Origin of the sequence: uncultured Psychromonas sp. (assembly GCF_947489755.1) — a bacterium.
Classification (GTDB): Bacteria; Pseudomonadota; Gammaproteobacteria; order Enterobacterales; family Psychromonadaceae; genus Psychromonas.
The window spans coordinates 1-57,671 of record NZ_CANLFB010000015.1; the positions used below are offsets into that span (position 1 = coordinate 1).

Annotated in this window: 44 protein-coding genes (1 of these 44 running past the window's edge); 20 read left to right on the top strand and 24 right to left on the bottom strand. The window is 36.2% G+C overall.

The window, feature by feature from the left end; translation table 11 throughout:
• Nucleotides 1-1,494: 1,494 nt before the first annotated feature.
• From iscR to Q0794_RS09945, 10 genes are all read left to right on the top strand, one after another.
• Entirely contained in the window at nt 1,495-1,983 is a 489-nt protein-coding gene (gene iscR / locus Q0794_RS09900) for a Fe-S cluster assembly transcriptional regulator IscR (protein WP_298941557.1), read from the top strand.
• 78 nt (nt 1,984-2,061) lie between these two features.
• Entirely contained in the window at nt 2,062-3,498 is a 1,437-nt protein-coding gene (gene sufB, locus Q0794_RS09905) for a Fe-S cluster assembly protein SufB (RefSeq protein WP_298941639.1), read from the top strand.
• A 12-nt stretch (nt 3,499-3,510) separates the two neighbouring features.
• Entirely contained in the window at nt 3,511-4,296 is a 786-nt protein-coding gene (gene sufC / locus Q0794_RS09910; RefSeq protein WP_298941558.1) for a Fe-S cluster assembly ATPase SufC, read from the top strand.
• A gap of 3 nt (nt 4,297-4,299) precedes the next feature.
• The gene (locus Q0794_RS09915; RefSeq protein WP_298941559.1) at nt 4,300-5,559 is read left to right on the top strand and encodes a SufD family Fe-S cluster assembly protein; all 1,260 of its coding nucleotides are present in this window, start codon (nt 4,300-4,302) and stop codon (nt 5,557-5,559) included.
• 7 nt (nt 5,560-5,566) lie between these two features.
• Entirely contained in the window at nt 5,567-6,784 is a 1,218-nt protein-coding gene (locus Q0794_RS09920; protein ID WP_298941560.1) for a SufS family cysteine desulfurase, read from the top strand.
• A gap of 9 nt (nt 6,785-6,793) precedes the next feature.
• Nucleotides 6,794-7,144 (top strand): iron-sulfur cluster assembly accessory protein, encoded by a 351-nt coding sequence (locus Q0794_RS09925; RefSeq protein ID WP_298941561.1) that lies wholly within the window; start codon nt 6,794-6,796, stop codon nt 7,142-7,144.
• Between the two features lie 3 nt (nt 7,145-7,147).
• A complete protein-coding gene (gene sufT, locus Q0794_RS09930) occupies nt 7,148-7,681 on the top strand; it encodes a putative Fe-S cluster assembly protein SufT (RefSeq protein WP_298941562.1) in 534 nt (177 codons plus the stop codon).
• Nucleotides 7,682-7,810: 129 nt separating this feature from the next.
• Nucleotides 7,811-8,221 (top strand): SufE family protein, encoded by a 411-nt coding sequence (locus Q0794_RS09935; protein WP_298941563.1) that lies wholly within the window; start codon nt 7,811-7,813, stop codon nt 8,219-8,221.
• A gap of 1,344 nt (nt 8,222-9,565) precedes the next feature.
• The gene (locus Q0794_RS09940; RefSeq protein WP_298941564.1) at nt 9,566-10,618 is read left to right on the top strand and encodes an HD domain-containing phosphohydrolase; all 1,053 of its coding nucleotides are present in this window, start codon (nt 9,566-9,568) and stop codon (nt 10,616-10,618) included.
• A gap of 26 nt (nt 10,619-10,644) precedes the next feature.
• Nucleotides 10,645-13,194 (top strand): ATP-binding protein, encoded by a 2,550-nt coding sequence (locus Q0794_RS09945; RefSeq protein ID WP_298941565.1) that lies wholly within the window; start codon nt 10,645-10,647, stop codon nt 13,192-13,194.
• A 19-nt stretch (nt 13,195-13,213) separates the two neighbouring features.
• Here Q0794_RS09945 and Q0794_RS09950 read toward each other — a convergent pair whose 3' ends face one another.
• Nucleotides 13,214-14,095 (bottom strand): crotonase/enoyl-CoA hydratase family protein, encoded by an 882-nt coding sequence (locus Q0794_RS09950; protein WP_298941566.1) that lies wholly within the window; start codon nt 14,093-14,095, stop codon nt 13,214-13,216.
• 395 nt (nt 14,096-14,490) lie between these two features.
• Between Q0794_RS09950 and Q0794_RS09955 the strand changes: the two genes are divergently transcribed.
• Genes Q0794_RS09955 through Q0794_RS09965 form a run of 3 tightly spaced genes read left to right on the top strand, consistent with a single transcriptional unit; the run spans nt 14,491 to nt 19,027 of the window.
• Complete coding sequence (locus tag Q0794_RS09955) at nt 14,491-15,675, top strand: efflux RND transporter periplasmic adaptor subunit (RefSeq protein WP_298941567.1); 1,185 nt, start codon at nt 14,491-14,493, stop codon at nt 15,673-15,675.
• A gap of 5 nt (nt 15,676-15,680) precedes the next feature.
• Entirely contained in the window at nt 15,681-17,621 is a 1,941-nt protein-coding gene (locus Q0794_RS09960; protein ID WP_298941568.1) for a MacB family efflux pump subunit, read from the top strand.
• A 2-nt stretch (nt 17,622-17,623) separates the two neighbouring features.
• Nucleotides 17,624-19,027: an efflux transporter outer membrane subunit gene (locus Q0794_RS09965; RefSeq protein WP_298941569.1), complete on the top strand. Its 1,404-nt coding sequence runs from the start codon at nt 17,624-17,626 to the stop codon at nt 19,025-19,027.
• Nucleotides 19,028-19,163: 136 nt separating this feature from the next.
• On the opposite strand, the gene Q0794_RS09970 is transcribed toward Q0794_RS09965, so the two are convergent.
• The 3 genes from Q0794_RS09970 to Q0794_RS09980 all read right to left on the bottom strand — a co-directional run bounded on the left by Q0794_RS09970 (nt 19,164) and on the right by Q0794_RS09980 (nt 22,443).
• Complete coding sequence (locus Q0794_RS09970) at nt 19,164-20,402, bottom strand: glycine betaine/L-proline ABC transporter ATP-binding protein (protein ID WP_298941570.1); 1,239 nt, start codon at nt 20,400-20,402, stop codon at nt 19,164-19,166.
• A 1-nt stretch (nt 20,403) separates the two neighbouring features.
• Nucleotides 20,404-21,294 carry a proline/glycine betaine ABC transporter permease gene (locus Q0794_RS09975; protein ID WP_298941571.1) on the bottom strand — a complete coding sequence of 297 codons (891 nt, stop codon included), beginning with the start codon at nt 21,292-21,294 and terminating at the stop codon, nt 20,404-20,406.
• Between the two features lie 144 nt (nt 21,295-21,438).
• Nucleotides 21,439-22,443 carry an ABC transporter substrate-binding protein gene (locus Q0794_RS09980; RefSeq protein WP_298941572.1) on the bottom strand — a complete coding sequence of 335 codons (1,005 nt, stop codon included), beginning with the start codon at nt 22,441-22,443 and terminating at the stop codon, nt 21,439-21,441.
• 269 nt (nt 22,444-22,712) lie between these two features.
• Between Q0794_RS09980 and Q0794_RS09985 the strand changes: the two genes are divergently transcribed.
• Nucleotides 22,713-24,092, top strand: a complete 1,380-nt coding sequence (locus Q0794_RS09985; RefSeq protein ID WP_298941573.1) for an ATP-binding cassette domain-containing protein — start codon at nt 22,713-22,715, stop codon at nt 24,090-24,092.
• Between the two features lie 67 nt (nt 24,093-24,159).
• Here the strand turns inward: Q0794_RS09985 and Q0794_RS09990 are convergent, their stop codons facing one another.
• The 4 genes from Q0794_RS09990 to Q0794_RS10005 form a co-directional block, all read right to left on the bottom strand.
• The gene (locus Q0794_RS09990) at nt 24,160-25,824 is read right to left on the bottom strand and encodes a methyl-accepting chemotaxis protein (RefSeq protein WP_298941574.1); all 1,665 of its coding nucleotides are present in this window, start codon (nt 25,822-25,824) and stop codon (nt 24,160-24,162) included.
• 342 nt (nt 25,825-26,166) lie between these two features.
• Nucleotides 26,167-27,474: a TRAP transporter large permease gene (locus Q0794_RS09995; protein ID WP_298941575.1), complete on the bottom strand. Its 1,308-nt coding sequence runs from the start codon at nt 27,472-27,474 to the stop codon at nt 26,167-26,169.
• A 20-nt stretch (nt 27,475-27,494) separates the two neighbouring features.
• Nucleotides 27,495-27,974, bottom strand: coding sequence for a TRAP transporter small permease (locus Q0794_RS10000; protein ID WP_298941576.1), 480 nt, complete (start codon nt 27,972-27,974; stop codon nt 27,495-27,497).
• A gap of 67 nt (nt 27,975-28,041) precedes the next feature.
• The gene (locus Q0794_RS10005) at nt 28,042-28,998 is read right to left on the bottom strand and encodes a TRAP transporter substrate-binding protein (protein WP_298941577.1); all 957 of its coding nucleotides are present in this window, start codon (nt 28,996-28,998) and stop codon (nt 28,042-28,044) included.
• A gap of 659 nt (nt 28,999-29,657) precedes the next feature.
• On the opposite strand from Q0794_RS10005, the gene Q0794_RS10010 reads away from it, so the two are divergent.
• Nucleotides 29,658-30,632 carry a polysaccharide lyase family 7 protein gene (locus Q0794_RS10010; protein ID WP_298941578.1) on the top strand — a complete coding sequence of 325 codons (975 nt, stop codon included), beginning with the start codon at nt 29,658-29,660 and terminating at the stop codon, nt 30,630-30,632.
• Between the two features lie 225 nt (nt 30,633-30,857).
• Here Q0794_RS10010 and Q0794_RS10015 read toward each other — a convergent pair whose 3' ends face one another.
• The gene (locus tag Q0794_RS10015; protein ID WP_298941579.1) at nt 30,858-32,153 is read right to left on the bottom strand and encodes a hypothetical protein; all 1,296 of its coding nucleotides are present in this window, start codon (nt 32,151-32,153) and stop codon (nt 30,858-30,860) included.
• Nucleotides 32,154-32,462: 309 nt separating this feature from the next.
• Here Q0794_RS10015 and Q0794_RS10020 point away from each other — a divergent pair, with 309 nt between their 5' ends.
• Nucleotides 32,463-34,043, top strand: coding sequence for a BCCT family transporter (locus tag Q0794_RS10020; protein ID WP_298941580.1), 1,581 nt, complete (start codon nt 32,463-32,465; stop codon nt 34,041-34,043).
• A gap of 199 nt (nt 34,044-34,242) precedes the next feature.
• The gene (hflX, locus tag Q0794_RS10025) at nt 34,243-35,604 is read left to right on the top strand and encodes a GTPase HflX (protein ID WP_298941581.1); all 1,362 of its coding nucleotides are present in this window, start codon (nt 34,243-34,245) and stop codon (nt 35,602-35,604) included.
• A gap of 228 nt (nt 35,605-35,832) precedes the next feature.
• Here hflX and Q0794_RS10030 read toward each other — a convergent pair whose 3' ends face one another.
• From Q0794_RS10030 to Q0794_RS10060, 7 genes are all read right to left on the bottom strand, one after another.
• Nucleotides 35,833-36,666 carry a 5'-nucleotidase, lipoprotein e(P4) family gene (locus Q0794_RS10030; protein ID WP_298941582.1) on the bottom strand — a complete coding sequence of 278 codons (834 nt, stop codon included), beginning with the start codon at nt 36,664-36,666 and terminating at the stop codon, nt 35,833-35,835.
• Between the two features lie 257 nt (nt 36,667-36,923).
• Complete coding sequence (locus Q0794_RS10035; RefSeq protein ID WP_298941583.1) at nt 36,924-38,885, bottom strand: endonuclease; 1,962 nt, start codon at nt 38,883-38,885, stop codon at nt 36,924-36,926.
• Between the two features lie 124 nt (nt 38,886-39,009).
• A complete protein-coding gene (locus tag Q0794_RS10040; protein ID WP_298941584.1) occupies nt 39,010-42,150 on the bottom strand; it encodes an ExeM/NucH family extracellular endonuclease in 3,141 nt (1,046 codons plus the stop codon).
• A 43-nt stretch (nt 42,151-42,193) separates the two neighbouring features.
• Nucleotides 42,194-43,276: a porin gene (locus Q0794_RS10045; RefSeq protein ID WP_298941585.1), complete on the bottom strand. Its 1,083-nt coding sequence runs from the start codon at nt 43,274-43,276 to the stop codon at nt 42,194-42,196.
• Nucleotides 43,277-43,467: 191 nt separating this feature from the next.
• The gene (ushA, locus tag Q0794_RS10050; RefSeq protein ID WP_298941586.1) at nt 43,468-45,117 is read right to left on the bottom strand and encodes a bifunctional UDP-sugar hydrolase/5'-nucleotidase UshA; all 1,650 of its coding nucleotides are present in this window, start codon (nt 45,115-45,117) and stop codon (nt 43,468-43,470) included.
• A gap of 733 nt (nt 45,118-45,850) precedes the next feature.
• Nucleotides 45,851-47,479 (bottom strand): methyl-accepting chemotaxis protein, encoded by a 1,629-nt coding sequence (locus Q0794_RS10055; RefSeq protein ID WP_298941587.1) that lies wholly within the window; start codon nt 47,477-47,479, stop codon nt 45,851-45,853.
• A gap of 295 nt (nt 47,480-47,774) precedes the next feature.
• Nucleotides 47,775-48,353: a phosphoribosyltransferase family protein gene (locus tag Q0794_RS10060; RefSeq protein ID WP_298941588.1), complete on the bottom strand. Its 579-nt coding sequence runs from the start codon at nt 48,351-48,353 to the stop codon at nt 47,775-47,777.
• A 119-nt stretch (nt 48,354-48,472) separates the two neighbouring features.
• Here Q0794_RS10060 and Q0794_RS10065 point away from each other — a divergent pair, with 119 nt between their 5' ends.
• Nucleotides 48,473-49,066, top strand: a complete 594-nt coding sequence (locus Q0794_RS10065) for a phosphoribosyltransferase family protein (protein WP_298941589.1) — start codon at nt 48,473-48,475, stop codon at nt 49,064-49,066.
• A gap of 253 nt (nt 49,067-49,319) precedes the next feature.
• On the opposite strand, the gene Q0794_RS10070 is transcribed toward Q0794_RS10065, so the two are convergent.
• A complete protein-coding gene (locus tag Q0794_RS10070; RefSeq protein ID WP_298941590.1) occupies nt 49,320-50,285 on the bottom strand; it encodes a sensor domain-containing diguanylate cyclase in 966 nt (321 codons plus the stop codon).
• A 374-nt stretch (nt 50,286-50,659) separates the two neighbouring features.
• On the opposite strand from Q0794_RS10070, the gene Q0794_RS10075 reads away from it, so the two are divergent.
• Entirely contained in the window at nt 50,660-51,040 is a 381-nt protein-coding gene (locus Q0794_RS10075) for a PaaI family thioesterase (RefSeq protein WP_298941591.1), read from the top strand.
• 155 nt (nt 51,041-51,195) lie between these two features.
• On the opposite strand, the gene Q0794_RS10080 is transcribed toward Q0794_RS10075, so the two are convergent.
• The 4 genes from Q0794_RS10080 to Q0794_RS10095 form a co-directional block, all read right to left on the bottom strand.
• Nucleotides 51,196-51,648 carry an AAA family ATPase gene (locus Q0794_RS10080; RefSeq protein WP_298941592.1) on the bottom strand — a complete coding sequence of 151 codons (453 nt, stop codon included), beginning with the start codon at nt 51,646-51,648 and terminating at the stop codon, nt 51,196-51,198.
• Between the two features lie 76 nt (nt 51,649-51,724).
• On the bottom strand, nt 51,725-52,399 hold the full coding sequence (locus tag Q0794_RS10085) for a hypothetical protein (RefSeq protein ID WP_298941593.1): 675 nt from the start codon (nt 52,397-52,399) through the stop codon (nt 51,725-51,727).
• Nucleotides 52,399-52,995, bottom strand: a complete 597-nt coding sequence (locus Q0794_RS10090; protein WP_298941594.1) for a sigma-70 family RNA polymerase sigma factor — start codon at nt 52,993-52,995, stop codon at nt 52,399-52,401. Before Q0794_RS10090 ends, Q0794_RS10085 begins: the two co-directional genes overlap by 1 nt.
• A 62-nt stretch (nt 52,996-53,057) precedes the next feature.
• Entirely contained in the window at nt 53,058-54,917 is a 1,860-nt protein-coding gene (locus tag Q0794_RS10095) for a VWA domain-containing protein (RefSeq protein WP_298941595.1), read from the bottom strand.
• 217 nt (nt 54,918-55,134) lie between these two features.
• On the opposite strand from Q0794_RS10095, the gene Q0794_RS10100 reads away from it, so the two are divergent.
• The gene (locus Q0794_RS10100) at nt 55,135-56,331 is read left to right on the top strand and encodes an MFS transporter (RefSeq protein ID WP_298941596.1); all 1,197 of its coding nucleotides are present in this window, start codon (nt 55,135-55,137) and stop codon (nt 56,329-56,331) included.
• A gap of 177 nt (nt 56,332-56,508) precedes the next feature.
• Here the strand turns inward: Q0794_RS10100 and Q0794_RS10105 are convergent, their stop codons facing one another.
• The 3 genes from Q0794_RS10105 to Q0794_RS10115 form a co-directional block, all read right to left on the bottom strand.
• Entirely contained in the window at nt 56,509-56,922 is a 414-nt protein-coding gene (locus tag Q0794_RS10105) for a GFA family protein (RefSeq protein ID WP_298941597.1), read from the bottom strand.
• A 62-nt stretch (nt 56,923-56,984) separates the two neighbouring features.
• Nucleotides 56,985-57,452 (bottom strand): hypothetical protein, encoded by a 468-nt coding sequence (locus Q0794_RS10110; protein WP_298941598.1) that lies wholly within the window; start codon nt 57,450-57,452, stop codon nt 56,985-56,987.
• Nucleotides 57,453-57,624: 172 nt separating this feature from the next.
• Nucleotides 57,625-57,671, bottom strand: the end of a protein-coding gene (locus tag Q0794_RS10115; RefSeq protein ID WP_298941599.1) for an NUDIX domain-containing protein. It continues 352 nt past the right edge of the window; the window shows 47 of its 399 coding nt (coding positions 353-399); the start codon falls outside the window, past its right edge; it ends in the stop codon at nt 57,625-57,627.

A 57,671-nucleotide genomic window follows, 5' to 3' on the forward strand; every position in this document is an offset into this window, starting at 1 on the left:
GCGAGATGGAGCAGTCTGGTAGCTCGTCGGGCTCATAACCCGAAGGTCGTAGGTTCAAATCCTGCTCTCGCAACCAACTTCTAATTCAGTTTAGAAAAGAAAGTCTAGTAAGAAAAAAGTTACAAATATATCGGACGCGAGATGGAGCAGTCTGGTAGCTCGTCTGGCTCAACTATCTATAAACAATGGCGAAGCTCGTAGCTTCAAACCCTGCTCTCGCAACCAACTTCTAACGTCTTTAGAAGTTCTTTAGTTATTAATTTTCTATTTCAATCCAAGCACACATAAAAACCCTGCTATAAATTAAGCCCTTTTTACCTATATCCAAAACAACCTAATCTATAAAATATTGTATTCAAGATTAAAAAAATCTGGTAGCTCGTCGGGCTCAACTCTCTATAGACAATGGCGAAGCTCGTAGCTTCAAACCCTGCTCTCGCAACCAACTTCTAACATCTTTAGAAGTTCTTTAGTTATTAATTTTCTATTTTAATCCAAGCACACATAAAAACCCTGCTATAAATTAAGCCCTTTTTACCTATATCCAAAACAACCTAATCTATAAAATATATTGTATTCAAGATTAAAAAAATCTGGTAGCTCGTCGGGCTCAACTCTCTATAAACAATGGCGAAGCTCGTAGCTTCAAACCCTGCTCTCGCAACCAACTTCTAACATCTTTAGAAGTTCTTTAGTTATTAATTTTCTATTTTAATCCAAGCACACATAAAAACCCTGCTATAAATTAAGCCCTTTTTACCTATATCCAAAACAACCTAATCTATAAAATATATTGTATTCAAGATTAAAAAAATCTGGTAGCTCGTCGGACTCAACTCTCTATAAACAATGGCGAAGCTCGTAGCTTCAAACCCAGCTCTCGCAACCCACGTCTAATATTTTTAGAAGTTTTTCAGTTATTCACTTACTATTTCAATCCTAGATTCGCATAATAAGTGCAATTTCTTAGATTAGATTGTATTCTGATGAAAACAACCTGTTAGCTGGTCGGCTCAACTCTCTATAAACAATAGCGAAGGTCATAAGTTTAAATCCTGCTCTCGTAACCCACTTCTAATATCTTTAAACCCCTTTAATTATTCTATTAACACATATAAAATACGCTACAAAAAATAATATCTTATTTGCGTTGATGCGAAATAGGCTAATCTATAAAAATAGATTGTATTCAAGATGGAGTAACCTGATAGCCCTCTAAGTTAAACGCTTAGTGGATTGATCTATATTCAATAATAAATGAAATTTTCATAATAATTCATCTAACACATTAGAAATGCATACCTTTAGAGTATTCCCATCTAATCAGTCAATTATAGAGTTTAATATGAGAGTTAATTATTCAAAAATGAAACGTTTCAATACTCTTAAATATAAAAACAAAATAACCTACTAAATTAGTCAAGTAAGTACTTGACTAATTTAGTAGGTTTTATATATTATGCCCTCCTCAAGAATAACTTTATTGGAGCTCTTATGCGTTTAACAACAAAAGGCCGTTATGCAGTAACGGCTATGCTTGATCTTGCATTGAATCCTAAACAAGGGCCTGTATCTTTATCGGAAATTTCTATACGACAAGGTATCTCTTTATCTTATCTTGAGCAGTTATTTTCTAAGCTTCGCCGAGAGTCTTTGGTAAAAAGTGTCAGAGGACCTGGCGGAGGATACCAATTAGGGCGAGCAAGTGAAGATATTTTTGTTGCGCAAATAGTAGATGCAGTTAACGAAAAAATTGATGCGACTGCATGTAAAAAGCAAGGTAATTGCCAAAATGGTATTACCTGTTTAACACATAATTTATGGTGCGATTTGAGTGACCAAATACATGGCTTTTTAAATAAGATTAGCCTAGCGGATTTGATGAACCGAGATGATGTTCAAGAAATATCAGGTAAACAAGATATTGAAAGTAGAAAAATCGACATTAAAGACGAAAAATATTCTGTTGAAAAGATCAATTAAATAGTCAATTAAAGTTAAAGATACACAGGCCACCAAGCCTCCACCCCCCATTAGTTAAAAAGTGAGTTTTATATGACGGTGCAAGTAGAAATAGATGAAGCACTAGGAAGAGAATACGAAGCTGGTTTTATTTCTGATATTGAATCAGAAACGTTTGAGCCAGGTTTGGATGAAAGTGTTATCGAGCGCATTTCTAAAATGAAAGGTGAACCAGACTGGATGCTGGAATGGCGTTTAGGTGCATTTAGAGAATGGTTAAAAATGGAAGAGCCGGACTGGGCTTTAGTCGATTACCCTAAAATTGATTTCCAAGCGATTTCTTACTACTCTGCGCCTAAAAGTATGAAGGACAAACCTAAATCTTTAGATGAAGTTGATCCTGAATTATTACGTACTTACGAAAAATTAGGTATCCCGCTTATAGAGCAACAAATGTTAGCGGGTATTGCGGTTGATGCTGTATTCGATTCGGTTTCTGTTGTGACTACTTTTCGTGAAAAGTTATATGAAGCAGGTGTTATTTTCTGTCCTATCTCAGAAGCGATTGTAGAATATCCAGAGCTTGTGAAAAAATACCTTGGTACCGTTGTTGGTCGCAAAGATAACTACTACTCAGCACTAAACTGTGCAGTCTTTACTGATGGTTCATTTGTATATATTCCTAAAGGTGTACGCTGCCCAATGGAGTTATCAACTTACTTCCGTATCAATGAACAAAATACAGGTCAATTTGAACGTACTCTCATTATTGCCGATGAAGGCAGCCATGTTAGTTACCTTGAAGGTTGTACTGCACCACAACGTGATGAAAACCAATTACATGCAGCCGTTGTTGAATTGATTGCAATGGATAACGCTGAGATTAAATACTCAACAGTACAAAACTGGTATCCGGGTGATGAAAATGGCAAAGGCGGTATTTACAACTTCGTAACTAAACGTGGTATATGCCATACCAGTGCAAAAATATCTTGGACACAAGTTGAAACCGGTTCAGCCGTTACTTGGAAATACCCAAGCTGTATTTTAAAAGGTGATAATAGTGTTGGAGAGTTTTACTCTGTTGCACTTACTCGTGGTCGCCAACAAGCCGATACCGGTACTAAAATGATCCATATCGGTAAAAATACTAAGTCTACGATTATAACTAAAGGTATTTCTGCTGGCCGCAGTAATAATAGTTATCGAGGCCTTGTTAAAATGATGGCGAGTGCTGATGGTGCGCGTAACTTCACTGAATGTGACTCATTATTAATTGGTGACAAATGTGGTGCGCATACTTTCCCTTATATAGAAAGTCGCAACCCTTCTGCCATTGTTGAACACGAAGCAACCACATCAAAAGTAAGTGACGAACAACTATTTTTATGTCGTCAACGCGGACTTGATCCTGAAAAAGCGGTTTCTATGATTGTGAATGGTTTCTGTAAAGAAGTATTTAAAGAGCTGCCAATGGAATTTGCCGTTGAAGCAAGTAAATTATTAGAAATTAGTCTTGAAGGCTCAGTAGGTTAAGGAATTATTAAAATGTCGAATACTAAAAGTTTATTAACAATAAAAGATTTATATGCAGGAATAGAAGAAAAGCAAATCCTGAAAGGTTTTAATTTAGATATTAAACCAGGTGAAGTACATGCGATTATGGGCCCAAATGGTGCTGGTAAAAGTACAATGGGTTATGTACTTTCTGGTCGTGATGGTTATGAAGTCGAAAGTGGCAGCGTAACATTTAACGGTGAAAATTTACTTGATCTGGAAATAGAAGAACGCGCAAATGCAGGTCTATTTTTAGCTTTTCAATACCCAGTAGAAATACCAGGCGTAAGCAACCTAGAATTTTTGAAAGCATCTGTTGATGCAGTACGAGCAGCCAATGGAGAAGAAGCAATAACGTCTTCTGAACTATTGAAGCAAGCAAAAGCAGCCTGTAAACAAGTTAATTTACCGCTGGCTTTTTTAAAGCGTGGTGTTAATGAAGGTTTTTCTGGTGGTGAAAAGAAACGTAATGAATTGATGCAAATGCTACTGCTGAAACCAAAATTATGTATTCTTGATGAAACTGATTCAGGACTAGATATTGATGCGCTGCAATTAGTTGCAGAAGGTGTAAATAGCCAACGTTCTCCAGATCGTAGCTTTATTATTGTAACCCATTATCAACGTCTACTTGATTATATTAAGCCTGATTTTGTACATGTTTTAGCGGATGGTAAAATAGTAAAAAGTGGTGATGCTTCACTTGCTCTAGAACTAGAATCTCAAGGTTATGCTTGGTTAGAGAATGGTAATGTTGAAGCTAAGATTGAGGAGTAACTCATGAGCGAATGGTTAGAAAGTGCCATCATTCGAGGGCAAAAAATAGATGACTGGCTGACTCCTAAGCGGACTCAAGCCATTGACTTATTATCAACGACTCCATGGCCAACACGTAAAACAGAAGCATGGCGTTATACGTCGCTACGTGCGATTCAAAACTCAAAAGCAAAAAATATTGAGACGATTGCTAATTTATTACCACAAAATATTACTGATTTATCAGCAATAGAATTAGTGTTTATAAATGGACAATGGGATAAAACACAATTACCTGATGTTTTACCAAAAGGTCTATCAATTTCTCTAGGCTCTGATTTAAATAAAGAGCAGCAATCGCAAGCTTTAGCTAACTTTTCAGACATCAAACCTAAACGTCACTTATTTGGTTTAGTGAATGATGCACTCGCGCAAGATGTAGTGATTGTGAACGTTGAAGATGGATTTAATATTAAGCAGCCACTACGCATTAGTTCACTATTGAGTTTAGGTGCTGAATCTCATACACGTGTACAAGTGACATTAGGAAAAGAATCTCACTTAGCCGTTATTGAAGACGTAAAAGCTGAAGGTGATAGCCTATGTACTGCATTTGTTGAATATCAAGTCTCTGCAAAAGCGCATTTAGAGCATTACCGTTTCGCACTTCAAACGGGCAGCAATGTCGCAGTTGGTGGTTGTCATTTCAATTTGTTAGATCATTCTTCAATGCACAGTACGATTGTTGCTTTTGGTAGTGATTTATCTCGTTTAGATACTGACATTATTCATTCTGGTGAGTTCGTTGATGCAAAATTGAATGCTATTTATCTACTCGATGGCAATGAATTATTTGATCTTCATGCAACGGTTGAGCATGCAATGCCAAATGGTACAACAGAAGAGAATGTTCGTTGTATTGTTGCTGGTCGTTCTAAAGCGGTATTTAATGGGCGAATTCACATACACCGTGATGCACAAAAAACATTAGCTGAATTAAATAATCGCAATTTATTGATGACTAATACAGCTGAAATCAACACAAAACCTGAATTAGAAATTTATGCTGATGATGTCCGTTGTGCACATGGAGCAACGTCAGCTCAGGTTGATAAGCAAGCTTTGTATTACTTACAAACTCGCGGTATTGATCGTGCTAAAGCAAGTGTCATGTTAAATTTTGGTTTCATTAATGAGCTGATTGATTTAATGCCAAACACAGTACTGTCAGAATGGATACGTCCTATCATTCGTAATCGATTTTCAGCAATGGAAGTGAAGTGAGGATTTAATGAGTTTTGATGTCGTTGCGATTCGAGAACAATTTCCAATTTTAAGCCGTAGTGTAAATGGAAAACCTTTAATCTATTTAGATAATGCAGCAACCACACAAAAGCCACAATGTGTGATTGATGCGTTGGTTGATTATTATTCCAACAGTAATTCAAATGTTCATCGTGGCGCTCATTTTCTTGCTGATGAAGCAACACAGCACTTTGAACAAGCTCGAGATACTATCCAGAAGTTTATTAACGCTCCGAAGCGTGAAGAAGTTATTTGGACAACGGGCACAACAGAAAGCATTAATATTGTTGCCAACGGTTTAAGCTCTTTGTTGTCATCGGGTGATGAAGTGATTGCTACTGGAATGGATCATCATGCCAACTTAGTCACTTGGCAAGAAGCATGTAGAAAATCAGGCGCAACATTAAAAATAATTCCAGTGACAGATGCTGGTGAATTAGATCAAGATGTGTTCGATAGTTTACTATCAGAGAAAACCAAGTTTGTTGCTTTTCCACATGTTTCAAACGCACTGGGTACAATCAACCCAGTTAAGTCTATGACGGCTAAAGCAAAACGTTTTAATGCTTGGGTCTTAGTTGATGGTGCACAAGGCGCTGCCCATGGTTGGGCTGATGTACAAGAAATTGGCTGTGATTTTTATGTTTTTTCAGGACATAAAGTTTATGGGCCAATGGGTACCGGTATACTGTGGGGACGCTCTTCTCTTCTTGAAAACTGGCCTGTATGGCGCACCGGTGGAGAAATGATTTCTACCGTTACACTTCAAGAGTCAACATGGAACGTACTGCCTTATCGCTTTGAAGCAGGCACGCCCAATGTAGGTTCTGCCATCGCGTTTGGTAAAGCAGTTGAGTGGTTTACTCATTTAGATCATAAAGCCGTTATGGAACATGAAATGGCTTTATTAGCCTACGCGACAAAACTAGCCAACGAGTTTGAAGGGTTAACTATTATAGGTAATGCCCAGCATAAAATATCAGTGTTAAGTTTTGTTCTCGATGTTGGCCACCCTGCTGACATTGGTTTTTTATTAGATAAACAAGGGATTGCTATTCGTACTGGCGATCATTGTGCACAACCCTTAATGGCAAGGTTTAATGTGCCAGGGACTGCACGTGTTTCCTTTGCTCTCTATAATACATTCGACGAAATTGATGCATTATTTACTGCACTAAAAAAAGTAAAAGTAATGTTATCTTAGGAGTTTTAAATGACAGTATCAGTATTCGACCCTAGTGCAATCGTCTCTTTAACAGATTCGGCACAAAAATATTTTTCTGAAAAAGTGGCAAAAAAACCAGATCATTTCATTCGTTTAAGTACCAAAGTGAGCGGCTGTACTGGATTTGCCTACGTATTAGATATAACTGATAGCCCCTTAGAAGATGATGCTATCATCAACTTTGATAACATTAATTTTGCAGTTGCTTCAGAATCGATGACAATGCTTTCAGGCATAGAGATTGATTTAGTCAATGAAGGTGTTAATCAAGTTGTTAAATATAATAACCCAAATGTTGCAGCTGAATGTGGCTGTGGCGAAAGCTTTAATGTGAGTTAAGTAATGCAACAAAAAATGGTAGTAACACAGCGTGCTTGTGCTGCACGTAGAGTTCCAACAGGTGAACCGTCAATCATTCCAGAGGGCGAGTTTATTTCAATTAATCAAAGCCTTGGTGGTAATTATACCGTGACATGGATGGGTAATATGTTACGTATCGATGGTACCGATGCCTCAGCGATTGGTCAGAAATCAGAAGTCTTAGAGTTTGAAGATCATGGTGGAGATGAAATTGATGAGAGTCAGGTATGGCAAGCATTAGATGGTATTTATGACCCAGAAATTCCAATAAGCCTAGTATCATTAGGTCTAATCTATAAAGTCACTGTCGAACAAAAAACCAAAACTGTACATATCGATATGACCTTAACTGCGCCTGGGTGTGGTATGGGACCTGTACTAGTAAGTGATGTTGAATATCGCGTTGCTAAAGTGCCCAACGTAGAAGCAGTTAAAGTTGAACTATTGTTTGATCCTCCTTGGTCAAGAGAAATGATGAGTGAAGAAGCACAATTAGAGTCAGGCCTTTTCTTCTAATCACTTTCGCCAATCCAGATAATAAAATATAATAGAAAATCGTATTTAACTAGCTCATGTAAAACAACATGAAACTAAACGTTGAGTACGATTTTTCATCTATGTCGTATGCAAAGCACAAGGGGCAACATGTTATTACCAACTACAGAAGAAATTATTGACGATTTAGCATTTTTTGACGACTGGGAAGAGAAGTATAAGTACATTATCGATTTAGGAAAACTACTCCCCGCTTTTGATGATAAATGGCATACGGCAGAGCGTCTTGTAAAAGGCTGTCAAAGTAATGTGTGGATCCAACCCGATGTTGACGGTAAATTACTTATTTTTTCAGTAGATAGCGATGCAATTATAGTAAGAGGTCTACTTGGGATAGTGCTTGCCGCTTTCAATAATAAAACAGCAAGCGAAATAGTAGAGTTTGATATCAATGCTTATTTTGAAGCCTTAGATCTTGAAAAACACCTTAGCCCGACACGTGGTAACGGTTTACGCTCTATCGTTGATCGTATTAAAAATATCGCTAAAGCGTCACTTTAATCAAAACACAAAAATATTATGCTACGGTAACTTAAGCCGTGATAGTTAATAGCTTGAAACCTTCCCTAGGTCTCAAGCTATTTTTTTATCGTTAACCTTCATAAGCCTATAATAACTTACACTGTTGATTTAATTTTTGTGCTGCACTCATACTGTGCTGATAATAAAGTGATTTCCCCCACCATTCCAAGCTGAAACATAAAGTTGATTGTTCTCTTTCACAGGAGAATCAGTATGCGCAATAATACTTAATACTACCTTTGATCAATTTAAGCCTGTCGAATTGATGTTTGATTATAAATCCTCATATGCTCTATTTCTGGAAAGGTTTTTAATAGTCGTTTTTATTTTTGAGTGAAATTACTTTTCAACACCGCTTACTTATCCTTATACCTATACCTATACCTATACCTATACCTATTACGTTAAGTAAGTTATTTTAACAAGTAAAATAGATAAGTTAATTAGCGTGATTGGTATTGCTACAAGACTGATAACTTTATCTCTTCTACGCGGTATTGGCATAACTAAGCACCACGTTTTCCCTGATCATATACAAAGATAAATTGTTTCATGGCTAATGAGTACATGATGATTTTCTCACTACTATTCGGATATTTATTCTAGGTTTAATTCAGGAATAGATTTTGAGTTAATTAAGGTAATGTCGCTACTGTTCGCTTTAATTGCCTTACGAAAATATCAACGTCGATTTTGTGTAAGCGATTAGCAATTATTCAACAGACCACTTTTTCTATCTCTTTAAGTTGTATACTTATTATTCGAATCTAAGACACATAGAAAATACCCAGCCAAAAATTAATACCCATTTTACATTTATGCTAAAAAATCTAACCGATAAACATATAATTGTATTTAAATGCAACAATCAGGTAGCTCGTCTGACTCAATCTCTATAAGAAGTAGCGAAGGTCGTAGGTTTCCCCTGTTCTGAAAACCTACGAGTAATAGCCTCAAAAAACTTAAAAGAGACTGTTAATAACTCATTGCTCTCAGTTACTATAGTCGGAAAAACAACACCTTTTTTAAAAGTCTTATTTCAATGAATTACTTATTATATTTATGTATTATTTTATTGCTATATCGAACTTTAGGTTAAAAATTTAACTTAAACCTATCTAATAAGTATTAATAATAAAGGCAGTTCACGTATACTATGCTCGTAAAAAATAATTATTTGCTTCGTTTCTGAAAGCAGAAATCACATGTAAGTATAAATAATAATAAGTATTAGTTAATATATGAACTTATAAATATAACAACTCTATTTCTCTACTTAACTTTATATTTATTAATTCTTTAAACTAGATTGGAAGAACTGATTTGAATAATAAAAGACAAGTCGTCATTGTTGATGATCAATCAACAGGCAGAATGATCTTAGAAAAAATTATCCTGCAAATAGCCGATGATATTAAAGTAATTGATTTTTCAGATCCTAACGAAGCCCTTAAATGGCTGAGTATCAATAAAGCAGACCTCATCGTAACCGATTATAGAATGCCGGGTTTGAATGGTGTTGAGTTTATTAAAGAAGTTCGTAAAACAACTAGCGGTGAACATATTCCAATCATGATGATCACCGTGGTTAATGATAAAAAGGTCAGATATGAAGCATTGGATGTAGGTGCAACTGCTTTTTTAACAAGACCTATTGATCAAATTGAATGCCGTACAACTTGTAGGAACTTGTTAAAACTACATAAGCAGCATGTCATTATTCAAAATAGAGCAGATTGGTTAGCAGAACAAGTTCAACTTGCAACCGAGCAAATTCTTCAACGCGAACAAGAAACCATTTTAAAACTTGCCAAAGCTGGAGAGTATCGCGATGAAGAAACAGGTAACCATGTTATTAGAATGGCAAAATATTCTAAAATAATAGCTAAAGAAATGGGTTTAAATGAAATAGAATGCGATGACCTAGAGCATGCTGCACAAATGCATGATATTGGTAAAATAGGTATTCCTGACCGTGTGTTATTAAAACCAGGCAGGTTTGAGCCTGATGAATGGGCAATAATGCAAACCCATACTACCATTGGTTATGAAATTCTGTCTGGTAGTCAGTCAAAATATATGCAAATGGGGGCTATCATTGCTCTCAACCACCATGAAAGATTTGATGGCACAGGCTACCCTAATAACCTAGTCGGTGCAGATATTCCCTTAATTGCCCGTATCGTTTCAGTCGCAGATGTATTTGACGCATTATTGTCTGTTCGTCCTTATAAAAAAGCATGGCCACTTGAAGACGTTATTGCTTTTTTAAAAAATAATTCAGGCACACAATTTGACCCAGAGTGTGTCAATGCATTTTGTAACAGCTTACAAAAAATAGAGCACGTTCAGCTGAAATACCCGGATGTTCAGTAAAACAATTAAATGGATTAGATGTCTTAATGAACATATTTCTCAAAAAGCTAAGAGCAGCTAGAAACTGTATTAAAAAAAACAATGATCCAGAAGCTGAGCAAGCAATAGTACGTGTATTTATAGAGTTAATATTAGTTATTTCTTTTTGTATACCTTGGGCAAAACAGGAAACATTCGCTGATATATTAAACTCCCCTGCAAATATTCTTATATTAATAACAACATCCCTCTCTATAACCCTTTTAGTTTCAATATTATTTTATCCTCAAGTGAGCGTAACGAGAAGAGTATTGGGTATTACTCTAGATCTTATTCCATTATCTATCCTCATTGGAATAGCGGGTAAGGATGCAGTGTATTTATTTGTTTTTTATCTATGGGTTATTTTAGGTAACGGTTTTAGGTTTGGAATTAACTATTTATATACTTCATTAAGCATTGGATTAATCGGCTTTAGTACAACCATCTCTTTAAGCGAATATTGGCAGTCTAATATACCTATCTCAATCAGTTTATTGCTTGTTATTACGTTAATACCTCTATATTCAATATTCTTAATTAAAAAATTATATACCGCAATAAATATGGCAGAGAAAGCCAACCAAGCTAAGAGTCGCTTTTTAGCAAATATGTCACATGAATTAAGGACACCATTAAATGGTGTCCTAGGTTTAGGTGATTTATTAAGAGAAACCGAGCTTGAGCAAGAACAACGCAATCTTGTAAATACGATGCAAAGTTCGGCTAAAATCTTACTAGGATTAATAGAAAAAGTACTGGATATATCAAAAATTGAGGCAGGAAAAATTGTTATCACGCAAGAGCCTCTTGATTTACATTCAGTTATTAACTCAGTAATGGCAACTCAAAAAGTTATAGCAAAAACAAAATCACTACAGATTAATTCTAACATTGATTCTAATATCCCTTTTTTATTGAAAGGTGACCAACAGTATCTTCGTCAAATTCTAGTTAACCTTATTGGTAATGCGATAAAATTTACAGACAACGGCTCTATTAATTTAAATATTTTTGAAATATCGCAAAAAGAAAATGCAACGGTACTTCGCTTTGAAATTAAAGATACTGGAATAGGCATTGAAAAAAACTTACTTTCTAGTGTATTTGATGACTTTACACAGGTAGGAATAGCAACAACTCGACATATTGGAGGGTCAGGGTTAGGCACTACCATATCTAAAGAGCTCGTTGAACTGATGGGAGGAAAGATTGGTGTAACAAGTGAATTAAATAAAGGTTCTACTTTTTGGTTTGAGCTGCCTTTTACTATTTTGCCAAATCCTTTAATGGATATTAGTGATCACCATTTGTTAATTTTAGCTACAGACAATAGTAAAAAAGCAATACAGCACTTTCTCAATACTTGGAATCTAACAGCAGATTTTGTTCAATCGTCTGAACATGCTTTAGCTATGTTGAAAAAAGGTTTATCTCAAAATATAGCTTATAAAACGATGATGGTGGATAACCTTAGCCTTTCAGAATCAACACCATATGGTTTTATAGAGCGATTAAAGTCAGAAAAGTTATTAAATGAGTTATCTTTAATCTTACTAAATCCAATGGATGATTATTTAAAAGATAACCGCATTGAGTCTTTATATTCATCTGTTATTAGAGATCTCAAAGATAAACGAGCCTTATTCAATGCATTAAATAAAACTCAAAACTTAGAAAAAGATAATACTAAAGTAATTTCTTTTAGTGAATTCTATGCGACCCAAGATGGGTCAAAACGATTAAATATATTAATTGCAGAAGATAATAAAGTTAATCAACAAGTACTTTCAGGTATTTTGAGGCGAGCTGGGCACTCTGTAGTTATTACTGATAATGGTGAAGAAGCCTTAGAGGTATTAACAAAAGATTTTGACCAGATAGATCTACTTATTGTAGACAAAAATATGCCCAAAAGATCGGGTGATGAGGTTATACAAGCCCTACGTTTTATCGATACAAGTCATAGCTTACCCATTATAATGTTGACCGCAGACGCAACAACAGAAGCCAGAGAATTAGGTATTGTTTTAGGTATTAATCAATTTTTAACTAAACCTGTCGACTCTCACGATTTACTAGAAAAAATAGCAGTGATATCAAAAGATCTAAAAACAAAAGTAATTAAAAAAGTGAGTAATACTTCTACGAAAACACATCAACTTTATTCAATTGATGTCAATGAAACTGATAATTCTTGGTGTAACACTGAAGTTATTAACGATCTTTTCTCACTGGACAATGATCTTCAATTTATGGACCAATTAATTAAAGCTTTCATTAAGGATGGTGATAAGCATATCAAATTAATTAATGAAGCAATTTCTGGTGATTACTTGCAATATAGGGAGTCATTACACGCATTAAAAGGTGCGGCTTCTGAATTAGGTGCAGATAGATTATCTGATATGTGTGCTAAGGGTGAAACTTATAAACCTTTCGATATAGGCACTGAAAAGCTCAATTTACTAATTGATGAAATTAAGTATAACTATAATAAAACTGTAGAAGCTTTAAATGAAATATTAAATAAAGCCTCTACAGGAAAGATAAATTAGACGTTATATGAAGAGCGTATTAAACATTTTTTGCAGTTTGACGTATGACTAATTTATTCATCATACGAAGGTCTTTATTGCCAATTTCTAAAGCAGACTCAACCCATATTTTTGTAATATCTAACAACTCTTTATACGAAATAGGATTACAAATATCTTTGACCTTTCTAATAGCTTTAAAGCTATTAGCTTTACGGTTTACATTATTAATATACTGATAAACAGCCATTTCACCTTTCCCTTTATCAGCTAAAATATCGACAATACCTAAATCATATAATTCTTCTGCTAAATATAATTTCCCACTTAAAATTATCTCTTCGGCTTTTGCTGGTCCTACTTTACGCATCAATAAAGAATAAGCCCCCATACCGGGGAATAAATTAAATAAGACTTCAGGTAATCCTAGTTTAGTTCCTCTTTCCGCAATTAAGATATTACTTGATAACGCAGCTTCAAAACCACCACCTAATGCGTCTCCTTGTACTAGGGCAATTGTTGTAAGCTCAGAATCCAGATGGATAATATTATTGTATAAAACATTAATACATTTAACTGCATAATCTAATAACCCATTTCTATCTCGTTTGTTAATTAACCCTTGAAAAACAGACAAATCCCCCCCTAAATTAAATATCCCCTCAATATCAGAAGCAAGTACTAAATACCCATACTTTTCCTGATCGCTATTCAGCATTTCCAACTGAACACTTTTTTGATAATCAGCGATTTCATCCAATAACAGTGCTGTAAAACAAGAACGAGGCTTTGCATGCATATAATACCAACCCGCTTTATATTTTTCATCGTAATGCGTTGTAAGTTGAGTGTATTGGTTAGCAGGGATATTTTCTTTTGTTGCAACGTGTAGGTTAGTGACTCTTGCTAGGTTATCCATCATTTTAATTTCCTTTAAGTATTTAATTAATCCAAGTTTTCACTTAGTTTTTCATTCATCACACTTGATAAATGTACTTAAAGTGTACCAATATAAAATCAAAATTAGCCTATGATCAACGTGTTTAAATAAGTCAAAAAAACATATATCTCAATCACTTAGCTAATTAAGTCATATTATTAGAGTCAATTTTTTGTTTCTTAACCGCTTCTTAACTTGATTAGTATTAATATGTAAATGATTTTTATCATTATGCTGTCGGTAACCCTAATTGAAATAGATTAACCGCTTTATGTGATATTTTATTAAGTATAAAAATTATAAAGTTACCTCATGCTTTTATAAAAGTAGCTTATATTAAAATACGATTAAACTTGTTATTGGATAATACCTAAATTATGAAAAAAACGACTCGAAATACGTTAATTATTATAACCGTCGCGATTGTTTTACTCGCTGCAGCCGCTTTCTATTGCCTTCAAACTAAAGAACCTACTCAAGACTATGAAACCCAAACAGCGCAACGAGGAAATATTGAAAGCAGTGTACTCGCAATTGGCATGCTACAAGCTTCTAAATTAGTTAGTGTCGGCTCCCAAGTGTCAGGACAGGTTCTCAATTTACCCGTTCCTCTTGGTGGGCATGTTAATAAAGGCGATTTAATAGCAGAGATTGATAATTTAACTCAAAAAAATGATTTAGAAACAGCTAAAGCATCACTTACCATTACCAATGCAGAATATAAAGCAAAGCAAGCACAGATAAATCAAGCGCAAAAAGCTTTTAATCGTCAAAAGGCGATGTTTAAAGAAAATGCCAGCTCCAAAGAAGACTATGAAATAGCTGAGGCCGATCTTGCTGTTTATAAAGCAGAGCTAGACCAATTAAAAGCTGAAAAAATTCAGAACCAGTTAAGTATCGAAAGCGCTGAGTTAGACTTAGGCTATACCACTATCAAAGCACCAATAGAAGGAGTTGTTGTCTACAACTCTGTAGAAGTAGGACAAACGGTAAACGCAAGTCAAACTACTCCTACTTTAGTCGAATTAGCAGATCTGAGTAAAATGACCATTAAAGCTCAAATATCAGAAGCAGATGTGATCAATGTTAAACCCGGACAAGCGGTTTACTTTACTATTTTAGGGCAACCGAATAAACGCTATGAAGCAAAACTACGTGCCATTGAGCCAGGTCCAACTTCAATGGATGGTGATGATAGTGATATGATATCCAGTGATTCTGATGCTATTTATTATAATGGTTTATTTGAAGTAGATAATCCGGAGGGTGTATTACGTATTGGCATGACGGCACAGGTTTCTATTATTTTAAGTGAAGCTAAAGATACACTATTAGTTCCTTCTCAAGTTATACAGAAACACACAGGACGCTCCGTTCGTTATCAAGTACCTGTGCTTGAAAATGATAAGGTTATTCACAAAAAAGTCGAAGTAGGTATTAGTAACAATGTTAATACTGAGATTACCGATGGATTAACAGAAGACGATCAAATTGTTATCGGTTCGGCGGCGGAAAACGCACCAAAACGCACTCGTAAATCCCGTTCACCAATGGGGCTTTAAATATAATGAATAATCCTTTATTAGCTATATCAGGCGTGTATCGCTCCTTTGCCGCAGGGGAGCAAACACTCACGGTATTAAATGATGTCAATCTGACAATTAATCGAGGTGAGATGGTTGCCATTGTTGGCGCATCGGGATCAGGTAAATCAACCTTAATGAATATTTTAGGGTGTTTAGATAAACCTAGCCAAGGTAGTTATTTTATTAATGGTCAAGATACCTCGAAGATGGATGCTGATCAGTTGGCACAATTACGTCGAGAATATTTTGGATTCATTTTTCAACGTTATCATTTATTAGGCGACCTCAATGCTATTGAAAATGCAGAGATTCCCGCGATCTATGCAGGGAAAGAGAAAGCCCTTCGCCATCAACGCGCAACACAACTATTAACTCGCCTTGGGTTAGCAGACCGTCTTGACCATAAACCAGGTCAATTAAGTGGTGGGCAACAACAACGCGTTAGTGTTGCACGTGCACTAATGAACGGTGGAGATGTTATCTTGGCCGACGAACCAACGGGTGCACTAGACAGTCAAAGTGGCGAAGAGATGATGGAATTATTACAAGAATTACATCATGACGGGCATACCATTATTTTAGTTACCCACGATATGGAGGTAGCCAACTTTGCTGATCGAATTATCGAAATTAAAGATGGCTTAATCATCAGAGATACAAAAAACAAACAGAAAAAGGACCAAAAAACATTAGCAGATACTGAAACGGTAAGCGATAAAAACAGTAGTATTGGGCGCTATACTGAAGCCTTTAAAATGGCATTATTAGCTATGTCATCTCATCGATTACGTACATTTTTAACCATGCTAGGTATTATTATTGGTATTGCCTCTGTGGTGTCAGTAGTCGCATTAGGTGCTGGTTCGCAACAGGCAGTATTACAAAATATTAGCGCAATGGGGACTAATACTATTGATGTTCGTCCAGGTTCAGGGTTTGGAGACAGACGTTCAGGCTTAGTAAGAACACTCACATCGCAAGATAGTGAGGCATTAAAAAATCTAAGTTACGTTGACAGTGCTACCCCTTCTATTAGCAGTACAGGTACTATTCGGTACGGTAACCAAGCTGTTTCAGCGACTTTTAACGGCGTTGGTTCGGATTATTTTCGTGTTAAAGGTTATGAGATTTCTGAAGGACAATTTTGGGATGAAACAAATGTTATTAACTTATCACAAGATGCAATCATCGATGACAATACACGGAAATCGCTTTTTTTAGATGAATCAGCGATTGGTAAAGTGATCTTTATTGGAGATCTACCAGTGCGCATTATTGGGGTCACTAAACCTCAAACAAGTACCTTCCAAGGTAGTGATACGTTAAACGTATGGATTCCATACAGTACTGTTGCAAGTCGTATGGTCAATCAAAATTACCTTGATAGTATCACCGTCAGAGTTAATGAGTCTGCATCGAGTAATGCCGCTGAACAAGGTATTATAGCCTTGTTAAAAATGCGTCACGGTAGTGAAGATTTTTTTACCATTAATACTGATTCTATTCGTCAGAGTATCGAGAAAACGACTCAAACCATGACCTTATTGATTACAGCTATTGCTGTTATTTCATTAATTGTAGGTGGAATTGGTGTAATGAATATCATGTTAGTTTCGGTAACAGAGCGCACACGAGAAATTGGTGTAAGAATGGCCGTAGGTGCGAGACAAAGTGATATTTTAAGACAATTCCTCATTGAAGCAGTACTTGTATGCTTTTTGGGCGGTGTTATTGGTATTGCGCTTGCCTACTTAATTGGCTTTATATTTGCGACAACTGGTAGTAGCTTCCAAATGATTTACTCAATGGGTTCGATCATCACAGCCTTTGTTTGTTCCACCTTAATCGGTGTCCTTTTCGGATTTTTACCAGCACGAAATGCCGCACAACTTGATCCTGTTGATGCATTAGCGAGAGAATAATTATGATTAAAACACCTTCCCTATTACGCTGTATTTACACGCTAGGCATAATGTTACTAGTAAGTAGCTGTAGTTCAACACAAAAAACTGAAGATTATCAACCTGAAGTTAATATTCCAAAAAACTGGCAAAGCTTAGCTGTCAATGAACAAGTACAACTTGATCCATGGTGGCAACGCTTCAATGATCCAGAACTTAATACGTTAATTGAGCAAGTATTAGCAACCAACAATGACTTAGCGTTAGCCACTTTAACCTTACGCAGTGCTCGCTTAAAAGCAGGATTAACTGAAGCTGAAGGCTCATTTCAACTCAGCTCAAATACCGATGCGTATCGAGAAACATCATTAAACAGTAGCGCTAGCAGTAGTAATTACAGTACTGACTTATCGATTAGTTATGAACTGGATTTATGGGGACGTGTAGCCTCTGAAGTTGATGCGGCTAAATGGATTAGCTCTGCCAGTGCAGAAGATAGAGAAAGCACTGCACAAAGTTTAGCCGCAACGACCGCTTCTTTATATTGGCAAATTGGTTACCTTAAACAAAGTATTGCATTAAGCCAAGAGAATATAGAGTCTGCAAAGAAAAGTTTAGCGGTCATTGAAAGTCAATACAGATTAGGTGCAGTCACTAAACTAGATATTTTTGAATCGCAACGCAGTTTGGCTGAGCAGCAAGTTTCATATAGTGAGTCACAACAAGTTCTTGTAGAGACACAAAATGCATTAGCCATTTTATATAATCAACCACCTATGAAAATGCCAATCAACATAGAGAAATTACCTGAGGGAAGTATACCGACGATTGCTGCAGGTGTGCCAGCTGACCTCTTAATTCGCCGCCCTGATGTAAAATCAGCGCTATATAATTTAAAGTCTGCCTATGCCACTAAAGATGCCACTTTTGCTGGTTACCTGCCAAGTTTAACCTTATCCGGCACATTAGGCTCTTCGTCTGAGGAACTTAAAAATCTACTATCAAATCCAATTGGCACCTTAGGTGCTAATTTACTGCTGCCTTTCTTACAGTGGAATGAGATGAAGCTAAACAAAAAGCTATCGCAAATTGATGTGGAGTCTGCTGTTGTTACTTATAGAGAGACTTTATATGGTGCATTTAGCGAAGTAGATAATGCTATTTCAGCAAGGCAACAATATCTTTATCAAGGAGCAAGGTTACAAGAGCAATATAATGCTGCACAAGCTGCTGAACGCATTTATGCCAGTCAATATCGTTATGGGGCAATTGATATTCAAGACTGGTTAGATGCACAAGATACATTAAGGGATACTGAACAAGATATTTTAGAAAATCGCTACAATCAATTCAATATTCAAGCAACCTTATATCAAGCACTAGGAGGTTCAGATATTGCACCTAAAGTGACAATGACTGATGAATAATAATCTGCTTTTGAATAATGTTTCCCTTGTGTTAGCCAGAACTAAATTCATCTAAGTGATATTGTTTAATTGAAAAAAAACACCATCATGAACTTCATGATGGTGTTTTTTATCAATGATTACTTAGTCATCACTGTTACACTTTTTCTAACGGCTTAACCTCAACATCGCTTTTTGTTGGTTGGTCACTTAAAATATCAGATAATGTACTTCTTGATATGTGCCCTTCCAGTTCACCTTCTGCATTTAAAACGGCTAAAGGATGCTCGTTATCCAGCATATCAGAAATAACAGATTCTAATAAAGCATCACTTTGTACCGAGGGTACGTCTTCAAAAAGCTCGTCAGTAATCGCATTCTCATAATCACTTTTTTCAACATTTTCTAATGTCTCTTGTGTGATCATTCCCTGGTAGCCATCATCATTCACAACATAGCCGTAATCTTGCTTAGACCGACGCATTTGCGCCACAGCTTCACCAATATTCTCACTAGAGATGCGACACATTTGTGGCTGCATTACCGTTTCAACCGTTAATGCACGTGCTCTATTAACATCTTTAACAAAGGCTTCAACATAGTCATCTGCTGGGTTTAATAATATATCAACAGGCGCACCTTGCTGAATTAATAAACCATCTCTTAGAATTGCGATTTTATCACCAATGCGTAACGCTTCATCTAAATCATGCGTAATGAATATAATTGTTTTATGCAGCTTTTCTTGCAGTTCAATTAATTGGTCTTGCATTTCACTTCTAATTAAAGGGTCCAAAGCAGAAAAAGCTTCATCCATTAACAGAATATCAGCATCGGTACATAAAGCTCTGGCTAAACCAACACGTTGCTGCTGACCACCCGAAAGTTGTCCAGGATATTGTTTAGCGTACCCATCTAAACCCACGGTTTTTAACCATTCCATACCGCGTTCTTCACGATCTTTTTTAGCAACGCCCTGCACTTGTAAACCATAAGTAATATTCTGCAATACAGTACGGTGTGGCATTAAACCAAAACGTTGGAATACCATTGCCATTTTTTGACGGCGGAAATGTTGTAAATCTTTGGCATTTAACTGCATCACATCATCACCATCCACCACAATTTCCCCAGCGGTAGGGTCAATTAAACGGTTAAAATGACGAATCAATGTAGACTTGCCTGAACCAGACAGTCCCATTATTACAAATATTTCACCAGGATAGATATCTAAATTAATATCGGCTAACCCAACTGTATGACCTGTTTCAGCTAAAATAGCCTCTTTAGATTTACCTGCTTTTACTTGCTCTAACACCTTTTTTTCATTTTTTCCGAAAATTTTATATAAGTTTCTAATACTAATTAAAGGGGATTTTTTTTCATTCAAGCTCATCTTAATGACCTCCAAAGTTTTGTAATGTACGTTTTGCATAACTTTGAGAAATTCGGTCAAAGATAATAGCCAACGCAACAATCGCAAGACCATTTAATAAACCTTGAGTGAAATATTGGTTACTAATTGCTTGTAGAACCGGTTGTCCTAAGCCTTTAACACCGATCATAGAAGCAATAACAACCATCGCCAATGCCATCATAATAGTCTGATTAATACCCGCCATAATCGTCGGCATGGCTAAGGGTATTTGCACACCAAATAATCGTTGCATCGGGCTTGCACCATAAGCGGTTGCAGCTTCTAATACTTCTTTATCTACGAGGCGTATACCTAAGTTCGTTAAGCGAATAACAGGTGGAATAGCATAAATAATAACGGCAATCACACCAGGCACTTTACCGATACCCAGTAACATAACCACAGGAATCAAATAAACGAAAGCGGGCATGGTTTGCATCACATCTAATATAGGCGTCACAACAGATTGCACTCGGTTAGATCGCGCCATTGCTATACCGATAGGCATGCCTATTATAATGGCCAATAAGGTCGATACGATGATCATACTCATGGTGCGCATTGTATCCTCCCACATACCGAAATAACCAATGAGGACAAAGGCAGCTGCAACTGAAATGGTTAATTTAAACGAGCGGCTTGCAGCATAAGCAAAAGCCGCTAATGCGGCAATAACAAGCCACCAAGGCATTGCTAATAATAACTTTTCAAACCAAATAAGGGTGCTTAATAAAGGGTCAAAAAAGGATTGAATACTATCACCGTATTCGCGTGAAAAGTCTCGAAATGCACCATCGAGTAGTTTTTTAAAATCTCTTAATTCTTTACGATCAAGTTGCGGGATTTCTGATATCCATGACTTGTCTGACATTTTATTTTTCTCTCCTGAAAAATTTTAACCAACCTAGGTAAATATCTAGCTAATTAATAATGCGTTTAACGTTAATATGTTGAAGTTATTTACTTACCTAGAATGATGATAAAGCCTAGAATTTCTAGGCTTTATAAGGTGGGATTATAATTCTGCTACTGCTTTTTTAATTTTCTCAGCTGTTGGTGCATCAACCCATGTAGTCCATATTGACTCATAGTTCGTTAAGAAATACTCAACGATATAATCGCCATCAGCTTGTTCATCTTCTTTCCAAGCTAATAACGTATTCATTTGCTCATTAGTAAATGAACGACCTGCCAAGTATGCCAATACTTCAGGCGATCTTTTAGCAAATTCTTCCGTTACCACAGAATCAACTGCTGAAGGTGGATACATAGTAACTTTAGGCGCTAAACAATCAATTTGAGTGGTACAGTTAACAAATTCATCTTTATCAATGCCTGATCCAAAATCAACTTTAACCATCTTATATTTACCTAAGACAGATGTTGGCGCCCAGTAATATCCAAACCAAGCCTCTTCACGTTCATAAGCTTTAGCAATTGAGCCTGATAAACCAGCACCAGAACCTGGATCTAACAATTCAAAACCAGATGCTTCTAAATCTAATGCGTTGAATAGTTGGCTAGTTGATATTTGACAGTTCCAGCCTGCAGGACAGCCCATAAATGCAGACTTAGCTGGATCTTCAGGGTGTTTAAATAATTTTGCATTGGCTTTAATACCAGCAATAGTCGCTAAGGTAGGATCTTTCTCAACCATGTAAGCTGGTACCCAAAAACCTTCTTCACCACCATCAGTTAATGTCGTACCTGCATAACGGATACGACCTTCAGCAACACCCTTATCCAATGCTTCACGCATCGCGTTACTCCAGAACTCAGGCGCAATATCAGGCTGACCTTTTTCAATCATTGCAGCGCCTGTTGGCATCGTATCGCCAGGGACTAATTCGGCATCACAATCAAAGCCGTGTTCAATGATAAAACGGTCAACATTGGCAATAACGGTTGCAGAAGCCCAGTTCATATCTGCAATGGTGACTTTGCCACATTCACTTGCAACAGCTGGCATTGTAAAAGCAGCACATGCTAATAGAATAGAAGACGAAATAATCTTACGCATATTAATATCCTTATTAATTGTTAAATTTATTATGAATCATTTAGTTAAAACGTTTATATATTACACTAAATAGCTACCTATATGAAATCAAGCGAAAACATGGTCTTAAAAACACTAACTAGCGCATTCGCCACTAGCACTAAATATACTTCGTATTAATATCAATTTTCGCCATTAAATAAATACTAAAATTGACTCTTATCACTTATTTATTACAGATACTTATGACAGAATAAAGTACTTTCTCGATCATCAATCTGGCCAATCTAATGATAAATATTATAAATTTAGAACATGACAACTTAACAATTAATCACTGGCAATTACGTGAAAATGAAAGCTGGTGCGTTTTGGGACGAAATGGTTCTGGTAAACAATATTTAGACCAACTATTAACAGGCAGTTTTAACCCAACTCAATTTAAACAATTAACTTTACCTGACAAAGAAAAAGTAGGCATGATTTCTTTTGAGGCACAACAAAAAACCTATGAAAGAGCCTTAGATGCGGAAGCACCTGACTATGTTGAGGTGAATGAAGCAGCAACCAAAGCAAAAGACTTTCTGCCTCAAAATAGATGGAATGATCCACTGATCAGTGAATTTGGTTTAAGCCATCGTATGGATACCGGTTACTTACAACTTAGTACCGGTGAAAGCCGTAAACTACTGATCCTAGAAGCCATCTTTAGCGGTATTGAGCTTTTAGTCTGTGATAACCCTTTCGATAGTTTAGATGTTGCTTCCTGTGAGGCGCTTTCCATTGCATTAGAACGCCTGTCTAAAAATGGTGTTAGCATTTTATTAATGCTCAGTAATCGACAAGACATTCCGGAGTGGTGTAATAACATTGCCTTTATTGAGCGTGGTCGATTTGATGTTATCGGTCAATTAGAAGACGCGGAAACAAAAAAACAATTAGATGCTTTATTAAGCCCTGTGCCCGATGAAACAGACTGGCCTGAAAATATGCATGAGCTATCTGATTTCGCGCATCCTTATTTAGTTAAGTTAAACAAAGGGACTGTTCACTATAACGGTGTGAACGTGTTTGAAAACCTAGATGTGGAAATCAAACCGTTACAACACACTTTAATAACAGGGCCAAATGGCAGCGGCAAATCAACCTTAATGCAATTAATTACCGGGGATTGCCCTCAATGTTATAGCAATGATATTAATGTATTGGGTTATCAAAGAGGCTCAGGGGAAACCATTTGGCAAGTTAAAGAACATATGGGTATTGTTAGCTCAGAATTGCATCGTCAATATAGGGTGAGCAGTGACTTGTTAACTGTCGTAGTTTCAGGCTTTTATGATTCTATCGGTATGTATCAACAACCGAGTCCGTACCATATTAAAATAGCACGCCAATGGTTAGATAAAATAGGATTACTTAAACAACAAAAAAGCGCATTTCAAAGTTTAAGTTATGGAGAGCAACGCTTAGCATTAATAGCAAGAGCATTAGTTAAGTCACCTTATTTGTTAATCTTAGATGAACCAACACAGGGATTAGATGAACTAAACAGGCATCGAGTGCTTAACTTTTTAGAGCACTTAGCTAGCCAGAAGCATAGTACCATGTTGCTAGTAAGCCATCGTAAAGATGAATTTTTATCGATATTTAAGCAACATATTAAGCTTTAATATTAGTAAGAGTACATCACTGGTTTTCTCAGAGATGTACTCTTAATTTAAATTATCATTTTAACTTTTATATTTTAAACTGACCCACAAGCCCTTCTAATTTACCGCCTTCAGAAAGCACATCACTGGCAATTTTTTCAGCTTCAATACTACTTGACGTTAATGAGTTAACAATATTTTGAATCTCATAAACATTACGTGTTATCTCTTCTGTCACAGAGCTTTGCTCTGTCGTCGCAGTCGCTATTTGTGTACTCATGTCATTAATTGAAGTAATAGATTCGGTCACCGAGTGCAGACTTTGTGAAATCGTTTTTGATGAATCAACTGAACGAACACTTCGCTCTTGACTCAACGACATCGCATTCACTGACAATCCAACTAAACGATGCAACTCCTCAAGCATTTCATTGATTTCAAGTGTACTTTTTTGAGTACGACTTGCTAAGCTTCTTACTTCATCAGCAACAACTGCAAAACCTCTGCCCTGCTCACCAGCTCGTGCCGCTTCAATCGCAGCATTTAAAGCTAATAAGTTAGTTTGATCAGCAATAGCGCCAATCACGGTCAATACTTGGTTAATTTTTTGAGACTGTTCACTTAACGCACTCATGCTTGTTACTGCACCGTTAATCTCTTCCACTAATGCAGAGACTTCGGTCAATGATGTTTCAACACATTCTTGTGCATGCTTCACATCTATTGATACAGCTTGTGTAGCCTCTGCTACTTGATTTGTATTACTTGCGACTTCACTCGCAGTAGACGACATTTCAGTTACCGCTGAGACAACTTGATCTGTTTGATCATTATGATGATGCAGTTGTGAAGCTATCTCTGTACTTTGATGATTCATATCGACACCAGCTTTATTAATTCCCGTTGTTGCGGTACTAATATCAGCAATTATGTTTCTTAATTTATCAACAAATAGATTAAACGATTTTCCTAACTGTGAGATTTCATCGTGACCATGTATATCAAGTCGTTGTGTTAAATCTCCTTCACCTTGTGCAATATCATTTAAATTATCAGCCATACGTTTAATAGGTTTAACCATTCTTGCTGCAACGAAGAAAATAATAATGGTAGTGAGAATAATTAATGCAATTGAAATAGAAACAATTAACCATATTTTTTCATTGAAACTTTTTGTTACTGAAGCAGAATACTGATTAATCGACTCTTCAATATCATCAATATAAGCGCCAGTACCAAGCATCCAATTGGTATTAGGGATCATGGTTGCATAACCTAGCTTTTCAAATTGGGTAGAAGAACCTGGCTTTTGAAAATAAAAGGAATAAATACCATCACCTTTTTGTGCCGTATCAAGTAAACCTTCAATAATTTTATTGCCTTTGGTATCTTTTAAATTTATTAAGTCTTTTCCTTGTAATTCAGGTTTGATCGCATGAAAGATATTTTTCCCACTTGTGTCATAAATATAGAAATACCCTGCTGTACCAAAACGAATATCACGTAAAGCTTCTTCTATATTACCTTGATTAGGTAAAGACATTTGGTAAGCAACAATACCAGCTGCCACTTCAGTGACTTCTTTTAATTCACGCTTACGCTCTTTAAGTAAAGCGTGACGAAACTCAGCAATGTTATTAGTAAGCCCTTCTTTTTCCAAACTATAAGAGATAGATGACAATAAAATTAAGATAACGATAAGCGGTAATAAGGTGAGTAATAATAACTTCTGAAGTAGATTTAATTTATTCATGTATATCCTAATCTTTTAATACAGGTTGGATTGATAGCATTGCAATCTACTAAGTATATTTACTTAATTCGATTATGGCGTCTTAGTTAGCAAAGAAATTAAAAAGTTAATTATATTGATAAAATTAACAGGTCGGATAGCGTTTTAAATTTATAAGCTCATTACTTTAATAAACATAAGGTTTAAGGTAATTAAAAATTTAAAAACCATACCACTATTGATAAGTAAGCGATTTACATTCTAGCAGTTACTTTTTAAAAAACACAAAAAAGCTAACCATAAATGGTTAGCTTTTGTTAGAAGTCAGACTTTGCTAGAAATAAATCTTTTTAGTTTAAAAGACTATGGGATTAAGCCGAAGAATCGAGGTAGAAATAAACTTATTTCAGGAATAAAGGTGATTAACAACAAAGTAACTATCAGTACGGCACAGAACGGCATAATACTCCTAATTACATTTTCTATCTTAGAACCACTCACACTACAACCAACAAACAACGCCGTCCCTACAGGAGGTGTTGCTATCCCGATACAAAGATTGAATATAATCATCATTGCAAAGTGGATTGGATCCATACCTAGTTGAGTGGCAATTGGCATAAAGATAGGCGTAAAGATTAATACTGCTGGTGTTAAATCCATAAACATACCAACGATCAATAAAATTATATTCATTAAAATGAAGATAATAATTGGGTTATCAGAGATAGATAACATCCAATCACTGATCATGGTTGGCAGCCCTGTGAACGCCATCGCCCAAGACATAATGGTAGATGCACCAATCAAGAACAACATAATCCCAGTGATCTGTGTTGTTTCTTTACAGATGATTGAAAAGTGTGACCATTTAAGTGTTCGGTAACAGAGTGACAGCATAAAAGAGTAAAGAACTGCTATACAAGCCCCCTCTGTTGCAGTGAATACACCACCAATAATACCGCCAATAACAACAAAAATAAGCCCTAAACTTGGCGTTGCTTGCCAAACAATTCTTAATACATCTTTAACTGTATACCCACTGTTCGCACTTGTTGTATAGCCTTTCTTTTTAGAAATAAAATAAGCAACAACCATACAGCTTAATCCCATTAAAATACCTGGAACATAGCCTGCAATAAAGAGTGCAGCAACAGAGGTACCACCAGATACAACTGAAAATACGATTAATGAGTTACTTGGTGGAATCAGAAGACCAGCAGGACATGAAGCAACATTTACTGCCGTCGCTAAGTTTTTATCATAACCTTCTTTTTCGAGTTCTGGACCTAACGTTTTACCAACCGCGGCAGCGGCAGCAACAGCTGAGCCAGAAACCGCACCAAACATCATATTAGCGAAGATGTTAACGTGTAAAAGTGAACCAGGGATCCAACCTACCATGAGTTTTGCAAGGTTGATAAGTCGACCAGCAATACCACCCACATTCATTATATTCCCAGCGAGAATAAAGAAAGGAATCGCTAATAAACTGAAACTATCAATACCCGTAATGATTTTTTGACCTGCAGTAATACTGGCGACATCAAACGGTAAAATGAAATACATAATAGTCAAAGATGACATTGCAATAGCAATAGCAATCGGCATGCTTATCGCAATCATGAATAAAAATAGGCCTAGCAGCCAAACACCAATGGACAAGTCCATAATATAAATCCTTTTAAAATTTATTTTTTGTTCGATTTACAAAAAAGTTCAAGCGTATTTAATGCCAAATAAATGAGAATAATAACGGCTGAAATAGGTAATATTGAATAAACAGTAGACATCGGTAATTGCAAGGCGGGTGATAATTGCTGTGTGGTTCTTCCCATTAATGCAAGTCCGCCTTTAAGCATGGCTAAAGAAACAAATGCGAAAGAAATCCCGTTGATAAGAATTTGTAATGCGATATGTGCTTTTCCCTTAAGGTAACTATCCAATAACGTTATCGCTAAGTGCCCTTTAATACCAAATAAATAACTAGCGCCTAATAACCCAAGCCACACCATCGTATAGCGAGCAAGTTCATCGGTCCAACTGCTTGGGTCATTCAACACATAGCGACTAAAAACTTGCCAAGTGACGGTGGCTACCAACAACATTAATGCAAAGGAAGAAATAAATAGAATCGACTTATCAAGTAGGTTTCTAAAAGAAGTTAACATGTGGTGATACCTCAAAAAATTTTGCCCCAGCAAAGCCAAGGCAAAATTATGTTTTTACTAAGACTAATTAAAGTGCTTCAATTTTCTCAATGTATGGTGCTAATTTAGGATCTTGTTTAGCGGCATCAATCATTGGTTTAACGGCTTCGCGGAATGGGCCTTTATCCACTTCAACAAATGTTACGCCAGCTTTAATACCTTTCTCTTTATTCATATTATCTGTTGCGTCCCAGATTTTGATTTGCTCATCAAGAGATTCAGCAGCCGCTTCTTTTAATATTTTTTGCTCTTCTGGTGTTAATGAATTAAATGCATTTTCTGAAATGATAATTACATCAGGTGTCATTAAATGCTGATCCATAGAGTAAAATTTAGCTACTTCACTGTGTTTCATTTCAACTAAGCTAGAAATGTTATTTTCTGCACCGTCAATTACACCTTGTTGTAAAGCGGTGTAAACCTCATTAAATGGAACTGGCGTCGCTTTACCACCTAATAAGTTAACCATTTCCATCATTGTTGGAGAACCAGGAACACGTACTTTCATTCCCGCTAGATCTGCTGGTGATTTAATTGCTTTTTTAGCATAGAAGCTACGTGTACCTGAATCATAAAAAGTAAGACCGATAAAACCTTTACCTTTACTTGACCCTAACATTTCTTCTGCGACTTCACTTTTCATGAATTTTCTCATGTGTGCAACATCACGGAACAAGAAAGGTAATGCATTCACTTTAAATGTAGGTTCGAAAGATTCTGCTAAACCACCGTTGATTTTAGCCATATCAATGGCTCCAGTAACCACTTGCTCAGCTTGGTCACGTTCAGAACCAAGTTGCCCATTTGGGAAAATGCGGATAGTTAGATCACCGTTAGACTTCTCTTTCACTTTATCAGCCATGATCACCATACCTTGGTGAGCTGCACTTTCTAATGACATAGCATGACCAAGATTCAACGTTTTTGCATACACGCTTGGTGTGAGAAGTAATGTAGTAAGTAAAGGTATTAATATCTTTTTCATGATTTTTATTTCCTTATTAAAATATCTATTTTTCAACAATTGATTTAATCGTTAATAGCGACAACAGCGATTGCAATACTGAGTAAAAACTGTTCGATGATCTGTAACAACACGGGCATCTTACAAACTGCCTTAAGTATTACAATAACAAAATATTCGAGTATGACGTTGCTCACGTTTGCTAATATAAAAATCAGACCTTTATCACTTTTAATTGAAGTTATGATGAAGAAGCTATCATTTAATTAATTGAACATAATAAAAATGGACCAGCAAATGTCTACTAGCCCAGAGAGGACAACATCACAACTTTTAAACAAGACGATTCACTTCATTGACTCTCATAATCTCCTTTATTACAAAAAAATAATAAAAAAACGAGTTTAATAAAAACTAAAATTAAAAGTATCAATATGTATGACAATAAATTAAAAAATGGAGAGAGGTATACACACATTATCGACGAGTTAGAGATTCAAACATGAAGCTAAATGTAAACTATTTAATAAAATATTTTACATTATGTGACGTACATCCGAATTAATTCATGTCAAATTTCGCTGAACTGCTACGTAGTCATCATATCGACTTAAAGCAAGTAAGGTTTCATATTGGTAGTGATATCATTTTGTGACTAACAATAACTTATAGGTAAATTCATGTTAAATAAAAGCACATTTGCTACTGCAAATAATAAAGTGTTCAAACTAGCGGCATTAGCTTGTTCTTTTGCTTTATTAGGCTGTGCGAATACAGCGTCTGACAACACACAATCAATTCAAGCAAAAGCAGGCTCTCCTGCAAGCCAATTTGATTTATTAGGTTGGACAATCAGTGTTCCTGTCGATGCTGATGGCAACGGGAAATCAGATCAAATAAAAGAAAAAGCGTTAGCAGGTGGTTACTCAGACGAAAACTTTTTTTATTTAGCGCAAGACGGCGGTATGGTTTTTAAGTCTCCTATCAAAGGCGCTAAAACGTCAAAAAACACAAAATATACACGTTCAGAGTTACGTGAAATGATCCGTCGTGGTAATACGTCTTACAATACAAAAGGCGTCGGTGGAAATAACTGGGTATTTTCAACAGCACCGACATCAGATCAAAACAATGCAGGTGGCGTTGACGGTACACTAGAAGCAACATTAGCAGTAAACCACGTAACGACAACAGGGGTAAGTTGGCAACAAGGTCGAGTGATCATTGGTCAAATCCATGCAAATGATGATGAACCCGTGCGCCTTTACTATCGTAAACTTCCAAACCATCAGAAAGGTTCTATTTATTTTGCACATGAACCAAATAGTGAAGCAGACGAACAATGGGTTGATATCATCGGGAATTCATTACCAAATTACTGGAACCAAAATGCAACACCAGCAGAACCAGAAGATGGTATTGCACTAGGTGAGAAATTTAGTTATCGCATTAAAGTAACAGGTCACGAATTAGCCGTGACGGTTATGCGACCTGGTAAAAATGACATCACTAAAACCGTCGACATGACTGACAGTAAATATGATGTAGGTGGCCAATACATGTACTTTAAAGCTGGTGTGTACAACCAAAACAAAACAGGTGATGCAAAAGATTACGTTCAAGCAACATTTTACGATTTGAAAGTGACTCACTAGAGAGTTAATAAAGGCTGGTTTTCCAGCCTTTTTATTTATTATATCAATAAACTTAAACGTCTATGTTTAAGTGTAGATGTTTAAGTTTAGATGTTTAAATGTAGGTGTCTAAATATAGATGAGTTAACGCTTTCATTGTGACTCAATACTCTGATTATCCACCCTGTAGTGGTACAGTGATTTTGGCCACCCAAGTAAATCTAGAGGCACAATAATAAAACCTTCTTAATGAATGCTGATACGTAAACAATTATAAAAACGGTTATTTTCAAATAAACTATCAAAACATAATTTAGTTTTATCTTCGTTGAAATACGGTAAATGATGCTCAGTACGATTATAAATGCTGCGAACTCCGTTCATAATGTCCTTATTGTCCATATTATTAACACCCGCATTAAATAATTTTATTTTATTATCTATATCCCCAAAAGAGGCGATATAACCTAAGTAATCAGGTTGTGCGATTTGGTTTAAAATAGTACCAATAGAGTTCCTTATCCAATGGTCAACAACCGAAGGCATTAATGCTTTATCACTGATTTCTTTTTCAATTTTTTCAATAGAGGCTTCTGATAACATCGCATAATAGGCATAGACTTTATAACTTTCGTTCAATGTCATATTCTTTTTAAATAACATATGAGTAACCCAAGAAGGTACATCACTAAGTACTTCCTCTCCTACCGTACTAAAAATATCTGGTGCACCATCGAGTTCTTCATAAAGGTGTGACATTATTTGTATTTCACGCACAAAACTAGCACGTAGGCTTTTTTCTTGAAGGCTCAATAATTTAATTTTATTGGGTAATTTATAATTATATTGGTTAGAAATAACGGAAAGAAGATCGAGGTTATCCGATATAAGCTTTAAATAAATTAATTTTCCAATCAACCTATCTTGTTGTGAAAGCTGTTGTCTAAGTTGACTTTGTAATTGATAAATCAAATTAATGGCTTCATCAACATCACCCTTTGATGCTTTAAGGAGTAACGACAAATTAGTTAACTGTACGGCCTTTGATAATACAAAATATGGCGGTATTTCTTCTGTTATGTGTGGTTCGCTCAAGGTGTGGTAATCGTGATAATTAGCATAAACGCGATATCGTTCGGTCAAAATTTTATGCTTGTTTAATAGATCTTCAATCACATTGAGATTATTAAAAATATAAGAGAAACAACTATCTTCAGAATACGAACATAATAAATCATCATCGGGTATCGCTAATACATCCTTAGTCGCCTGCGGCTCTACTATTAGCGCTCTAATGCCATCGTTTTTACGCTTTATATTATTTTGTTGCAAAGCAAGCGCACCAGCAGCCAACGGGTCGACACCTTTGGCTGCGTCCATTCCCATCAAATATAAATATGCTTTGCTATCATTTGGTCTCTTTACTTGTTCCATTAACTGAGTTAACTCAGGAACCTGCTTATCATCAATTTGCAATAGACCAACTATAATGAGTGTAATACAAACAAGTGCCCCCATTATTTTAAGTATTAATCTAATCATAATGGTTGTGATTCCTATCTAGGTGAAATTCATTAGTATAATTGATCGCTTATATGACGGTTTTTATACGAATAAGTGTGCGATATTGAATACTATTGATTAAACTGACATATTAATAAATAGACTATAAAGATTATATAACTTAAAAATTAAGTTATATAATCTTATACTGAAGCGCAATGTAACAATTTGTGTTTTAAAACAAGAAGTCATTCAGCTTGATTATAATGTACAGAAATAGCACATGTCATTTAATGTTGTTTTACTTTTAAATTAACCGCTTTTTTAAAGGCATACATTAGAAATATTATGGATAATCAACAAAATAAATACAGTATTGAAACTACTGACTACCAAGTGGGCCAAGACAACCTTCAAAAATGGGGTTTTGATATACATAACCCTGTATTTGGTACCAGTGCAGGCCTAATATTACTCTTCATTCTCACGACACTCTATGTCGAACCTATTACAGCCAAAGAAACTCTTAATGCACTTAAAAATGGCATTATGGAACAGTTTGATTTGCTGTTTATGTGGTCAACCAACTTTTTCTTGATCTTTGCTGTCGTGTTGATGCTGACACCATTAGGGAAAATTAGAATTGGTGGTAAAGAAGCAAAATCCGAATACACCACAATATCATGGTTAGGTATGTTATTTGCTGCCGGTATGGGCATCGGTCTTCTTTTTTGGGGCGTGGCTGAGCCAACAGCTTATTTTACAGACTGGTGGGGAACTCCCTTTAATGTAGAACCTTATACGGCAGAAGCTAAATCACTTGCGCTAGGGACCACCATTTTCCATTGGGGTATTCATGGTTGGGCTATTTATGCCATTGTTGCACTTTCACTTTCATTTTTTGCTTACAATAAAGGGTTACCATTATCGATTCGTTCTGTGTTCTACCCTATTTTTGGGGATAGAGCTTGGGGTTGGTTAGGTCATATTGTTGATATTCTAGCGGTACTGGCGACTTTATTTGGTTTAGCAACATCACTTGGCTTAGGAGCACAACAAGCAACAAGTGGTATTAACCATGTGTTTGGTACCGATGGTGGCATCGGAATGCAATTTGCAGTGATAGCATTTGTTACTTTCATTGCTATTTTATCCATTATTCGAGGCATTGATGGTGGCGTAAAAGTATTGAGTAACATCAATATGTTATTTGCATTTGCGCTATTAGTATTTGTTGTTTACGTTGGTTTTGATGTGGTGGTTGTATCGATTCCAGAAACATTTATGGCTTATGTAGAAAATATTATCCCATTAAGTAATCCTCATGGTCGTGATGATACCGTCTGGATGCATGGTTGGACTGTATTCTATTGGGCTTGGTGGATTTCTTGGGCACCATTTGTAGGCATGTTTATTGCGCGAATTTCTAAAGGGCGTACTGTTCGTCAATTCTTGTTTTGTGTGATATTTATTCCTACTTTTATGACCTTGATTTGGATGGCGGTTTTTGGTGGTATTGCTATCGATCAAGTGGTTAATAAAGTCGGTGAATTAGGCGCTAATGGATTAACTGATATATCGCTTACGTTATTCCACGTATATGACTCAATGCCATATGGCGACGTATTATCAATTCTTTCCATTGTATTGATCATGGTCTTCTTTGTGACTTCATCTGATTCTGGTTCATTGGTAATTGATAGTATTACTGCTGGCGGTAAAATTGATGCTCCTGTTCCACAACGTATTTTTTGGGCAACAATGGAAGGTGCAGTCGCCGCTGTGATGTTATGGATTGGCGGTAAAGAAGCCTTACAAGCTTTACAGTCTGGTGTTGTAACAACCGCCCTACCGTTTACATTCGTATTGTTAATCATGTGTGTGAGCTTAATCAAAGGATTAAACTCTGAACGTCATTTATATAAGTAGCACTACACTCGTTTAAATTTTTCGTTGACGTATAATAAGCACTATCAAACTTAGTTTTGATAGTGCTTTCTTGTTTTAGCCCTCCCGCATAAATAAATAACCCATTAGCTTCCCCATCAAAGGTATTTTGAAATTGGTATATAAGCACACCACAACAGCGTAAGATGGGCGCTATAACTCCTCAAGTAATGAGCATTCCATGTCAATCGCAACGACAGAAGACACAACGACCCGCGCCCTATTAATTTCTATCCGCACACCTAATGTGACTCAACAAGCAGTAGATGAATCATTATCGGAATTAGGCCGTCTAGTGAATACCTTAGGATTTTCAGTTGTCGGTAGTAAAACACAACGTCAACGATCAACTAAACAGTTATCTGTATTAGGCTCAGGGAAACTAGAAGAGTTGGCCGCACTCACCAATGATGATGAACTACCAGAGCAAGATGACAGAGCAACGGAATTTGAGTCAGTTGACTTTGACCAAGATGAATTAAATAACTTAATTGCCTCATCAGATATTAAAGAACAAGCTAACGTAGTGGTTTTTGACTGTGAATTAAGCCCCAATCAACTGCATAATGTACAAGCAGCATTAGGCGTAGAAGTTTACGACCGAACACGTATTATTATCGAAATATTCAGTAAACATGCACGTACTCGCACAGCAAAATTACAAGTAGAAATTGCTCGCCTTAATTACTTAACACCCAGAGTACGCGATGAAAACAGCGGAGATAGAGAACGTCAAAAAGGTCGCTGGATAGGTGAAACGGCTTTTGAAATTAATCGACGTCGCATTCGTGATAAAATTGCCGATATAAAGAAAGAAATCACAAAACTACAAAAAGAGATGCAAGGTCGACGTAGTGGTCGTATTGAGCAATTATGTGTTGCATTAGTCGGTTACACCAACGCAGGTAAGTCTTCTTTAATGCGCGCCCTAACAGACTCTGATGTACTAGTTGAAGACAAACTATTTGCCACATTAGATACCACTGTTCGCACTTTACAACCTGCTACTCAACCGCGTATTTTGATTTCTGATACCGTTGGTTTTATTAAAAAACTACCACATGATTTAGTGGCCTCGTTCCACTCTACGTTAGAAGAAGCAAAAGAAGCGTCTTTGTTACTCTATGTTGTTGATGCTTCAGATCCAAACTTTGTTTCTCAACTGGCTGTCGTTGATCAAGTATTAGGTGAGCTCAATGTGGACTTCAATAATAAATTATTAATATTGAATAAAGTGGACCGCCTAACTGAAGAACAACAATTAACATTATTAGCGCAATACCCGGACGCACTACAAATAAGCACGCGAGATAAAAATGATGTGGCGATGGTCCACCAGCAAATCCAAGTATTTTTAGAGAAAAAAATGTGCTCAGCTTGTTTCAATATTCCCTATACTGCGAGCGGAATCATGGGTGAAATACACAGTAAAATGCAGGTTATCGATGAGCAATATAAAGAGGATGGTGTGCTATTAACTTTAAAGGCGAGCCCAATTGCCTTAGAGCGATTACATAAGATGCTACTAACCTCTTCTTTTTAAAAAACAGGTTCAAGGTTCAACCTTGGAGTGCATAACGACAGTCTAAAAAACACTCAATCGTTAAAAGTCAAAAGGCCTAATATTTTACATTAGGCCTTTTATTTCATTTTCAACTAAAGCATTGTTCGATAAGTCATTAACAATTAATCATTAATAACTAAAAACTAAAAACTAAAAACTAAAAACTAAAAACTAAAAACTAAAAATTAAAAACGAACAATGAATACTTTATTTTTCAAATTCAAATTTTCTTAATGTGCTCTTTCTAATTTCAGATTTTTCTTGCGCCGATTTTTTATACCATGCACCGCCACCGTAAACTGCAGCTTCCCATGCGCCGTAAATTGGATTCGGTAATACGATGAACTTATTCCCAAAATTCGATTTATGCATTTCAACTGCTTTAGCTCTGCCTTCCAATGTATCTCCATCAAATGCAACATCAAAGTCAGCTAGGTTATCACCCATTAACAAAACAATTTTGTAACCCATTCCTGTCACAGTATCACGTCGTTCTTGTTTTTTTGATGTGCCAGTTCTAAGCATCATGTGCTTCTCATCAATCTGTGGAAAGCCTAGTGCTTTTAAGTTTTCCATGGTTGATTGTTTTAAATCCATGTTTTTTTCTGGCATTGATTTTCGGTTAGTCACATAAAAAACATCACCACCAGTTTCAACAACATGATTCAAAAAATCGACGGCACCAGGTAATGCAGTTGCACTTTTATCTTCACTCCAAGCTTTCCATGTATCACCGCTGTAACCGTAATCTTTACCGATTAGACCACCGTTATATGGGCTGTTATCAATGATAGTTTCATCCACATCAACAACAATCGCTTTTTTGCCTTCTTGCTTATCCATGTCCCATCTTAATTTAGCAAGGTTAAATGCTTGATAAGAAAGTGCAGTAAATTCAGCTGAATTTTGTACCCATGAAAGCGCTAATACTGACTCATCATTTAAGTCCTGAGCAGTAAATGGTTTATCAGCAGCAAAAGATGTCGAGGTGAATGCAACAACCATTGCAAGACCTAATAGGCTTTTAGAAAGATGCTTCATTTTTTTCTCCGAGGTAGTTTGATTTATAGAAATAAGAGATAACCTTTAAATATTAGCACGTTATATCTCTACTTCTTGATATTTATTGAGTAATAAAGTGATTTTGTACGATACTCACAGCATTAAATAGATTCATATTGATGTTCATTATTGATTTATTAACTAGAATAAACATTACCTTTTTCCAAGTTATCGTAAAAAAGTAATGTTTTTATAATGATTTTCAATCTTATAATGAACCTAGGCTAATAATATAATTAGTCAGCCCAAATTTCGTTAACATACTCAGGGTGGTCGATAAATGGATTACGATTTCCTTGGAACTCATAAGCCGCTTCATTACGATCTAACTCTTTTTGACTTACTGGATCATTTTCATTCCAGCTTTTCAACATAGTAATAACCCATTCTTCAAACACATAATCAGAACTGCTATCTAACACTGCGGCAGCTGAATCAGAGTTAACTTCCCATGTCGAAATGATGTCTTCATAGCGTGTCGCCATGTAAAAGTAAGCACGTGCGAAATCACCTTTAAACTCATCAATCGGTTCAAATACAGTACCAGAGTAACCTAAATCACTACTTGCAGATCCCACTTTACTGCCATTATCTGAAACGAACGTACTTGTACCAACAATACCATAAGGGTAATTACTACGTTTACCATTCACATAACCATCTGTTGCGAAAAGATGATGGATATCTGTATACATAGGATACTGGTCATCAAACCAACTTTTTGGAAAAGAATGTTCACGGTTGTAACAACTCCCTTCACCAGAATAATTACCACACTGATCAGTCACTGGCGTATAATTATAAGTATCTGAACTTGATGGATTTTCAGAATACATATCTAAAATAGAACCATCATTTTCATAGTAAACATCTAATGAATTGGTTCCCATAAAGTCCCATAGGTTACTGTATGTTTTAGTCGTATGATCTTTAACAATATTGTAGAGAGCGGTTTTTAGTTCTAAGCCTGTTAAATCCGCAGCACTTGCATAGTATGCACTTGTGTCAGAACTGCTGTCTGAGCTTACTGAAAAATCATCAATATAGACAATTTCAGGATCAACATACCCAGTTTGATCATAAAAACGAATGCCCGCTTCGATACTCTCACTAGCCGCTGCTGTGTAACTGTAAGTCACCTCTTGCCATGCATTTAATACAGTATTATCAGAGTACGTTGCATATTCAGCACCGATATATAAACGTGCTTTTATTAAACCTTCTGTGTGGTAAACCCACGTTGAAAAGGTATACGTTGTGCCTTCAATCACATCAATCGATTGGCGAATATCAGTATCACCTTGTGAACCACTGTTAACTGATACTTCTGCAGAAGATGTCCCTTCATTATAAATAGACGTATTTTGTGAGACAGTAATGTCACCGTCGATAGTCGTCCAATCAGAAGGTAATGATGCTGACCAACTTTCAAAATCACCATTCACTAGTAAATTTTCATCAGAATCGTCTGCAACATATTCGTCAGTTGGCTCTTCTACTACTTCATCTTCAACCACTTCATCAACAGTTTCTTCTACAGTGTCATCCGTTGTTGTTTGGTCATCAGATGAGAATGAAAAGTTATCGACATAGACAATTTCTTCACCATCAAAACCCGTTTGATCATAAAAACGTAATCCGACTTCAATACTTTTATCTTCATCAGCAGTGTAGCTATAAGTCACTTCTTGCCATTGATTTACTAAATCTGCATCAGAGTAACCTTGATAACCATCCACATAAAGACGAGCGCTCACCATCCCTTCCGTATGATATATCCAAGTACTAAACAGGTAAGTGGCTCCAGCAGTTACATCAATTGATTGACGGAAATCAGTATCACCTTGTACATCAGTGTTAACAGAAACAGCAGCAGAACTTGACTCTGAATGATAGACATCAACACTTTGTAATACGCTAATCCCCGTTTCAATGGTTGTCCAACCGTCTGGGACGCCATCAGTCCAGCTTTCAAAGTCACCATTCAGTAATAAGTTACTTGCTGTAACTGTTGATTCATTACCTTCGACTGTTTCTTCTTCTGTACTTTCTACTACTTCTTCAACTTCCTCAGCAGCTTGAATTGCCGTAATATAATCATTACTAGTAACCGTTGAGTTATCATCACTACTATTACAGGCAGTAAGGCTTCCTAATACCAATAAACACAGCGCTGTTTTTTTTAATTTATTATCCATTGTATCTCTCTTTAAATTCCATTTAATTATTCATGGTTAATCATCATAAAAACAACAACTCTCACGCTAATATACATTTAGTGAATGTGAGTGCTGTTGTTATGATAGCTAGATTCGAAAGTAATTATTTCTGCGCTTTATAACGACGCAAGAAACCTAAGCCTAGTAGTGAAATTAGGCCAAATAACCCAAATGAACCACCACCGCCAGAGCCATCGTATTCTTCAACAGGGGCAATACTTGCAGTTGTTGAGTCTTTAGAAGCCGCTTCAAATGACATTGTTTTTGTAAACTCAGACATCACTTCAGCATCACGAGTTAATGTCATTTTTGCAGTGTAAGAGCCTGCTTCTAGACCATAAACTTCAATTTCAACCAATGATTGGTTATCTTCTGTAATGGTGACATTAGGAAGAACCACCTCACTCATATCGGTTGATGAAGACAGTTGGATTTGTGCAACATCGCCAACTAAAGCCCCTTCTTCAAGTACATAAGGTACATCTACAGCACTACTACTAATCGTAAGATAAACTGGCTCACCTTCGCCCACTTCTCCGTACTCGTAGCTTAATGACACAATCGCTGAATCATGATCTGATGAACGATATTCATCATCAACATAGAAATTCTCATAATCATCGCCTTTATACTCGGTGTTGTAATCGAATAAAGAAGCCTCAGGTGCATTAATATGCCAATCAACTGCATCGATTAAACGTGTTTCAAGTGAAGAGCTAATTAAAATATGATCAAGAGAACCAATTTCATCGTTGTAAGAGTAACTCCAACTTGATTGGCCTTTTTCAGCATCTTTTAAAGGAATAGTATTGATGTAACCATAGGTTTTAGTGACTTCTTGAGCGGCACCAGAAACCGTAAACTGTGGTTTATCACCGATGAACGTATCACGAGCAGTAGTAATCGTTTTACCCGTTGTATTCTCAGTTAGTACTAATATTGGATCTTCTTTACCGTAAGAGTTTAAATCACCAACAATAACGCGATCACCACCTAGGTCTTCTAACTCTTCACCAAGCTGAACAGCAGCGGCAACACGAAGGTTTTCACAAGCGCCTTGCAAATCTTCATCAGGTGCATCGTCAGACCATGTGCTTTCATCACCAAAATCAACACCATCCCACTCTTCCCAACAAGTTGAACCTTTAGATTTAAAGTGATTCACTGCAACCGTTAATGTTTTACCTGTATTGTTAACTTTAAAGGTAGCCGCGATTGTTTCACGTTGGTAGTTATCACCACTTTCAAGCGCCGCACCAGTGCTATCTTTCATGACAGTATTCGCACTATTCACCACAACCGGTGCATGCTGTTCTGGCATAGAAATAACGCTCATGCTTTCAATGCTAACTTTAGATGGACGGTATAATAATCCTGTGGTGATAGCATCTGAACCTAAAGAGTCAGATTCGTCTAGTACTAAGTCGTTATTCGAATCATATCCAACAAAAACATAACGGTTACTGATAGATACCGCGCTATCTTCATCTTTAGGATCTTCATCGTAATATCCATCATTAATCGCATCAACAAGTGCTTGAATAGCACTATCATTACCAAAGCCGTTATTTTCAATTTCCATTAAGCCGACAATATCCGCGTCTAGACCTGTAATTGCAGAGACTAATTTAGCTAATTGTTTTTGGTATTCAGCTTCGTCATCTGCACCACGGTTATCGCCGTATGAATTAGCATCACCGCCGTATGGCGAGTTAAACAAATTTAAAACATTTTGCGTACCGACTTTAATAGCAAAATGCCCATCTTCAGTAGTTGTGCTTAAATCTGGTGATGAACTTCTATCTGTATTATGTACAAAATTACTGCTGTATAACTCATTCGTAACCACGAGATTAAAGTTACTGTAGCTATAGGTGATCACCCCTTCCATTCCGATAACACTATCGTTAACACGGATATAGTTATTAGCGGGATCTGAACTGAACGTTGAATAGTAAGGAATTTCTCCATCAGGAGCGCTTGTACTACTTTCAACCACTAAACGATAGTCATTATTTTCAGCAACAGCCGCTAAAGCGTCATCACTCCCAGGCACATTATCTTGTGTTGGATTTAGGTTTGGACGTTGGAAAGATAGGCTCATATCATTACGGTATGTATCGTAATTAAACCCGAATGTTTTAGACACACGCATATCTTGATTGCCACTAGTATTGACATCAATATCTTCAGGTAAATTAACTAACATACCTTCATAACGCTCTAATGTTGCATTAAATGAATCACCATCAGCAGCGATCATTTCGATATCCGTTGCTGCAGGTACCGATGATGTCTCATCAACAGTATCCCACTCGTCGGTTTCAAGCTGCGTTAAATTATAAGATTCCGTGACCGTACTTGTTACACAAACAGTCGTACCGATCATGTCATCACTTGCATTAGCAGTGCTAACAAAAATACCATCAGAGGTCAGTTCATCACCATCTGGAGTGACATCTTGCATGTAAAACCCTTTTTCAGGGTAAGTCGTTACAGCCGTTACAATACCGGTAATATTATAAGATTCTGCCGTGGTATAACCACTGGTGATCAATGGAGATGAGGTACCTGAACCCTGTACTTCTGCAATGGTAGTTTGTGTATCCAACGAACAAGTAGAAGCGACAACTTCTTGATATTCAGAGTAAGTTGCTGTGCCTAAGTCATCGTAAACATCTTCACCAAAATCTTCCCAATCTGCTGCTTTGTAAGACGATGATTGAACCGGTGTTGAACTTCCTTCGCCGTATCGACGACGTAATGTTTGACCCGATCCCCAATAAGTCCCATCGGTGCCGATAATATCGTAGGTAGTACTCGTATCTGTATCAATAAGAACGACTTTATCATCACCATTAAAACTTAAACTATTGTATGATTGTTCGTCATAACTTGCCGCTACAACGGTTGTTGCACTACTCGCAATGGCTTCAGATAAAGCCGCATCTGATGCGCTGTTATAAATAACTAATGTTGAATTAGCAGGAATAGTCACGCCTTCAAGTACACTGTCACCAGCAGGGTTGCGAACTTGGTTACTATAAGAGCTATATTGTAGTTCGATATTACTTGGGAAAGTGTAGCTACTTGAACCTGTATTTGTTAATTCAATCGCTTTATTATCACCTGAACCTTCTAAATATTCACTGATGATGATGTCGGTTATTGCTGCGCTAGCATGGCTCGATAAAATACCACTTATCGCTAATGCTAAAATGCTTCTATTTAAATGCTTGTTCATAATTTGATCCTTCAATTTTCTTTTTTTTAGATTTTCTAGCGAATTAGAAATACACACGAGCGTATGCGTAAGCATCTTGTGCTGCTTCACCAAAGTTGCCTTCCAATGCAAAAATAACAGAGCTGGTCGGTTTGAAATTAATGCCTAACGTGCCCCAAGTTCGTTCTTTACCCCACGAGTATTCCTCATCAGGTGAAACGCCATATTCGCTGTTAATGTCCCAAGCTTCATATTCTTCGTAATTTAAAGAACCAGTAAACTCAACTTTTTCATTTAATGTATAACTAGCTGAAATTAAGGCACCTTGATTTTTAAGTGTTTGGTAATCGTTGTAACTATAAGTATAAGTATTGTAATCAGCACTGATGTCAGTAAGCGCAGACTCTTGGGCAATATCTTCATTTTCAATATAACCATTCAAACCAATCGCCAGATCATCCGTAATATAAGCACGAACACCTAAGGCAAAAAGGGTTTGCTCTCCATACTTAGAAACCCCTTCTGACCCACTGCGTTTTTCAGCACCAATCACCACATCAACATAATCACTGAAGTAACCGACATAACCATTGATAATGTCACCTAATTCAGAACCAGATGAGCTTTCACCTTCATAGGAATAAGAAACGCCCATTTTAAAATTAGATAAAGAACCTTCATATTTAATCGTATTTTCTTGGTCGCCAGCTTCACCTGTTTCAACGGTTGTATCGAACGTAAAATCACCGTACTTATCGTAATCATCTAATGCAGTGTCGGTTAGACCAACTTCGATGGCATGGCCCTTATAGAACTTATAACCGACAAACACTTTGTCGATCGTTAACACCATATCACCTGAACCGTATGCCCAATTTTCGCGCTCATAATCAAGCTCTAATCGGTAATAAACATCTTCGTATTCACCTTTAAGGCCTAGTGTTGCAAAACTGTCATCGATGTATGACTTTTCATCGGTATAAAATTCACCATATTCATAATCGGCACCGATATGTCCACCAACACCGACTTCACCATAAACTTTCAAGTTGTCGCCATTTTCTTTTTCATAGATGGTTGCGGCTTGTGCCGATGCACCCGCGAGAATGGTTGATAATGCGATGCATAACGTTGATTTTTTTAACATTTTATAATCCTTAATTGAATGTCATTTACAAAATTTGTAGTACTGTATTACTAATGCTTTGATAAATTTAAAAGTATCAACAATCACAATGCGCATGAAGCTACCATGCGTTTGTGACAGTTATATGTAACTAAATAATTGGGTATTTTTTATTACGAAATATTGATTAATATGTACCTTAATTAAACAATTTATTCATTTTTTGGTACGAAGTCAGCGATATTAATCGGTGAGTTTTTCTGGATAAAATCTTTCAAAACTTCAGCATCAACATAACCGGTATTAACGTAAGAGGAATGTTCAGAGAGTTTTGGATAACCATCGCCACCGGCAGCATTAAATGATGGAACAGTAAAACGATAAGTACGATTTAAATCAATCGGCTTATCGCCAATAACAATATTACTAACCTGTTTATCAGTAACCGTCATTGTAATTCCGGCAAATTGTGCATACGCACCAGAATCTTTGCTTTTTGTGGCGACCTGATTAAGGTAAGCAATGACTTCGCCTCCTGTCATATCAACATAAGTAATTGTATTGGCAAAGGGTTGAACCGTTAAAACACTTTTATAAGAAATATCACCTTCTTCAATCGAAGCACGAATACCACCAGAATTCATAACAGAAAAATCAGCTTGAGCACGTTGCATGTGTGCAGTAGCAATTAAACGTCCTAAGTTAGTTTGATTATTACGGACAACTTTACGTTCACCTTGTAACACACCATTACTATGCCCAATCACACTATTTAAAGCGGCTTGTCCTTGCTCTTGGAATGGTTTTAATGTGTTAAATACCGCTTCATCTTGTTGGATTTCATCTTGAATAAACACACGTGTTTTATTACCGTCAGAGTCTGTTACTTTCTTCTTTAAATTGACTGGAATGAGGTTATAAGATTGTAATTCAAGGTCACCATTTTTAAATGTGTAATCAGCGCGTCCTACATACTTACCCCATTCATGTGCTTGTACGATATACGTGCCATTTTGAACATCCGGTTTACAGACTTGCCCTGCTTTGAAGTCTGCATAGACATTTTTTCCTTCCATACAAACAGGCTCTTGAGAGTGCCCGCCCACAATCATATCGAGAGAACCTTCATCAAGATAACGTGCTAATTGAACATCGCCAGGTGCATTCGAGCCATTGTCACCATTTAAATAGTGTCCCATGTGCGTTGCAGCAATAATGATATCAGGATTATATTTGGCTTTAAGTTCAGCAATCACCAATTTAGCTTCGACTTTAGGGTCAGTAAATTGCACACCTTTAATAAATTCTGGATTTCCGATTTTAGCGGTGTCTTCTGTGGTTAATCCAATAACAGCGATTTTAACGCCGTCTTTATCAAAGATTTTGTAAGCATCAAACATGCGTTGACCATCTTTGTATATGTTCGCCGCAAGGAAAGGAAAGTTTGCCCAGTCAGCCTGTTTAGCAAGTACATCAAGAGGATTATCAAACTCATGGTTACCGACTGCCATCGCATCATAACCAATCATATTCATGCCAACAAAGTCAGGTTCAGCATCTAAAAGATCAGACTCAGGCACACCAGTATTAATATCACCACCAGAGAGTAATAATACAGAACCTCCAGCAGCTTCAACTTCAGCTCGAATATGATTAACTAAGGTTGCACGTGCAGCCATGCCACGTTCGCCATATTTATTTTGCCAAAAGTGCCCGTGGTTATCATTAGTATGGAGGATGGTGAGACTATATTCTTTATCTTGCAGCCATTTTTGTTGAGTGGCGGTAGTCGAAGAGAGAGTTGAACATCCGGTCAATATTAGAGACGCAATGCTTGCCGCAATGAAGCGTTTGTTATTCATAGATCTAATCCTTTAAATTCAATAAATAGTCTTGTAACTTTAAATTTTTATGTGTTTTTATATTTTTTTATAATTATAAAAAATCCATTTAGTGTTACACCATCTAATAAATAAAACCTAAGATCAATAGCGAATATTCTTATTTAAAAATTTATCAACGCTCTTTTTTGGTGCTCATTACGCCCTCATTTGAGGATTTAAAGTCTCGTAAAATTTATTAGGTAAGGTGAATCAAAGGTAGAGCATTGTTCATATACTGACCAAAAGGTCAATTAACGCTCTGTATTGGTGCCTAACTTGCTTTTAATTTTTTATAAAAAGCATAAAAAATGACTTTAAATTTATTAATAAATGAAATTTAATTGTAAAACACATAATCAGATTGATAATCAACAAGGAGGCATTAAAGGGTTTAAAGTCTAAAAAGGAGAACTAAGTGGGTTCTAAAAACCTAAAAGGCAGGTTATAAAATATCGATAAAAGTTAAAAATAAAGGGGAGGCTAAGGGCATTAATTATTCCCCAGAGTGTAAGATATAAATCATTCAATAAGATGGATACAAAGAAACTGTATAGTGTTATTAGCCTAAACTTAAACGTAAATAGTCGATTTAAACAGAGGCTCTATCAAGCCCCTGAAAATAATTTTAAAAATGAGGTTATATTTAACCTCAGTTCCGGTTAAGAAAAACGATACAACACCACTATTTAAGCGAATTTCTTCGTTAGGTTATTTAAACAGTAAAGTAATTAGTGTCTTTTTTAAGTGTTTTAGATAATGTTTCCAACAACTCAGCTTGAGCGACATTATTTTTTAGTGTTTCACTTGTTTCTTTAGACATCACAGAGATTTCTTCCATCCCTTTTGTTACATCATAAATTGTCGCCACTTGCTCATTAGTTGCACTAACCACTTCTAATACTTTAGTTAATGAGTCATCAGCCTGTCGCTGTATATCATTGAGTAATTCATTAGCTTGATGCGTTAAGGTTAACCCTTTTTCAACTTGAGGAACCGTCGTTTCCATTGCCGTCACAGAGGCTTGCGTATCACCTTGTACTTGGTTAATCATCGCTTCAATTTCACCTGTCGCATCACCTGTTCTTATAGCAAGCTGTCGAACTTCATCAGCGACAACAGCAAAGCCTCGACCTGTTTCACCTGCGCGAGCGGCTTCAATTGCTGCATTTAATGCTAATAAATTTGTTTGATCTGAAATGCTTCTAATCACGTTAATTATTTCACCAATTTCACGTGTTCTTTGTTGTAATATATTAACTTGCGAGACCGTTGCATTGACTGTAGTTGAAATTTTTTCAATTTCTGTTGCTACATTTAACACTGCGTCTCTACTACGTTGAGAGAGTTCTACGGTAGATTTTGAATTATCTTCCGTTTGTCTTACTGTTTCAACAACAGCATCAATACTGTTACTCATTGACTCTAAATGATTTTTAGCTTCATAAGTTTGAGCAACTTGCTTATCCGCAGCATTAAGTGCTTGCATAGAACCCGCCGTGACTGAGATAGCTCGTTCAGATAACTCCGCAGAAGATGAAATAATGCTATTCACAGTTGTTTTTAACTGTTGTTGCATCACACTAATTGATGCCATCATACTTTTAGGGCAACAAGAAATAATTACCCCTGTTAAATCACCTTGGGAAATTTTAGAAACCACTTTAGCGGCCTCTTGAGGATCACCACCAACAGATTGTTTTACTTGGAAGCTGATTCTATAAGCCACAAATAACCCAATGAAAATAGCTAAACTTGTTAAACTAAGCATCCAACTTTGAAATGAACTGGCTACTAATCTGACTTCTTTAGTCGCTTTTTGATTAGCCATTTCTTGATAGTCAATAAATTCATTGATTGATGCTAACCATTGAATGAAAGCGGGCTTAGCTTGGTTAAATAGAATCTCGTTGGCTAACTTGATATTATTAACCTGTTTGGCCTCAATAATGAGAGCAACTAAGGGTAATGTTTGCGACTCAATATTGTTTATTTTTGAATAAATACGCTTCTCTTCAGCTGTTACTGCAGCCTCAGATGACATAATATCATTCATATCAAGCGCTGATTTTTGATAAACCTCACCAAGATCTTTCATATCTTGAATAGTACTATCAAGCTCTCCTTGAGTTCTTGTTAGTGATATGTCGCGTAATGTAATCGCGCGGTCATGAACACTGCCTCGAAAATTAATCGCATATCGTTGTTTAACAGAATTGTGATCGGTTATTTCGGTGATAGTGGAATCGATGAAGTTGACCCGATGAATACTGATGAAATTAAGAACAAGCATCATTAAAATAACGACACCAAAACCAATAACCAACCGTAAATTAATCGTCATATTTTTTGCTCAAGAATAAAGTGAATGAAAATACTTATTTAATCTTTTAGCCTAGTGGTTAATTGGTTAATTATCCATTTAAAAATCAAATAAATACTTATATTTATATATATTTAATAAGATATTTTAAATAGAGGAATGATGAACAAGTTATAAAAAGAAATGAACGGGGTTATATAACCTATCTTTGATTAAGAAAAGTAGCCAATACATATTAGAGGTTTCAAGCTTAAATTAAGTTTTAAAATGAAGGTCATTGCACTTGATTAATCACAAATGCAATTTAATAAACTATTTATTGATTTTTAGCAGGCAAAAAATCTTTGATAATTTCATATAAACGAGGACGTTTCACAGCGATATCTTCTGCTGACAACCCTTCTAACGAATGTGGATATTTTAACCAAGCATCTGTTTCATGTAGATAATAATCAGGGACACGGTCTGTCTGATTACGTGTTGGTTTGTAATAAGGTACTGCAATTCTGACATCTTCTGGCATATTCAATCTGGTTTTTCTATGTAGCTCTTTGATAATTGCTTCGATAGAACGGCCCGTATCATATACATCATCAACTAATAATAACTTATCATGATGTTGAAGGTTCTTAATTAAATAGTTTAAACCATGCACTTTCACTTCTTTTTGTTGTTGATCGATTGCGGCAGCATACGAAGAAGTTCTAATCGCGATATGATCTGATTGAATACCATGAACGGCAAGAAACTCCTGAACAGCTATACCGATTGGCGCCCCACCTCGCCAGACGGCAACAATAAAAGTAGGTTTAAAGTCACTATCTAGAATATTACGAGCTAAAGCATAAGAATCTTCTAATAGGTTTTGCGCAGTTAAATATTGTTTATCAGCCATGTTAGTTCCAAGTAAAAACATTAAAGATAGTGCCACTAAAGATTGAATAAAAATCTTCTTTATGTTCTAATTTTTTGATTCAAAATCCTGCAAACATAACATATTAAATGGGTGATTTCTTGGCTAAATATGGTGAAAAAATATTTTTAGATGAAGACACGTTAATCGAGGAGTCATTTCAGCTAGCAACACAGATTATGGCCAGTGATTTTAAACCAACCTTTATTGTTGGTTTATGGCGTGGCGGTAGTTCAGTTGGTATCTACGTACAAGAATGTTTACAGACTCTAGGTGTACAAACCGACCACATTTCTATTCGAACTTCATACGGTGGTGTTGATAGTTACCATCAACAAGCTGATGGCGATCAACCTATCCATGTACACGGATTAACTTATTTAGTTAAAAAATTAAATGCTGATGATAAATTACTGATCGTTGATGATATGTATCGTTCAGGAAAAAATGCAGATGCGGTAATTAACGAGCTAAAAGCAAGGCTTAAACGTAATATGCCTGCTGATGTGAGAATTGCAACGGTTTGGAAGAAAGCATCATTACCTGAGAATAGTGGTCCAGATTATTTTGTGAATGCAACTGATGACTGGGTTGTTTTTCCTTATGAATTACAAGGTTTATCACTTGAAGAGATCCAGCAGCATAAATCATTTGCTTACCCTTCTATTAATCCTGAATTATTTATTAAAAATTAAAACAAACAATTGAAAGTAAATAATTAAAAAATACGCTGGTTGCAACTCTACTATTGAGAACGGCCGCCAGCAGTACTGTACTGTACTGTACTGTAAAAAATAGGTTGTAGAAAATAGATTGTAGTAAAGAGATTATAGATAATAGGCTTAATGTTTCATTACTATACTTAACCTAACTTGCTTAAAGCTAAACTCTCAACGCTCGGCCCTAAAAAAGCCTCTACACATAAATTCTGAAACCTTAGCAACCAATCTACTCACTCTTCTTTCTAGCATGTTTATATTCATACATTTTTGTATCTGCATCAGATAATAATGCTTCAATCGTTTCATGCTTTTTGTGATCAAATTCTGCGATGCCAAATGAAAATGAAACATCTAATGCGGGTTCTTTCTGCTCTAAGTAAGACTGTAACGTGGTTTCAAACTGATCAATAACCTTTTTCGCCTCTATCACTGAAGTGCTGCTCAGTAACACAACAAATTCATCCCCACCCAATCTTGCAATAATATCTGATTCTCTAAAAGAGCTACTTAATAACGTAGAAAATGTACTTAGCACGAGATCGCCCGTCGCATGACCAAAATCATCATTAATCGCTTTAAACTTATCTAAGTCTAAATAAGCTAATGTAACGGGAAATTTATTTCTAACGCTTAAACTTAATGTATTGTGTGCCATAGAAAGGAAACCTCGTCTGTTTAACAGGCCAGTAAGGTCATCATGCGTTGCTATTTGTACAGCAGAAAGTTCTAAGGCTACCGTAGCCGCAAGATCTTTCAGTGCAGCGATATCGTCATTATTAAAGGTCCGTTCAATATGATCCACAAGGCATAATGTCCCTAAGCGATAGCCATTCACGATTAACGGGCAACCAGCATAAAATTCAGCATGAGGTTCGTCAACCACCATCGGGTTATCAAAAAAACGTTCATCTTTGCTGGCAGCTGGAATAATAAAAACGTCATCGCCTAATATTGCATGTCCACAGAAAGAGATTTCTCGAGAGGCTTCTCGAATATCTAAACCAATACAAGATTTAAACCATTGACGATTCTCATCAACTAACGAAATCAATGCAATAGGCACATTAAACATTCTTTTCGCCATACGCGTAATGCGATCGAAGCGTTCTTCGGCAGCGGTATCAAGTACATTAATAGATTTGAGCGCTTTAATACGTTCTTTTTCATTTAATGGTATATCTGCTTGTTTCATAAATAGCCCTGACATTAATTTAAGTATTTACTTCGGCTGTAAAGTCGACAACACACTGAAATCAAAATAACCATACAATTTTTCTTTTTACATCGTTTTATATACGGTCTTTCTTTTGTAACTTTAGTATAAAATAAAAGTAATGGTACGACCATAACACCTCTACTTTAATGATAGTAAGTTAAATATGTTCCATTTGTTAAAACGAATGATGAATCACTATTCTTAATTCCTTTTCTCCCTAGTACTAAAAGAGCATAGTAAAAACAATGATATATCCATATACTCATTTTTATAGGTCGCAGCAGTAAGCCAGAAAATCTTATTACTTTTTATTTTCTGAACCTAATTTAAATTTAACAAAGGAATAATGCATGAAGGATATTAATTTCCCATTTCTTAAACATACTGGTGCTTCATTAAAAAGCTTTTCTAAAGGTGAAGCAGAGGTTGAGTTACATGTAGAGCCTTACCATTTACAACATAAAGGCTTTGTACATGGAGGCGTTATATCAACGTTAATGGATAATACAGGTTGGTATGCTGCGGTTTCAGGACTTGAAGATGGCTTTACTGCGGTGACAATGGAAATAAAAATAAACTATTTAAAACCTGCATTAGGGAAATACTTATTAGCTTCAGCATCAATTAAGCGCCAAGGTCGTACCACTTCATTTGTCACAATAGAATTGCATGATGAAGGCTCTCTCATTGCTTATGCAACAGGGACTTATGCGATTATTAATGATGGTTAAATATAATCAGAAATGAAAAACGTTAATATAAAAAAAGTGAAGGTAGAAGGTAGTAGTACCAGTCGAAGTCAAAACTAATATTTTCCTCTTGCGACACAGACCTACTTTTTAAATGACTGCAGCTAATTAGCCGCAGTCATAAAATAACAATCAAACTATCTAAAGCGGATAACAACGTCCATCTTCGTCGACATAGTCGCACTCAAAGTTTGCTTTTTATCAGTCGCTAGAATAACCATACCGTTATGCTTTGCGATATTTTTAAATAGATTATTCAAATCAAATCCATTATCACGTTCGTGTGATTTTTTTACTTCCGTTTTTTTATCAAATAATAGATCTGAGTTTTCAAACAATAATATATTTCGACTAGTGCGAGCCTCGGTAAATAACTCAGCAACAGTACTTTCAGATGCTTTATCAACAATTGCCGTTGTTTGTTGCACTGTGCTTTTTGTATATGATGTTAAGTCAGCAGAAACAGCGGCTAAATCACTTTCATTAGCGCCATTAAACGTAATTAAAAAACGTGTTTTATGGTTTGCAATTTGCGGCATATCATTTAAAAAACGGTGATAGCTCTTGCTTTGGTAATCTACTATTAACATTTATTTTCCTATTTAAACTCATTATTTTTTCTGCCAGTATTCTAACAGTTTATTATGAAAAAGGTTCACTACTCTTTCACTTTAATAGATTCATATAACGAGCATGCAGATCTGCTTTTAATTGTGGATACTTTTGCAATAATTCGTTGAGCCGTTCCCTTGCCTTTTCTCTTTGCTCTGTCGCTAATAAGTCATCTATTTTATTAAAAGTTGCCATTACTTCTAAAGCGCCTTCCGGTGTCATTTTACTTATTGATTTCACTTTATTTAATTGAGTCATTTCACTGTCTGCTGAGACTGATGGCAACGTTGAATCAGTCATAATATCGGAGACTTCTTTTTGTCTTCGTTTTTCAATACTTACCCTCTGTTTAATACTTTTTTGAAGCGAATTATTGACGGGCTGCCCAGTCGCTTTAATCGATGAAAGCCCAGTTGCTTCTGTTTCCATTAATTGATGAGTCTCTCGTTTATTTTCGTTATCAGCAGGTTCATGAAATGAATCACTATTATGCAGATATAGTATTGTCACTAACACCAATGAAGCTGCTGTTGAAAGCTGTCCATACCAAGTTTGATATAGCGCTGGTTTTTTTATAGAGGCAATAGGCTTTAAAGGAGTTTGAGTCTTTGTTTCTACTGGAGTTTTTGCTAGCGCTAATATTTTAGCATCTAGTTCAGCACTCGGCTTTTCAGTTGCGCCTTCACTATAAAACCTTGCAATATCATGGTCAGTAAATTTTTCACTCATTATACTTTCCCCATTTTATGCATTAGGCAATGCTTTAACTTATTGATGCCATAACGAATCCGACTTTTCACGCCTTCACTTGATTCCCCAACTAACTTAGCAATCTCATTGAGGGTGAAACCAGATTCATGCTTCAATAAAAAAGCTTCTTTTTGTTGTCTAGGTAATTGCTTCAAACACCACTTTAAATGTTTTGCTTGCTGCGACAAGTATAATTGTTCATCAATATTTTTCTGTTGTAGATCGGCTAAGTACCCCGCTTCTGTTTCATTAGGCACTTCAGTTTCTTTATCTTCAACATTCAATGTAATCACTTTATTTTCAGTTGAATGACGACGGTAATGATCAATTAATTCATTATGCGCAATACGATATAACCAAGTAGTAAATTTACTGCTGACTTGATAAGTCGAACGCGCTTTAATTAATTTATTCCACACATTTTGGTAAAGTTCTTCAGCTAATTCCGGCGTAGCACTTTGCCTTAAAAAATAACGATATAAACTATCTTTATGGCGAGTATACAAAGCAGTAAAAGCGTGTCCATCGCCCTGTGCGTATTGCAACATTAAGCTTTCGTCAACGATCTCTGTCATAAGTCCCTTTACTGTATTTTTACTTGAAGGCTTTACTTAAAAATAATGCGATTTTAAGCGTTTTACTGCAATGCTTGTGCTGTACGTACTAGCTGGATAAATTCAGCACGATAACCAAAGTGATCTTCACCTTTATTCTTAATGGCTAAATCAATACAATCCTGATATTGCCATTGGTTAGTATATTTTGCACCTTTAAGTAATTGTGTAAATCCAGCAACCGCAGCTGAAAACTGAAAGTCCTTACTGGTCGACTTATTTAATAACTCTTCTGTAAAGATAGGTTGACTGATCAATTGGCTGCTATCACTATGCGGTTGTTTATAACGGACCTTAACAAAGGCTAGTTCCTGATTATTTGATGTTGACCCTTTTTCTTTATTATTACGCTTGGGTTGAGATCTAAAATCCTGGTAACGTCGATCGTCTATTTGTTTATTATTCGATCCTACTAAAGTGACTTCATAAAGCGCCGTTACCGCATGACCGGCACCCAGTTCAGCGGCATCGACTTTATCATTATTAAAATCTTCATCGGCTAATAAGCGATTTTGATAACCAATCAATCGATACTCAGCAACTTGTTGAGGATTAAATTCCACTTGGATTTTTACATCTTTAGCGATAATCTGCATGGTACTCGTCAACTCATCTACTAATACTTTACGTGCTTCATTAATAGTATCAATGTAAGCATGTTGGCCATTACCAATATTGGCTAATTGTTCCATCAAACCATCATTATAGTTACCTTGACCAAAACCTAAGGTGGTTAATGCAATACCGGTTTGGCGCTTTTTAGTGATTAATGCCTTAAGCTTATCAATCGATTGCGTACCGACATTGAAATCGCCATCGGTTGCTAAAATCACTCGATTTACTCCCCCCTTTTTAAAGTTCTTTTCAGCAATTTGGTAAGCAAGTTCAATCCCTTGTGCCCCGTTGGTTGAACCACCAGCAGATAACTGGTTAAGCGCTTGAGTGATTATTTGATGGTTATTACCCGGTGTTGCAGGCAAAACGACTCCAGCAGCACCAGCATAAACAACAATGGCAACAGAATCACTTTCATCGAGTTGTTTCGTTAGCATCGTAAGGCTTGATGTCAGAAGTGGTAATTTACCAGGGGTGTTCATTGACCCAGAAACATCTAATAAAAAAACTAAATTAGCAGATTTTAAATCAACTTTTGCCACCTCGAACCCTTTGATACCAATTTTAATTAATTGTCGTTGCTCATTCCAAGGTGCATTACCGACTTCAGTATATACTTTAAAAGGCACCTCTATATTGGCAGGAGAAGTATAATCGTAATTGAAATAATTAATGAACGCTTCCTCTCTCACCGCATCATTAGGAGGTAACTTGCCATTGTTTAAAAAACGACGACTATTACTATAACTGCCTGTATCAACATCAATTGAAAAAGTAGAAATGGGATCGATACTCACTTGTTTAACAGGGTTCTGTATCGAGCTTAAATAATGTTCTCGGTCTTGAGGCTTGCTGAAAATAGGTAATATCGAAGGTACAAGTTTATTAACGAGAGTATCATTAGCTAGCAAAATAGGATGGGAATTTTCCATTTTCTTTACACGAGACAGACGAGTAACATGCCGTTCTTTTGATGATAAGACATGATTATTTTTTAACGTATTTTGATCCAAAGCCTCCTTTTCTTGTTGAAATTCTTCAACCGCTATATTCTCTTGTACTACTCCGTTAGCATCTTCAGCTTTTATTGGCTTATCTTTTTCATCATAGCTTTGATTACAAGCCGTTAAACTAGTTAACATTAGCAAGCTAAGCGTTGTTAACTTACATTTTGAATGGGGAAAAATATTAAAATTAAATGCGCTATTCGCTGTACTTATTAACGCAGCAGTGGACGTAACAAACATAGCTCGAGGAGTATTATTCATAAAATCACCTTTTAAATAAAACAGTATTGTTACTGCTATAAACGGATGACTTTATAAAATGGGGTTAAAAAATATTTAAAAATACTTATATTAAGCGCTTACTATGCGAATCTATAAAAGTATTTTTTATATTAATAAAACATAAAAGGATTTGATACGAATAAAAATTACTTGTCTGTTATCATATCCCGTCTTTTTCTCACTGTGGGATATTGTAATGAATTCAGCTTCGCCAACTCGCTCTCGTTTGGCCTCAATTATTTTAGTATTAGGTATTTTATTGATAGCCGCCAATTTACGAGGTCCAATCACAGGTATTGGCCCTGTGCTAGATCAGGTCATCAACAGCTTTCAATTAACGGCTTCTCAAGCAGGTATGTTAACAACTCTTCCTCTTCTCGCCTTTGCAATTGCCTCTCCAATGGCAACGACCTTAGCTAAAAAGCAAGGACTAGAGATATCATTATTTATTGCATTATTATTGGTTGGTTTAGGACTAAGCACACGCCTAATTGATTCAGTAGTTGTGCTTTATATCGGAACCGCTGTCATTGGAGTGGGTATTGCGATTGGTAATGTTTTATTACCGAGTTTAATTAAACGTGATTTTCCACATAAAGTAGCCGTGATGACGTCTGCTTACGTATTAGCAATGGGCATTTTTGCAGGTAGTTATTCGGCGTTACTTATCCCATTAGCGGCTTATAAAGATCTTGGTTGGCAAGTCGCATTAGCTTGTTATGGTTTAATTACGTTATTCAGTATTATTATTTGGTTACCGCAATTAAAATTGCATACAAAACCGACGAAAGACCTCACTCAATCACATACCAAAGGTAAAATTTGGCATCATTCCATTGCCTGGTACGTGACCTTGTGTCTCGGTCTCAATTCCTTTTTTACCTACGTGATGATTGCTTGGTTGCCAAATATATTAATGGAAGGTGGTCACAGTGCCCAACAAGCAGGTGTATTACATGGCGCGTTTCAAATGGCCTCTGCTGTACCAGGAATAATCCTAATACCTTTGTTATCAAAATTAAAAGATCAACGAATACTCGCGTTATCGTTGGCAATTTTAGGCTTTATTTGTGCTTTAGGTTTATTGTACTTCCCTCACTTTGCTTTTATTTGGTCAACAACCTTAGGTTTTTGTGCCGGTGCTATTTTTATTTTAGGCTTATCTTACATAAGCTTACGCACTCATCATTCAAGTCAAGCAGCGTCATTATCAGGAATGGCACAATGTGTAGGCTATTTACTAGCTGCCATCGGCCCAATGTTTGCGGGAGCTTTACATTCACACTTTGACAGTTGGGCTCCTGTATTGTGGTTATGTGCTTTAGCGAGCTTATTATGTGGTGTATTTGGATATTTAGGTGGACGAAATGTCACTTTACATGAACATGCTTAAACTTATACTTATTATAGACAAGCTAATTACTATTTATGATCAAACTTAACTTATAATCACACTTAACTAAGTAACCTCAGTTGTGGATAAGCAAAGCGATGCAACACCCATAATGGGGCTTAGTTAAGTGACTTGGTTAAGTTACTTGGATTCAAATAATAAATGGATAACTATTTTTTAAATAGTGGGGACAGTATCAAAAGCATTAATGTCGCTGAGTTCTTTAAGCCATAGAGCTGCAGAACGACACCAGATTTGTACTTTAGGTATTAGTTGTTCTCGTTGTTTGATAGCGCCAATACGTAAACCATATATTTTATCGCCATCACCTACCGATGTAGCATAAAGTGTTGTACCACAATTTTCACAAAAGCCTTGCGCTCGCTTATTACCACTTTCTGCTATTTTTATGTACTCTTTAGGCTTCCCTACAGTAAAAATAACACTATTAGGTAATGTCATTACTGCAATACGAAAAGGACCACTAGAGATCTCTTGGCAATCAGAACAATGGCAAGCGATCACTTTGTTTTGATCAACTTCAGCAGTATATTGAATCTCACCACAATGGCATTGACCATTAATTTTCATAAAAACCTTAATAAGTTTAACAATTACATGCCTTAGCCAAATACGATCTTGATTCAATTTATTTAATAAAACAAACCATGTACGCCTGCGACACCAGCAAAAACAGCAACTAAACTAATTGATAATAAAATGGTGTGCATCAACTGCAAATATTGAAATGCTCTATCGCTATTTTTCTGTGCTTGTAGATGAAACCATTTATGTAAAAATAAAGGCTCAAGCACAAATAAGACCAGCATAAATAGTACCCAAATGAATAGCATTAAATGAATCCACCATTGCATCGATGCCCATCCATTCAATACGTACAACATATAAAAACCAGACAACCCAGTCACTAAAGTGGTTAATTTAGCTTGAAAGCCAAACTGATGTTCTAACGTCTCAAATAAGCTTAATCTGTTCTCGGTGGAAGTGCTTTTTCTAATAGCCGGAATCAGTACCGTAGTAACAAAACCTACGCCACCAATCCAAAGTACAACAGCGACGACATGTAATGCACGTGCAATAACAAAGTAATGATGTTCCATACAAAGCGCCTTATATTTACGCTTAACGTTGTATCTGATTAACCGATTCGAAAAATACAGACACAACTTGTTAGCGTTAATAAAGTAAATAAAATAAAGTGATAGGAGTGATATAACGTCAACATCACCTCTTTTCTATTATATTAAGCTTTATTTTATATAGAACTTTGTTCTACATTAACTTTTGTTCTTTCAGCCACTCTATGACTTTAATTGATC

Bases quoted from the DNA above. Each gene is read 5' to 3' on its own strand.
- iscR (WP_298941557.1), top strand. From the start codon at position 1,495: ATGCGTTTAACAACAAAAGGCCGTTATGCAGTAACGGCTATGCTTGAT.
- sufC (WP_298941558.1), top strand. From the start codon at position 3,511: ATGTCGAATACTAAAAGTTTATTAACAATAAAAGATTTATATGCAGGA.
- Q0794_RS09915 (WP_298941559.1), top strand. From the start codon at position 4,300: ATGAGCGAATGGTTAGAAAGTGCCATCATTCGAGGGCAAAAAATAGAT.
- Q0794_RS09920 (WP_298941560.1), top strand. From the start codon at position 5,567: ATGAGTTTTGATGTCGTTGCGATTCGAGAACAATTTCCAATTTTAAGC.
- Q0794_RS09925 (WP_298941561.1), top strand. From the start codon at position 6,794: ATGACAGTATCAGTATTCGACCCTAGTGCAATCGTCTCTTTAACAGAT.
- sufT (WP_298941562.1), top strand. From the start codon at position 7,148: ATGCAACAAAAAATGGTAGTAACACAGCGTGCTTGTGCTGCACGTAGA.
- Q0794_RS09935 (WP_298941563.1), top strand. From the start codon at position 7,811: ATGTTATTACCAACTACAGAAGAAATTATTGACGATTTAGCATTTTTT.
- Q0794_RS09945 (WP_298941565.1), top strand. From the start codon at position 10,645: ATGAACATATTTCTCAAAAAGCTAAGAGCAGCTAGAAACTGTATTAAA.
- Q0794_RS09950 (WP_298941566.1), bottom strand. From the start codon at position 14,095: ATGATGGATAACCTAGCAAGAGTCACTAACCTACACGTTGCAACAAAA.
- Q0794_RS09955 (WP_298941567.1), top strand. From the start codon at position 14,491: ATGAAAAAAACGACTCGAAATACGTTAATTATTATAACCGTCGCGATT.
- Q0794_RS09960 (WP_298941568.1), top strand. From the start codon at position 15,681: ATGAATAATCCTTTATTAGCTATATCAGGCGTGTATCGCTCCTTTGCC.
- Q0794_RS09965 (WP_298941569.1), top strand. From the start codon at position 17,624: ATGATTAAAACACCTTCCCTATTACGCTGTATTTACACGCTAGGCATA.
- Q0794_RS09970 (WP_298941570.1), bottom strand. From the start codon at position 20,402: ATGAGCTTGAATGAAAAAAAATCCCCTTTAATTAGTATTAGAAACTTA.
- Q0794_RS09975 (WP_298941571.1), bottom strand. From the start codon at position 21,294: ATGTCAGACAAGTCATGGATATCAGAAATCCCGCAACTTGATCGTAAA.
- Q0794_RS09980 (WP_298941572.1), bottom strand. From the start codon at position 22,443: ATGCGTAAGATTATTTCGTCTTCTATTCTATTAGCATGTGCTGCTTTT.
- Q0794_RS09985 (WP_298941573.1), top strand. From the start codon at position 22,713: ATGATAAATATTATAAATTTAGAACATGACAACTTAACAATTAATCAC.
- Q0794_RS09990 (WP_298941574.1), bottom strand. From the start codon at position 25,824: ATGAATAAATTAAATCTACTTCAGAAGTTATTATTACTCACCTTATTA.
- Q0794_RS09995 (WP_298941575.1), bottom strand. From the start codon at position 27,474: ATGGACTTGTCCATTGGTGTTTGGCTGCTAGGCCTATTTTTATTCATG.
- Q0794_RS10000 (WP_298941576.1), bottom strand. From the start codon at position 27,974: ATGTTAACTTCTTTTAGAAACCTACTTGATAAGTCGATTCTATTTATT.
- Q0794_RS10005 (WP_298941577.1), bottom strand. From the start codon at position 28,998: ATGAAAAAGATATTAATACCTTTACTTACTACATTACTTCTCACACCA.
- Q0794_RS10010 (WP_298941578.1), top strand. From the start codon at position 29,658: ATGTTAAATAAAAGCACATTTGCTACTGCAAATAATAAAGTGTTCAAA.
- Q0794_RS10015 (WP_298941579.1), bottom strand. From the start codon at position 32,153: ATGATTAGATTAATACTTAAAATAATGGGGGCACTTGTTTGTATTACA.
- Q0794_RS10020 (WP_298941580.1), top strand. From the start codon at position 32,463: ATGGATAATCAACAAAATAAATACAGTATTGAAACTACTGACTACCAA.
- hflX (WP_298941581.1), top strand. From the start codon at position 34,243: ATGTCAATCGCAACGACAGAAGACACAACGACCCGCGCCCTATTAATT.
- Q0794_RS10030 (WP_298941582.1), bottom strand. From the start codon at position 36,666: ATGAAGCATCTTTCTAAAAGCCTATTAGGTCTTGCAATGGTTGTTGCA.
- Q0794_RS10035 (WP_298941583.1), bottom strand. From the start codon at position 38,885: ATGGATAATAAATTAAAAAAAACAGCGCTGTGTTTATTGGTATTAGGA.
- Q0794_RS10040 (WP_298941584.1), bottom strand. From the start codon at position 42,150: ATGAACAAGCATTTAAATAGAAGCATTTTAGCATTAGCGATAAGTGGT.
- Q0794_RS10045 (WP_298941585.1), bottom strand. From the start codon at position 43,276: ATGTTAAAAAAATCAACGTTATGCATCGCATTATCAACCATTCTCGCG.
- ushA (WP_298941586.1), bottom strand. From the start codon at position 45,117: ATGAATAACAAACGCTTCATTGCGGCAAGCATTGCGTCTCTAATATTG.
- Q0794_RS10055 (WP_298941587.1), bottom strand. From the start codon at position 47,479: ATGACGATTAATTTACGGTTGGTTATTGGTTTTGGTGTCGTTATTTTA.
- Q0794_RS10060 (WP_298941588.1), bottom strand. From the start codon at position 48,353: ATGGCTGATAAACAATATTTAACTGCGCAAAACCTATTAGAAGATTCT.
- Q0794_RS10070 (WP_298941590.1), bottom strand. From the start codon at position 50,285: ATGAAACAAGCAGATATACCATTAAATGAAAAAGAACGTATTAAAGCG.
- Q0794_RS10075 (WP_298941591.1), top strand. From the start codon at position 50,660: ATGAAGGATATTAATTTCCCATTTCTTAAACATACTGGTGCTTCATTA.
- Q0794_RS10080 (WP_298941592.1), bottom strand. From the start codon at position 51,648: ATGTTAATAGTAGATTACCAAAGCAAGAGCTATCACCGTTTTTTAAAT.
- Q0794_RS10085 (WP_298941593.1), bottom strand. From the start codon at position 52,399: ATGAGTGAAAAATTTACTGACCATGATATTGCAAGGTTTTATAGTGAA.
- Q0794_RS10090 (WP_298941594.1), bottom strand. From the start codon at position 52,995: ATGACAGAGATCGTTGACGAAAGCTTAATGTTGCAATACGCACAGGGC.
- Q0794_RS10095 (WP_298941595.1), bottom strand. From the start codon at position 54,917: ATGAATAATACTCCTCGAGCTATGTTTGTTACGTCCACTGCTGCGTTA.
- Q0794_RS10100 (WP_298941596.1), top strand. From the start codon at position 55,135: ATGAATTCAGCTTCGCCAACTCGCTCTCGTTTGGCCTCAATTATTTTA.
- Q0794_RS10105 (WP_298941597.1), bottom strand. From the start codon at position 56,922: ATGAAAATTAATGGTCAATGCCATTGTGGTGAGATTCAATATACTGCT.
- Q0794_RS10110 (WP_298941598.1), bottom strand. From the start codon at position 57,452: ATGGAACATCATTACTTTGTTATTGCACGTGCATTACATGTCGTCGCT.